This window comes from Microbacterium sp. Cr-K32 (assembly GCF_000708345.1).
Taxonomy (GTDB): Bacteria; Actinomycetota; Actinomycetes; order Actinomycetales; family Microbacteriaceae; genus Microbacterium; species Microbacterium maritypicum_A.
Genome location: NZ_JARD01000029.1, coordinates 1 through 57,671, shown reverse-complemented (window position 1 = coordinate 57,671; position 57,671 = coordinate 1). Strand labels below are relative to the sequence as shown.

Below are 57,671 nucleotides of genomic sequence, written 5' to 3'. Positions count from 1 at the left end.
GAGCGCGGCGGACGCATCCACATCCACCTCGGTGAGGCCGCGTTCGAGAGCGAGTTCGCTCACGAGCATCCGCAGGCGTGGCACACGGCCGGGCTCGCCAGCTTCCAAGAACTGCGCCAGGCCGGATTCGGCACCAGCGCCACCGAGTTCGTCGATCAGCTCGGCGTGCTCGGGCCCGACTGCCACATCGCGCACGGCGTCTACATGAGCGCCAGGGACCGCGCGATCCTGCGGGAACGCCGCACGACGGTGGCCCTGTGCCCGCGGTCGAACGCCGTCATCGGACTCGAGGAGCCGCCGATCGCCGCGTACCTGCGCGAGGGCAGCCCGATCGCCGTCGGCACCGACTCGCTGTCGTCGAGCCCGTCGCTCGACGTGCTGGCCGACGTGGCGGAGCTCGCGCGCATCGCCCGCGCGCAGGGGTACACCGACCGCGACCTGCACGCGCGCCTGCTCGGTGCCGCGACCCTCGGCGGTGCGCACGCCATGGGGATCGACGTGGGCCCGGACCGCACCGGCTACCTCGCCGTGGGGGCCCTCGCCGACCTCACCTTCTTCGACGTCCCGGCGGGCCCCGATGCGGTGGTCGAACTCGTCGAGCACGGTGCCGGCCGTACAGCTGCCACGATCGTCTCCGGCGAGGTGCGCTACGCGATCGACTCCTTCGACCGTGCAGCGGTCACCCCGTGACCGTTTCGGTCGCCACCCCTGGACCTGGAGGCATCTCATGACGCAGCGCCCCGCGACCGCCGAGCGGCTCGACCTCGCCCCGCATCCGGAAGGCGGCTGGTTCCGCCGCACCTGGACGAGCCCGCTTCCCGTCGAGACGCCGAACGGTCAGCGGCCGGCGGCCACCTGCATCCACTACCTCCTCCTGCCATCGGAGAAGAGCGAATGGCACGTCGTGACCAGCGACGAGTTGTGGCTGTGGCACGGGCCCGGCCGACTCGAACTCCGCCTCGGCGGAGACGGTGCGGAACCGGGCGAGGCGACGGCGATCGTGCTCGGCCCCGGAGAGGCGGCGCAGGTGCGTGTGCCGGCCGGCGTCTGGCAGGCCGCGAGGCCGCTCGACGCCGACGAGGTGCTGGTGTCGTGCTTCGTGTCCCCAGGTTTCGACTTCGCCGATTGGCGACTCGCCGCATCGCCTACTCTGTAGAGGCAGACCGTGTCTGCAGAAGCAGACCCGTCCTGCCTCGCCGTCTTCTCCATACCCTTCCTCGCCCTGGAGTCATCGTGCCCTTCGCTCCCGCCCTCCGCCGCGCTGCAGCCGTCGCCGCTGCTGCCGCCGCCATCGCCCTCACCCTCTCCGCCTGCAGCTCGCCGTCCACGGGCTCCGGCAGCGGAGACGGCTCGGGCCTTCCGACCGTGACCGAGGGCAAGCTCACGATCGCGACCGGCGAGCCCAACTACGAGCCGTGGTTCGTCGACGACGACCCCTCCAACGGTGAGGGCTTCGAGGGCGCGGTCGCCAACGCCGTCGCCGAGCAGCTCGGCTACACGGCCGACGACATCGTCTGGGTGCGCACCACCTTCGACGGCGCCATCGCACCGGGCCCCAAGGACTGGGACATCAACCTGCAGCAGTTCTCCATCACGGATGACCGCAAGAAGGCCGTCGACTTCTCGTCGCCGTACTACACGACCACGCAGGCCGTCGTCGCGGTCGGCGGCTCGCCCGCGGCATCGGCGACCACGATCGACGAGCTCAAGGCCACCAAGGTCGGCGTGGCCAGCGGGACCACCAGCTACACGGTCGCCAAGGCCCAGCTCGGCGAAGCGAACCTCAACGTCTTCAACTCGGTCGACGACGTGGTGCTCGCGCTCAAGGGCGGGCAGATCGACGCCATGATCACCGACCTCCCCGGCGCCTTCTACGTCGTCGGTGCCCAGCTCGACGACGGCGTGGTGACCGGTCAGTTCGCCGACGCGAACGGCGGCGACGACTTCGGCATCGTCCTTCCCAAGGGCTCCGCGCTCACGGCCGACGTCACCAAGGCCGTCGACGCCCTGCGTGACGATGGCACGCTCGACGAGCTGCAGCAGAAGTGGCTCAGCGACGCGGTCGACGTCCCCGTCCTGAAATGACCTCGACCTCCGTCGACGCGGAGTGGCAGCCGAGCGAACTCGAGCTGTCACGCCGCGCTCTGCGGCGTCGGGTGACCACCCGATCCATCCTGATCGCGTTCGGCAGCAGCATCACCCTGTTGGCGGTGCTCGTCGTCGTCGTCGTCAACACCCCCGGCTGGGCGATCGTCAGCCAGACGTTCTTCGATCCGCAGGTCGCGCTGGAGAGCATCGGTCCGATCTTCCAGGGACTGCTCGTCAACCTCCTGGTGCTCGTCATCGCCGTGGTGTGCGTCGCGATCCTCGGCACGCTCCTGGCTACCATGCGCTCGCTGCGCGGCCCGGTGTTCTTCCCTCTGCGCGCGATCGCCGCGGCCTACACCGACTTCTTCCGTGGCATCCCGCTGCTGATCGTGCTGTACCTCGTGGGGTTCGGCATCCCCGCACTGATGATCTTCCCGCGCATGCCCCCGATGTTCTGGGGCACGATCGCGCTGGTCCTCACCTACTCCGCCTATGTCGCCGAGGTGCTCCGTGCAGGCATGGAGGCCGTGCATCCCTCGCAGCGCATCGCCGCGCGGTCGCTCGGGCTGACCCACGGGCAGACGCTCCGGATCGTCGTGATCCCGCAGGGCGTGCGCAAGGTCGTCCCCGCCCTCATGAACGACTTCGTCTCGATGCAGAAGGACGTGGGGCTGATCTCGGTGCTCGGCGCCGTCGATGCGGTCCGTGCGGCACAGCTGATGGTCGCCGAGACCTACAACTTCACACCGTACGTCGTCGCCGGCCTCATGTTCATCGTGCTCAGCTGGCCGATGATCCGCCTGACCGATGTCGTCACCGCGCGTCTGAACAAGCGCGAGCAAGCCGGAGGAGTCGTATGAGCGTGCCCGTGATCGAGGCCAGGGGTGTGCGCAAGCGCTTCGGCGATCATGACGTGCTGCGCGGCATCGACCTCGCGGTCGGCACGCACGAGGTGGTCGTGCTGATCGGCGCGTCCGGCTCGGGCAAGTCGACCCTCCTCAAGACCATGAACCTCATCGAGGGCATCGACGACGGGCAGATCTTCCTCTCCGGCGAGGACATCACCGACCCGCGGGTGGACGCCGACGCGGTGCGGGCCCGGATCGGGGTCGTGTTCCAGCACTTCAACCTGTTCCCGCACCTGACCGTGCTCGACAACGTCACGCTCGCCGCCGTGCGCGTGCACGGCATGCGCAAGACGGAGGCGCGCGCCCAGGCACGCGCGTTGCTCGACACGCTCGGCCTCGGCGCCAAGGCCGACGAGTACCCCGACCGGCTCTCCGGCGGACAGCAGCAGCGCGTGGCGATCGTGCGCGCGGTGCTCACGCAGCCCGAGGTGCTGCTGCTCGACGAGATCACCAGCGCCCTCGACCCGCAACTGGTGGGCGAGGTGCTCGATCTGGTGCGACAGCTGAAGCAGCAGGGCGCCACGATCGTGATGGCGACCCACGAGATGTCGTTCGCGCGTGAGGTCGCCGACCGCATCGTGTTCCTCGAGCACGGTGTCGTCGTCGAGCAGGGACCGCCCTCCCAGGTGTTCGATGCCCCGCAGCAGGCGGCCACCGCGGAGTTCCTGGCGCGCGTGCAGCACTGACGCCCGGCGGGAAGCGCGCGGCGTCGACGCTCATCCGCTCGACGGATCGAAGCGGTACTGAGGGTGGATGCGCGCCCTCGGAGGCGCGTGCTGAGCTTGAGGTCTCCGCCGATTCCTCGAGAGGTCCCACGTGAGCACGCCCCACATCATCCCGTCTTCCGCCGCGCCGACGGCCGACGCCTCCGCGGCCGACTCCGGCGACGGCCCACGCCGCGGCGGAGGCGCCTCCACACGTCGGCGCCGCATCGTCGGCGTCGACGTCGCGCGCGGACTCGCCCTGGTGGGGATGTTCGGCGCACATCTGATGGTCGCGAGCGGTCCCGACCTGACCCTGACCGACCCGTCGACATGGCTGGACATCGTCAACGGTCGCTCCTCGATCCTGTTCGCCCTGCTGGCCGGGGTCTCGCTCGCGCTGATGACGGGCGGTGCCCGTACCGCGTCACCGGACGAGCTCCGGAAGATCCGGTTGCGCCTGGTCGGTCGCGGGGCGGCGATCTTCGTGATCGGGCTCGTGGTCGAGCTGCTGGGCTCGGGAATCGCCGTGATCCTCACGCTCTACGGCGTGCTGTACATCCTGGCGGCGTTCACGGTGCACCTGCGCACCAGAGTGCTGGTGATCGCGGGGGCGGCACTCGGCATCCTCGGTCCGCCGCTGCTCGCCCTGATCGGCACGCTCTCGCCGGATCTGGGCGGCCCGGGGCTGTCGCTGGTGCTGTTCGGCACCTACCCGATCACGGTCTGGGCTGCGCTGCTCTGCGCTGGTCTCGTGATCGGACGCCTCGACCTGACCCGGGTGAAGACGGCAGTCGTCATGCTCGTCTGCGGAGGACTGATCGCGATCGGCGGTTACGCGCTGGGTGCGCTCCTCACGTCGCCGCCGCAGGAAGTCGCGTCGTCGAGCTCCACGTCCGGTTCGGGTTCGGGTTCGGGTTCGATGAGCATGATCCCCGGGGACGAGGTCGACGTCTCCGGACTGACATGCCAGACCAGCGACGGCGTCGTCGTCTGCTTCTCGCCCGAGAAGGCCTCGCTGTTCACGGACGACGGCGGCGGCATCGAAGAGGGGCAGTCGTACATCGATCGCGTGGCTTCGGAGGACCCGCCCGCGAAGATGCTCGAAGCGGTCATCAGCGTCTCGGCGCACTCCGGCGGCGTGCTGGAGGTGCTGGCATCCGGCGGCTTCGCGGTGGCCGTCCTCGGCCTGTGCCTGCTGGTGACCCGGTATGCGCGGTGGGCCGTTCTCCCGCTGGCGGCCTATGGCGCGGTTCCGCTCACCGGCTACGTCGTCCAGGCGATCCTCATCCTGGCGGGGGCGGCGACCTGGCTGCCCAACCCGGTGCTGCCGTGGATCGCGCTCTCACTGCTCATGATGGCCGGCGCGCTCATCTGGACGCGCACGGTCGGCAAGGGCCCGCTCGAACGACTCACAGCGTGGGCAGCCGACGCCATGGCGCTGACAGCGAAGACGACGCGCACGGCGAAGCGCCGGGACTGAAGACGGCCTCGTGTCGAGGAGGGGCGACATCGAGGCGGAGGGGGATGCCCGGGGGGAGGGGAGCTCAGGCGAGCTCTTCCTCCTCCGGCCGTCGCGGGCTCGGGTCGGGCGGCAGGATCTCGATCGGATGCGCGGCGGTGCGCTGTGCCCGCCACCAGATCACGAAGCCGATCGCGGTGAAGACGCCGTAGAAGACGTACATGAAGCCGGTGGCGTAGTAGCCGGAGCTGAACAGCAGCGGCACCCCGACGACGTCGACAGCGATCCAGACCAGCCAGAACTCGGTCCAGCCCTTCGCCATGCCGTAGGTGGCCAGCAGCGAGCCGACGAACGTCCAGGCGTCGGCCCACACCGGCTCCCACGATCCCAGCAGGCGGAACAGCGGGGTCAGGGCGACCGTGCCGACGACCATCACCAGCACCATGCCGATGCGGGCGCTCGTCGGCGCCCAGCGCGGGACCACGCGTCCGCCGTCGAGGTTCCGCCAGCGCACCCATCCGTAGATGGCGACCGCGATGAACATGATCTGCCGCCCGGCCTGGCCGAGCAGGTGCGGCAGTGACGGATCGGGGCTGAGAGCGGAGCCGAGGAAGACGGTGAGCAGCAGCAGGTTGCCGATGATGCCGACCGGCCATGCCCACACCTTGCGTCGCATGCCGCCGAGCGCGCTGGCGAGACCGAACGCGTTGCCCACGACCTCCCGCACCAGGAGTGTCTGCCCGCCGGGCAGCATCCACTGCGAGTTGAAGGCGTCGACGAACCACTGCAGCAGGTTCATGGTCGGGATCCGGCGTCGGGTTCGGGGCGGTCGTCGAGCACCCGCTGCAGCATGCTCAGGTCGAGCCAGCGTCCGAACTTGGCACCGACCTGCGGCATGCGTCCGACCTCGACGAAGCCCAGGCGCTCGTGCAGGGCGATGGAGGCGGCGTTCCCGCTTTCGATCCCGGCGATCATCACGTGCATCCCCGCGTCCCGCGCACGATCGACGAGCGCCGACATGAGGGCGGTGCCGATGCCGCGACCGTGCTGGCCGTCGAGGACGTAGACCGAGTGCTCGACCGTGTGGCGATAGCCGCTGTGCGGACGCCATTGCGCGTACGACGCGTAGCCCAGCACCCCCGTGTCGTCGACGGCGACGATGACCGGGTAGCCGCGGGCGGTGCGATCGGCGAGCCAGGCGACGCGGTCGGCGAGGTCGACCGCCTCTTCGTTCCAGATCGCGGTGGTGTGCAGCACGGCATGGTTGTGGATCGCGGTGATGGTCTCGAGATCGGCGGTCTCGGCGTCCCTGATTCGCACGGCTGTCATCGGCGGGCGTTCTCTCTTCTTCTGCGCTTCGGGTGCGCATCCTTCTTCGGCGCTTCGGGTGCGCATCGCCGACGCTAGCAGGAGGAACGGGCGCTGGGCGTGCTGCGGCCGAACAGTTACGGGGGCGACGTGCGGGCACCGCGCTTGTCCCCCGAACGGCCTACAGACGCGCACACGAACCATGTCTACTGTGTAGAACGTATTGTTTTAGTAGGCGGGTGCATCGGAGGATCTCATGTCTTTGGAACTCGCGCGTCGCCCAACCCGGCGCAGAAGAGCAGCCAGCGCGCTGATCGCACTCGTCCTGTCCGGGGTGGGAGTTCTCGCCTTGGCGGGCCCTGCCGCAGCCGCGCCGAGTGATTGCCCATCCGGGTACACGTGCAGTTACTCGGGTTACAACTACACCAACGACGCATGGCAGCAGCCATCCACGCACAAGTTCGCGAACTGCGTGGATGTCATGGCCATCGGCTGGAGGTCCTACGGCGACGTCATCTCCTCCACCTTCAACAACGGGCGCTCCCAGAACTCCTACCTCTACAAAGGACAGAACCAGACAGGAGGGAAGGGCCTCCTTATCCTCCGGGGGCAGGGCTTCGGCAATGTGGGTAGCTACAACGACGAGATCGAGTCGGGATACTTCAGCGGCACCCTCAGTAGCGTTGGTTCGGCTCTATGCCGGTGACTTCTCCGCGCGTAGGTGGCCGCCTGGTCATGGCGACCGTCCTTGCGGTCACGGTTGCCGGGGGTCTGGTGGGGTGTACCGCGTCCGACAGTGAGACGGATGCGGGGGTGAGGAATCAAGCGGCTTGGAAGATGCCTCTTGATGAGTTCGTCGTGTATTCCCCGGACCTGGACAACTATGCGGAGCAGTTGTTGATCTCGGATTGTCTGGGTGCGCAGGGGTATGAGTGGCCGGTGCCGTGGCAGGATACCGACTTCCCCCGTGCGGAAGACTTCAACCGGGTAGGTCTGCGGCTGTTCAATCTGGAACTGGCAAAGAAGTGGGGTTACCATTTCGCGCGGCTGGATGATCCGGAGAGCGCTGAGCTGTGGTTGACATACACAGAGACAGTGGATTCGTACTTTCCGAATCAGGAACTGGATGACGCGCTCGTGGCCTGCACTGACAAGATCCGCGCGAAAGACAAGGACTTCGCATCCACCGCCGACGGGCTGAACTACAACGCTGAGCTATCCGCCCAGGCTTGGGACATCGTGGAGCAGGATCCGGATGTGGTCAAGGCGGTGAAAGCCTGGCGGGAGTGTCTGACCCCACGGGTGGACTACGCGGTGACTCAAGAGCAACCTTGGGAAGGAGCTCCTTATGAGGTGGCAGAGGTGTGGGGTGCGGTGACCGGGTCGTCGTCCGCGCCTTCGGCGGAGGAGCTTGCTGCGGCTGTTGCTGATGCGGAGTGCCAGGAGTCGAGTGGGTGGGCCTCGCTCTGGTATGAGCGGAATTGGGAGGAGCAGGAGAAGCTCGTCGCGGAGAACAGGGACAAGCTCGATCGGATCCGTGCGGACGCGATCGAACGGAAGAAGAAGCTGTTGACGATCGTGGCGGAGAACGCGCCAGCCGCGCCCTAGAGAGGCGGCGCGAGAGTTGGCTCGGTAACGAGCCTTGGCCGATCAGTGAGTGATGAGAGTCCGATGGATGAAGTAGGTGTGCCGGAGACGGCGAGACGGTCACGCTGGATCGTCGTGATCGCTGTGGTGCTGATTGTGGCGCTGATCGGTGCCGGGTTTTGGTTTGCGGCGCAGTTCCAGTCGTCGGCGCAGCAGGAGGCCAACGCCAAGGCGCCCGCCCCCGGGCCGGTCTTCGCAGAGGTCACGCAGGGGGCGCTGGCTGGCGAGGTCGGCTTCACCGGGCAGGCGGGGCCGTCGACGCAGACTCCGGTGACGGTGCTCCCTGTCGCGGAAGCGTCGCTCACCGTCGTCACCGGACGCCCACTGGCGACGGGTGCGACCGCTTCTTCGGGGCAGGTTCTCACCGAGGTCAACGGGCGCCCTCTCTTCGGTGTGCAGTCGGCCTTCTCCTTCTACCGCGACATGGGCGTCGGGGATCGTGGCCCGGATGTCGAGGCATTGCAGGCTGCACTCGTGGTGCGGTCGTACCAGCTCAACGCCGATGGGCGGTTCGGAGGCGAGACGGCTGCGGCGGTGAAGCGCTGGTATCAGGACAATGGCTATGAGGCCCCCACTCGCAGTGCCGCGGCGGAGAAGACGAGCTCGGAGGGGGGCGAGAAGGCGGCGGATCCGAGCGAGAAGGCGCCGGCTGCCGAGGGGTATGTTCCTGTCGCCGAAATTCTGGCGATGCCTTCTGCGTCCGCGCAGGTCGTGAAAGGTGTTCAGGTCGGGCAGCGTTTGGCGGCGGAGGGTGTACCGGACCTCATCCTCGGGTCGGCGGATCTGGTGGTCACGATCACGGTTCCCGTCACCGATCTCGGGGATGTGGTCGCAGGAGACGCGGCGGTGATCTCGATCGGTGGCACTGAGGTCGAGGGCATCGTGGGAGACATCCGCCCCTCTGACTCGGCCGAAGACTCAGAGGGATCGGGCTCGAACGGTGATGCGGAACAGGCCGCACCCGAGGTCACTTTCGCCGTGGTTCCGAAAACAGCGCTGCCGGGGTCGTCGGGGCGGGCGCGGGTGGCGGTGATCAAGCAGATCGTGGCCGAGGACGCGCTGATCGTCCCGGTTCTCGCCGTGTCGGACCGAGGGCCTGACAAGAACGTTCTGACGAAGCAGCAGGCCGACGGAACGCTCCTCGAGGTGCCGGTCACAGTCCTGGGCACACTGCAGGGCGAGGTAGCCGTCGAGCCGCGCGACGAAGGTGCCCTGAAGGCCGGCGAACTGGTTCGAGTCGGTTGACGTGTCGCTGATTCAGTTGCGGGGAGTGCGTCGGGCGTACTCCCCGGCGGGTCGGCCCGAGGTCGATGCGCTTCGCGGCATCGACCTGGAAATCGACCAGGGGGAGTTCGTTGCGATCGTCGGGCCATCGGGCGGTGGCAAGACGACGCTGATGAACATCCTGGGGCTTCTCGACGACCCGACGGCGGGTAGTTATGTTCTCGACGGCGAGGAAGCTCGTGCCGGCGACGGTCGCCGCGCGGCGAGCGTGCGCGCACGGAAGATCGGATTCGTGTTCCAGGCCTTCCACCTTCTCGAGGCCAGGCCGGCCGTCGACAGTGTCGAGTTGAACCTGCTCTACCGGGGCGTGCCCCGTGTGCAGCGGCGTGAGAGCGTTCTCGGCGCCATCGACTCTGTCGGCCTCGCAGACCGCGCCTTCCAAAGCACCTCGACACTGTCGGGCGGGCAGCGTCAACGCATCGCCATCGCCCGTGCGATCGCCGGGGATGCGAAGCTGATTCTCGCCGACGAGCCGACCGGCAACCTCGACTCGGTCAACGCCGCTCGGGTTCTCGATGAGCTCGAACGTATCAATCGCGATGGGGCGACGGTCGTCGTCGTCACTCATTCGGCCGAGGTCGCGGCACGGGCGCGTCGTGTGGTCCACATCGCCGACGGTGCGATCGTGTCCGACGAGCGACAGTCCGGCAGCGGGGCGAGTACGGCATCGAAAGCCCCTGCGGACGGGCCGCCGGCTTCTCCTTCGAATGATGCCCGCACGTCCCGCACGAGAGAAGATGAGCGGGTGCGGCTCACCGGGCGCATCCGGTTCGCCGACATGCTTCGCGACGCCTGGGCATCCGTGACGTCGAGAAGGTATCAATCGATCGGACAGGGGCTCGCCGTCGCCATCGCCGTGGCGTTGACGATCACCACTCTCGGGCTTGCGGCATCGGCGCGAGCGCAGGTATCCGCCACATTCGATGCCCACCTGAATCGTGAGGTCTCGGCGACGTGGTCGACGGGGGCCAAGAACTCGCTTCCGCCCGAGGAGGTTCCGCAGGCGATCGAGCGACTCAGCGGAGTGGATGCGGCTGCGGTCGTCATCGATCTCAACGTCAGCACGGTCTCGACGTTCGCGGAGGCACGCCAGATCCGGCCGCACGTCGCCATCGGAGATATCGTCGGTGCTGCGCGTCTCACGGTCGACGAGGCACCGTGGCATGCGGGACCCCTAGCGGGCGGCGAGGCCTACATCGGAGATCTTCTCGCGAAGGACATGCGGCTCAGCAGCATTGATGGCGCTCCCACGATCTCGGTTGATGGCGTCACATATGTCGTCGCTGGCATCATCACCACGTCCGCGCGCCTCCCCCTGCTCCGCGGCGAGGTGGTCGTGGGACCCCGCGACGGCCTCACAGCAAAGGGGGCCGTAGACGTGACGATGCTGGCCGTGACGTCCTCCGGCGCAGCGCAGCAGGTCGCCAAGCAATTGCCTTCGGCGTTGAACCCGTTCGAGCCGGAGCGGATCGTCGTCGTTGCGCCGACCGATTCCGCACAGCTGAGGGGGCAGGTCGAACAGGGCGTGCAAGCCACCCTCACCGCGTTCACGCTGCTGGCGCTGATCGTCGCGATCGCCGCACTCATGAACGCCACGCTCCTCGCTGTCAATGCGCGCCGCGTCGAGATCGGCATGCGCAAAGCGCTCGGAGCACGAGACCGGCAGATCGGAGAACTCATCACTCTGGAATCCGCAATCGTCGGTGTCGTCGGAGGGGCCGCGGGCCTGGTGCTCGGTATGGCGGCAATCCTCGTCGTCACCGTGAGCCAACGATGGGCCCCCGTGTTCGACATCGTGCTGCTTCCGATCGCCATCGCTGTCGGCCTGATCGTCGGTGCCGGGGGAGGCGGACTGGCCTCGATCCGCGCCGCGCGTCTGCGCCCCGCGGAGAACCTCCGCAGCTGACATCCTCGCTGGACGCCGTCCGGGCGTGCTGCGACCGAACAGTCACAGAGCTCAGCCTGCCGTCGTCGTGCTCACGGCTTCGCGCACGAGGATCGCACGCCGCATGTCGGCCATGATCGGGTCGAAGAAGCGCTCCCGGTAGCGGGCCTCGCTCACGGCGGAGAACACGAAGGGGAGGGCGGCGATCACCGAGAGCAGGGTGGCCGCCTTGAGCAGGTTGACCGTGAGCGGCAGCTTCGCCCCGAAGAACTCCAGCGGCTGCACCGCGAGGGGCTGTGCGGTGCTGCCGGGACCGAGCCAGATGCCGACGACGCCCGTGGGGACGGCGATGCCTCCGATCACGATCAGCAGCGCCGCGAGGAGCCCGGCGAAGAACAGGGCCTGCACCAGCTGCGCCACGGTCATCGCGAGCAAGATGTTGATGCGCTGCGGTGCGCGCAGCCGTCCCGGAGTGCCGGGGGTGGCGGGGCGGCCTTCGGCGGGCGTGCCGATGAGCAGGGCGGCTCGCTGTTCGGCGCTCGGTGCCTGCGCGTCATCGTCGATCTCGGAGGCGCTGACCCGCAGCACGACGATCCCCGCGAGCACCGCGACGACCAGGCCGAGCAGGGCGATGGACCCCCAGGACAGGGCGGATGCCATCTGCCAGACCTCGGCCGAGAAGAACGAGAACACGACGAGCATGAGGATGACCGGGAGGGCGATCGACGCCATGTGGCCGATCGCCGAGGCGTTGCGCACCGCGAGGCGCGAGGCCCAGGAGATCATGGCCCCTCCGCCCATGCCGGTCACCAGGATGCAGAGGGCGAGCACCAGGATCGTGCGGAGGACCGGGCCGACGGTCGCATCGGGCTGGGCGATGTAGCCGTAGACGATCGTGAAGGCGAGGCACGCGGCGATCAGGACGAGCGCGACCGCGGTGCCGATGCCCACCGGGAGGCGACGCAGCAGGGTGCGCACGAGGTAGTAGGCGGCCCACGCGAGCCCGATCGCGAGCAGGAAGATCACGACGGCGAAGAGGACGAGCAGGATCTCCCACTCCGTGGAGTCGTCGTCGAGGGCGAAATCGAAGACGACCTCGAGCCCGTCCTGGAAGAGGTACGCGGCCACCGCGACCCACGCGATCAGTGGCGCGACACGGCGGGGGAGGTCGGTGAACCAGCGGCGCAGCGGAACGAACGTCGGAAGGCCCTGTTCACGGAACCAGCGGTCGGCATCGCGCTTCGTGCTGCGCAGCTTCGGGGACGCGGACATGGCGATGAGACTACGGCAATGACGAGGCGCGGAGTTATCCACAGGCCTTCCTGAGATTCGAACATATCTTCTAAGATGGAGGTATGGCGAACCCGCATCTGAACCCGCTCCTCGAGGCGATGACGTACCTCGAAGACGCGTGGGGCGATGCGACGAACGCGGCCGATCTGAGCCGCGCGCAGCTGCTCGATGCGCACCGGGCGATGGGACTGGTACAGCGTCGGCTCGACGGCATCCATGCCGAGATCGCGGCGGGCATCGCGCGGGAATCGCGTCCGGAACTGGGGTCTGCGGGTCTCGCGAAGCAGCAGGGATTCCGCGACCCGGCGACCATGATCGCCGCCACGACCGGCGGATCGACGGGCGATGCGGTGCGGCTCGTGAAGGTGGGGGAGGCGACCGCGCCGCGGTCGAACCTCATCGGCGAGAAGCTGCCCCCGCGGTACCCCGAGGTGCAGCGGGCGATCGGCGCCGGCGAGCTCAGTGCGGCGGCCGCGGCGCTGATCGTGGCCCTGCTCGACCGGGCGCGCGTGAAGGTCGGGATCGAGCGGATCGTCGATGCCGAGCGACTGCTCGTCGAACGTGCGGCAGGGCTGTCGCTCGATGACGTGCGCAAGCTCGTCGTGCACGCCGAGGCCTGGCTCGACCCCGACGGCGTGGCTCCGCGAGAAGGTGAGGCCCGGTCGCGGCGCTCGCTGACGATGTTCGAGCGCGACGGGTCGCTGCATCTGACGTTGCAGACCGACATCGCGTCCGGCGCTCCCGTGAAGGCAGCGATCCAGGCGTACGTGACGGCCACGTTCCACGCGCGGGCGCACGTGCTCGACCCCGAAGCGCCCGATGCCGACCGTCACACGGTCGCGATGATCCAGGCCGATGCGCTCGTCGAGATCTGCGCGCATGCGAGCGGATGCGACAACGGCGGGCTTCCGGTATCCGGTGCGACCGTCGTCGTCCGCGTGGGGCTCGACGACCTGACCGCCGGCACCGGATTCGCGACGGTCGACGGCCTCGATGGGCCGGTCAGCATCGCCTCATGTCGTCGGATGGCGGCGGGTGGGGGGATCATCCCCGTCGTGCTCGGCGGTGAGGGCGAGATCCTCGACTGGGGGCGTGAGAAGCGGCTGTTCACCCGCGCCCAGAGACTCGCGCTCGTAGAACGCGACGGCGGTTGCGTGATGTGCGGGCTGCCCCCGCAACTCACCAGGGCGCATCACCTGCGCTGGTGGCAGCGGGATGCCGGACCGACCGATCTCGACAACGGAGTGCTGCTCTGCGAGAGCTGCCATCATCGCATCCACGACAACGACTGGGAGATCAGGATCGAGGGACGGGGGTTCGCGGCGCGGGTGTGGCTCATTCCGCCGCTGCACGTCGACCCCGAGCGCAGGCCGAGGCTCGGCGGCCGAGCCCGGTACGACATCGCGGCGTGAGTGCGCCGGCGTGGATTCGTGTTCTGGCCTGTGCGGACAGTCGTGTCTCGATGTTCAGACGTGGACGTCGGTGGGGGATTCCTCGCCCTCGTGGAAGCTGGGCGTCTTGCCGAACAGCCGGGCGATGCCGAGCACGATCCCGACGACGAGCAGCCCCAGGATGAGACCGGCGATCGCGGAGATGATGGTGTCCACGATCCAGACCACGACTGGACCGAGGCCATGGAGCGCCTGCTCCACCGCGTGCAGCACATCGACCGGGAAGTGCCACCCCACCTCGCCGAGGTTCACCAGCACGAGATGGCCGCCGACCCAGAGCATGGCGACCGTGCCGAGGATGCTGATGAAGCGGAACACCCCGGGCATCGAGCGCACGATCCTGGTGCCGGTGTGCCGCACACGCTGCACCGGGTTCTTCGCCATCTTCAGACCGATGTCGTCGATCTTCACCAGCAGTGCGACAGCGCCGTAGACGACACCCGTCATGAGGAGGGCGATCACGGCGAGGATCGCCAGCGTCGCCCAGATGTCGAGCCCCTTCTCGAGGCTCGCGAGCGAGATGAGCATGATCTCGGTCGAGAGGATCAGGTCGGTGCGCACCGCACCGAGCACGAGCTTCCTCTCATCGCGCGCTCCCTCGTCGGCGTGACCGTGCTGCACGCCGAACCACTCGAGCACCTTCTCGGCGCCCTCGAAGCACAGGTACGCCCCGCCCAGGATCAGCAGATACGGCAGCACCCACGGCGCGAACGCGGTCAGCAGCAGCGCCGCCGGGATGATGATCACGAACTTGTTCGCCAGCGACCCGAGGGCGATCTTGCCGACGACGGGCAGCTCCCTCGCGGGCGTGAGGCCCTGCACGTACTGCGGAGTCACCGCGGCGTCGTCGATCACGACGCCGGCCGCCTTGGCCGACGCCTTCATCGCTGCGCTCAGGATGTCGTCGACGACGGCCAGAAGTCCAACGGACATGGGCGGATCCCCCTCGTGGTGTGCAGTGCGGAGGCAACTCTATCGAGTCGGAGGGGCACGGCTGTCGAGTCGGAGGAGGGATCCGGCCGGCGACCTCAGCCCTGGGATTCCTCCGCCGCGCTCGCGAGCACACGCTGCAGCGGCTGATAGTGCTCGATGACGGCCTGCCGATAGCGTTCGACATCACCCGAACGTGCGGCGTCGAGCATGTCGCCGTGCGCCTTCGCCGTCTTGTGGATGTCGTCGGGCTGAGGGATGCCCAGCTGGGGGAGCACGGCCGTGTGCACATCCCAGAAGGCGCCGACCAGCTGACCGACCAGGCGGTTGCCGATCGCGCCGAAGAGGCGGGTGTGGAACGCGCGGTCCTCGTCGAGGAAGTGCTCCCCGCGCTCAGCCTTGGCGACCATGTCGGCCACCAGGGCGTCGAGCTCGGGGTCGGGGTCGTCCTGAGCGGCGGCCACCACGCGTTCGGCCATCGACAGATCCAGCGCCAGGCGCACTTCGACGACCTCCCGCAGCGCCTGCAGGGATCCCTCCGGCGACAGCACCCCGCGGAACACGAGGGCTTCCACCATCGGGTCCAGCGACATCGGTCCGACATACGTGCCGTGGCCGTGACGCACATCGACGATGTCGAGGGTCGAGAGCGTGCGGATCGCCTCGCGCACGGAGGATCGCGAGACGTCGAGCTCCTCGCAGAGCTCCGCCTCGGTCGGCAGCGGGTCGCCCGGCGTGAGCCCCCGGGTCAGGATGAGCTGCTTGATCTGATCCGCCGTGGTCGAGCGCCGCATGCGTGACGCCCTACTCGTGGTGGACTTCATGGGGCTCCCTCTCGTGCCTGGCAGAAACGCTCCGATCATCTCACTCTTGTGATCTGATCGAACCTGTGTCTAGAGTACATCAGACATCAGATGTCCTCAAGATGTTCCCCCCACCACCCTGGAGCACACATGAACCGACACATCACCCGCCGCCGCGCGGGTCGATTCGCGATGGCGGTCGCCGGCACAGTCGCCGCGTCCGTCGCCCTCGCCGGCTGCGGCGCGGGCACCACCAGCACTCCCGACGAGAGCGCAGCCGCGAGCGAGATCGACCCCGACGGCATCATCGAAGCGGGCATCTCGTACACGCTGAACGGCAGCTTCGACCCGATGGTCGCGTCGGGCGCCGTCACGGTCTCGGCGAACTGGCACATCTTCGAGGGGCTGGTCGACCTCGACCCCGTCACCCAGAAGTCTGCCCCCGCCCTCGCCGCCGACCTCCCGACGAAGATCGACGACACGACCTACGAGATCGACCTCCGCGAAGGCGCCACCTTCCAGAACGGCGATCCGGTCACCGCCGACGACGTGGTCTTCAGCTACGACCGCGTGCTCGACCCGAACAACAACTCGCTCTTCCTGTCGTTCGTCGACTTCATCGACACCGTCACCGCGGTCGACGACGACACCGTGCGGATCACCACCGACTACCCGTTCTCGCTGATCAACGACCGCCTCGGTGTCGTCAAGATCGTCCCGAAGTCGGTCGTCGAAGCCGACCCCGAGGGCTTCGCCACCAACCCCGTCGGTTCCGGCCCGTACTCGCTGGTGTCGGCCGTTCCCGAGGACAAGCTCGTCTTCGAGCGCTACGACGACTACAACGGGCCGCGCCCCGCGCTCGCCGCCGGCATGAACTGGAACCTGCTCTCCGACGCCTCCGCTCGCGTCACCGCGATGTCCACGGGCACCGTGCAGGCGATCGAGGACGTGCCGTACATCGACGTCGACGCGCTCGCCTCCTCGGCCGACGTCGACAGCGTGCAGTCGTTCGGCCTGCTGTTCATGATGTTCAACACCAAGGCGGCGCCGTTCGACGACGTCCGCGTGCGCCAGGCCCTGCACTACGCCCTCGACATGGACAAGATCATCGGCACCGGCATGCTCGGCAACGCCACGCCCGCGACCTCGTTCCTGCCCGAGACCTACCCGAACTACCACGAGGCCTCCACGGTCTACACCTACGACCCCGAGAAGGCGAAGGAACTGCTCGCCGACGCGGGCGTCTCCGACCTGTCCATCACCCTGCTCACCACCGACACCGGATGGGTCAAGGAGGTCGCCCCGCTGATCAAGGAGTCCCTCGACGCGATCGGCATCGACACGACGCTCGACATCGGGCAGTCCGCGTCGATGTACGAGAAGGTCGACTCCGGCGACTACACGGTGGCCGTGGCCCCCGGTGACCCCTCGGTCTTCGGCGTCGACCCCGACCTGCTCATGAACTGGTGGTACGGCGAGAACGTCTGGACTCAGACCCGCACCAACTGGGCCGACTCTCCCGAGTACGCCCAGCTGCGCACGCTCCTCGACACCGCCGTCCAGCAGGAGGGCGAGGAGCAGCAGAAGACCTGGGACGAGGCCTACGACCTGCTCTCCGACCAGGCCGTGCTCTACCCGCTGTTCCACCGCAAGCTGCCGACCGCATGGAGCAGCCAGGAGCTGGTCGGATTCCAGCCCGTCCCCACCACCGGACTGTCGTTCCTCGACGTCGGCGTGGCGGCGAAGTAGCCCGCACCAGGGGGCGCGCTCACCCGACGAGTGCGCCCCCTGTCTCTCCCATACCCCCGGAAGGAGCGGCACGTGTCCCACACGCTCCGCCTCATCGGCCGGCGACTGCTGCAGCTGCCGCTGATGATCCTCGGCATCACGTTCCTCGTGTTCTTCGTGATGTCGTTCTCCCCCGTAGACCCGGCGCGCACCGCGCTCGGCGAGACGGCGTCGCCCGAAGCCCTCGAGGCGTACCGCGAGGACCACGGCCTCGACCTCCCGCTGTTCGTCCGCTACGTGAACTTCCTGCTCGGACTCGTGCAGGGCGACCTCGGCACCTACTCCGCACGCAGTCTCCCGGTGATCGACGAGGTCGCCCGCGCCTTCCCGGTGACCCTAGCCCTCACCTTCCTCGGGCTCCTCATCGCGGTGATCGTCGCCTTCGTGATCGGCGTCCTCGCCGCCGTCTACCGCGACCGCTGGCCCGATCAGGTGATCCGCGTGTTCGGCGTCGCGGCGCTCTCCACGCCGTCGTTCTGGCTCGCCATCCTGCTCATCCAGGTCTTCACCCTCGGCCTGAACCTGCTGCCCGCCTCCGGACCGCTCCCGGATTTCTGGAGCGACCCCTCCGGATGGCTCGCCCGCATGGCCCTCCCCGCCATCGCGCTCGCCGTGCCGGTGATCGGTCAGCTCTCCCGCGTCGTGCGCACCTCGATGGTCGAGGAGCTCGACCGCGACTACGTGCGCACCGCCCTGGGCGCCGGCATCCCGCGAGTGATCGTCGTCGGTCGCAATGTGCTGCGCAACGCCCTGATCACCCCCGTCACCGTGCTCGGACTCCGCATCGGCTACCTGCTCGGCGGTGCGGTCGTGATCGAGATCATCTTCGCCATCCCGGGAATGGGAACGCTCATCCTCAACGGCGTCACCAACAACGAACCCAACCTCGTGCAGGGTGTGACGCTCGCCGTGGCGCTCGCCTTCGTCGTGATCAACATCATCGTCGACCTCCTGTACGTGCTCATCAATCCTCGAATCCGGGCGGTGTGACATGCGACGCAAACTCACGGAACGTCTCTCCGTTCCCGGTCTCCGCTGGGGCCGGCTGTCCCTTGGATCGATCATCTGCATCGCCGTGCTGGCGATCATCGGGCTGGCGGCGATCTTCGCACCGCTCATCGCGCCCTTCGACCCGCTGGCGTCCGGGACTCCGGTGCAGCCGCCGAGCGCGGAGCACTGGTTCGGCACCGACCGTCAGGGCCGCGACATCTTCTCCCGTCTCGTCTTCGGTGCCCGCTACTCGCTCGTGATCGGCATCGGCGCGACACTCGTCGCGCTGCTGGCTGCCTGCGTGCTCGGGACGATCGCCGCCACGGCCCCGAGGTGGATCTCCGAGACGCTCATGCGCGTCATGGACGTCGTGATGTCGTTCCCCGGCATCGCGCTCGCCGCCGTCTTCGTGGCGGTGTTCGGCAAGTCGCTCCCCGTGCTCGTGCTCACGATCGCGTTCCTCTATGTGCCGCAGCTCACCCGCATCGTCCGTGCCAACATCCTCGACCAGTACGGCGAGGACTACGTCTCGGCCGTGCGCGTGATGGGCGCGGGCACCCCGCGCATCATCGTCCGCCACGTGGCGCGCAACGCCATGGCCCCCGTGCTGGTGTTCGCGACCGTGCTCGTCGCCGACGCGATCGTGTTCGAGGCTTCGCTGTCGTTCCTGCAGGCCGGGGTTCCCGACCCCGAGCCGTCGTGGGGCAACGTGATCGCCGCCGGCCGCAATCTGCTGATGAGCGGCGCGTGGTGGGCGACCTTCTTCCCCGGCATCCTCATCATGCTCACGGTGCTGTGCCTCAACATCCTCTCGGAGGGGATGACCGATGCGATGGTGTCGCCGCGGGCACGCAAGATCACCGCGGATGCCGCGGGCACCGAGGAGTCCACGCACGAGCTCGAGGTCGCAGCGATCCCCGACGACACCCACGTGATCCCCACCGTCGACACAGCGGTGAACCTCTCCGTTCCGAGCGGGGTGCCCGACACCCTGGTGCCGCGCGCCGAGGCCGTTCCTCTCGCCGAGCGACTGGCCGAGCTCCGTCAGCGTGAGCTCTCGCGCACCGACCGCCTGGTGTACTCGGCGGAGGAGAAGCCTCTGCTCGACGTGCAGGATCTGTGCATCTCGTTTCCCCGTCATGGCGACGTGGACGTGGTCGACCACGTCAGCTTCACGGTGCGCCCCGGCGAGACGATGTCGCTGGTGGGGGAGTCGGGCTGCGGCAAGTCGATCACCTCGCTCGCGATCATGGGCCTGCTCGATCCGAAAGCCGACATCCGCGGGCGCATCCTGTTCGACGGCGAGGACCTGCTGCAGATGGCACCCAAGGAGCGCAACGCGCTGCGCGGCCACGACATCGCGATGGTCTACCAGGACGCGCTGAGCTCCCTCAACCCGGCGATGCTCATCCGCTCCCAGATGAAGCAGCTCACGTCGCGCGGCGGCACCCGCACCGCCAGGGAGCTGCTGGAGCTCGTGGGTCTCGACCCCGACCGCACCCTCGCCTCGTACCCGCACGAGCTCTCGGGAGGCCAACGGCAGCGCGTGCTCATCGCCATGGCGCTCACCCGGAACCCGCGACTGGTGATCGCCGATGAGCCGACCACGGCCCTCGACGTCACGGTGCAGGCGCAGGTCGTCGACCTGCTCATGCGGTTGCAGAAGGAGCTCGGATTCGCGCTCCTGTTCGTCTCGCACGACCTCGCGCTCGTCGCCGAGCTCACGCACCGGATCACGGTGATGTACGCGGGCCAGGTCGTCGAGCAGGGCACGACCAGAGAGGTGCTGACCCAGCCGGTGCACGAGTACACGCAGGGGCTCCTCGGCGCGGTGCTCTCGATCGAGGCCGGTTCCGATCGTCTTCATCAGGTCTCGGGCGTCGTGCCGTCGCCGCGAGACTTCCCGACGGGCGACCGCTTCGCGCCGCGCTCCAGCGACCCCGCCCGGTACGCGGGCGTCGCCCCGGTGCGGCGGCACATCGCAGGAACCGAGCACTACTACTCCGCGCATCCCGACGATGCGCCCGTCGAGCCGATCGGAGCAGGACGATGAGCGAACCCGTCATCGAGCTCAAGGACGTGCACGTCCGCTACAAGACCCGTGCCTCCTCGCTCTTCCGGCCGCAGTACGTGGACGCGCTTGCGGGGGTCTCGCTCACCGTGAAGCGCGGGCAGACGCTCGGCATCGTCGGCGAGTCGGGGTCGGGCAAGTCGACCTCGGCCAAGGTGCTCATCGGCCTCGAGAAGCCCACGAGCGGGCAGGTCGTGTTCGGGGGAGAGCCGGTGCGATCCTTCACGCCCGCCGTGCGCAGACGACTCGGCCGCATCCTCTCCGTGGTGTTCCAGGATCCGGCGACCGCCCTGAACGCGCGGATGACGGTGCGCGATGCGCTGCTCGACCCGATGCAGGTGCACCGCCTCGGCAGCCCGTCGACCCGGAGCCGAAAGGTGCGCGACCTGATCGGTCTCGTCGGACTGCCGGCATCGGCCCTGGACGCCCTGCCCAGCCAGCTCTCGGGGGGCCAGCGCCAGCGTGTGGCGATCGCCAGGGCGCTCGTGCTCGACCCGCAGGTGATCGTCGCCGACGAGCCCACCTCGGCGCTCGACGTCTCGGTGCGCGCCCAGATCCTCAATCTGCTGACCGATCTTAAGGATCAACTCGGCCTCGGGATGGTGTTCATCTCCCACGACATCCAGACCGTCCGCTATCTCTCCGACGAGATCGCCGTGATGAACAAGGGGCGCGTCGTCGAGTTCGGCGATGCGGCCCGCGTGTTCGACGCGCCCTCCGACGAGTACACCAGAACGCTGCTGGGCGCTGCGCCCTCGCTGCTCGAACCCCACCACTGAAACGACCGGAACACACATGTCTGCTGCCTCTCCCGCCCCCGTCTTCGCGGGCGTCGTCCCGCCCGTCGCCACCCCGCTGCTCGAGGACGGATCGATCGACCACGTCTCCCTCTCCCGCCTCGTCGACCGTCTGGTCGCCGAGGGGGTGTCAGGACTGTTCGCGCTCGGCTCCACCGGCGAGACCGCGTACTTCACCGACGACCAGCGCGTCGAGCTGCTCCGCACGATCGTCGCCGCGAACGCCGGTCGGGTGCCGGTCATCGCCGGCGCGATCGAGCTCACGGCGCCGCGCATCATCGAGACCGCCCGCCGTCTGATCGATGCCGGCGCCCAGGCGATCGTCACGACGGCTCCGCTGTACACACTGAACTCGGCAGCCGAGGTCGCCGACCACTTCCGCACCATCGCGGCGGCCATCGACGCCCCGCTGTGGGCCTACGACGTGCCGGTGCGCGTGCACTCCAAGCTCGGCATCGACCTGCTCGTGCAGCTGGGCACCGAAGGGGTCATCCACGGCGTGAAGGATTCCTCGGGTGACGACGTCTCGTTCCGGCGCCTGATCGCGGCGAACGATGCCGCAGGGGGTCCGCTGCAGCTGCTCACCGGACATGAGGTCGTCGTCGACGCCATGGCCCTCGCCGGTGCCGACGGCGTGGTTCCCGGGCTCGCGAACGTGGAGGCCGCGGGGTACGTGCGACTGTGGGAGGCCGCGAAGAGCGGCGACTGGGAGACGGCTCGGGCCGAGCAGGAGCGCATCAACCGCCTGTTCGACATCGTGTTCCAGCCGAAGGGCCTCTCGGGCGATGCGACCGGTGTCGGCGCGTTCAAGGCGGCCATGCACGCCCGTGGCATCATCGATCACGCCACGATGGCGAACACCGTGCAGGCGCTCGACGTCGACGCGGTCGCCCGCATCCGCGACATCCTCGACGAGCTGCATCTGCTCCCGGTCGCCGTCGGCTGATGGGCGAGGTCGTCCTCGCCGTCGACATCGGCGGCACCAAGACGGCCGCGGCCCTCGCCGACCGCGACGATGCACTGCTGCGGACCGAGGTGGCCGCGACGCCGGCGGCCCAGGGGCCGGTGGCGGTCGTCGCCACCGTCGTCGCGCTCGCCGGACGTCTCCTCGCCGGCAGCGGGCTGCGCCTTTCGGGCGTCGGCATCGGCACGGCCGGGGTCGTGGATGCCGGAACCGGGACGATCGTTTCCGCCACGGATACGTTCGCGGACTGGCCGGGTACACCGCTGGCCGCACTCGTGCGCTCGGGACTCGGCGCGCATCTGCTCCCCGACGCTCCCGTCGCCGTGCAGAACGACGTCGACGCGCACGCGGCAGGAGAGCATCGACACGGTGCCGCGGCCGGGGCGGCGAGTGCGCTCGTCGTCGCGGTCGGCACCGGTGTCGGTGCAGGAGTCGTGCTCGACGACAGGGCCGTGCGGGGTGCGCATCACGTCGCGGGGGAGATCGCGCACCTGCCCGTGCCGGGAGCCGCACACCTGCGCTGCCCCTGCGGGCGCTTCGGGCACCTCGAGGCCATCGGCTCCGGCATCGGGATGCATCGGCACTTCCGGTCTCTCGGAGGCGATCCCGGCATCACCGATGCGCGGGGGGTCGCGATGGCGGCTGCGGCCGCGGACCCCATCGCCCGCCGGGCCCTCGACGAGTCGGCCGCGGCGGTGGGGCGGGCCCTCGCGGGGGCGGCGACGCTTCTCGACCCTGAGCGCATCGTGGTCACCGGGGGCGTGCCGAACATCGGTGAGTCCTGGTGGCTTCCGATGCGCGCCGCCTTCCACGCCGAGGCGATCGATGCGCTGCAGAACACCCCCATCCTGCCGGGCGCGCTCGGCGACGACGCACCGCTGCGCGGAGCCGCGGCATACGCCTGGAGGCGACCATGAGATTCACCGACACCCTCGAACGACTGCGGGGAGGACTGATCGTCTCGTGCCAGGCCTACCCGGGTGAGGCCATGCGCGACCCCCGCACGATGGCGCAGGTCGCGGCGTCCGCCCTGGCCGGAGGAGCAGCCGGAATCCGCGTGCAGGGGCTCGATGACATCCGCGCGACGGCACACCTCCCTGTTCCGATCGTGGGGCTGTGGAAGGACGGCGACGCCGAGGTCTTCATCACTCCGACGCTCCGGCACGCTCGGGCCGTGGCCGACGCGGGCGCCGACATCGTCGCGATCGACGGGACGCGGCGCCCGCGCCTGGACGGGCTGACGCTCGCGGAGACGATCGCGGGCCTTCGCGCGCACACCGACGCGCTGATCATGGCCGACTGCGGCTCCCTCGACGACGCGATCGCCGCCGAGGCCGCCGGCGCCGATATCCTCGGCACCACCCTGTCGGGATACACCGGCGAGCGCCCGAAGACCACCGGGCCCGACCTGGAGCTCATCGCGCTGATCGCCGCCCGTTGCCGCCGCCCGATCGTCGCCGAGGGGCGCGTCCACACACCCGAGCACGCCGCGGCCGCGATCGCCGCCGGGGCGTTCTCGGTGTGCGTCGGCACCGCCATCACGCATCCGTCCACGATCACCACCTGGTTCGCCGATGCCGTCGCGGGCGCACGCGCATGACCGCGCCCATCCTCGTCAGCGCCTACCCGGCCTCTCCCGCCCACGCGCACTGGGATCCGGTGCTCGAAGGCGCGCTGCTGCCCGCATTGTGCGCGCTTCCCGGGATCGCCGGGCTCGAGGTGCCGTGGATGGGGCGCCTGCATCCGCACGATGACGCCTGGTTCCTCGCGAACGTGCCGGCCGTGCCGCTCGCCGTCACTCCGATCCCGTTTGTCATGGGACGCGTCGGGGCACACCCCGGGTATGGCCTCGCCTCGGCCGATGAGGAGGGGCGCGCGGCGGCGGTCGCCGATCTTCGGAGGGTCGCCGCCGACGTCGCGCGCATCGACGGCGAGAGCGCCGCATCCGTCGCGGTGGTGACGGTGCACTCCGCGCCGCGAGCGACGGCCGCCATGGAGCCGCTCGTGCGCTCGCTGGGGGAGGTCGCCGCGCTCGACTGGTCCGGCGCGCGCCTGGTCATCGAACACTGCGATGCGTTCGTGCCCGGCCGGGTCCCTGAGAAGGGTTTCCTGCCCTTGGACGCCGAGATCGCCGCGATCCGCTCGTCGGGACTGCCGATCGGAGTGTGGCTCAATTGGGGGCGTTCCGCGATCGAGCTGCGCGATGCGGATGCCGTCACCGCGCAGATCGCGGCGGCGGCGGCGTCCGGCCTCCTCGTCGGCCTGGCGTTCTCAGGGGCCGCTCCGGTGCAGAGTCCGTATGGCCACCCGTGGAGCGATGCGCACCTGCCGATCGCCTCGACCCACCCGGAATCCGCTTCGCTCCTCGACGACGCGCACGTCGCCGCAGCGCTCGCCGCTGCGGGCGACGTCGAGTGGCTGGGGTTGAAGACGGCCTGCCGCCCCGACGACACCACCGCGGCGGATGCCCTGCGCACGGTCGCGCGGAACCTCGAGGTGGTGCGCGCCGCAGGCTGACCGGAGGGAACGGCGGCAGCCGTCGGCGCGGTGTCGTCGACGGCTCGCCGAGTGAGCCCGGGGAGTCGAACGCCGCTCGCGGGACGACGAGATCCGGCCTTGTCCGTGGGGAGACCCCTCGCTAGAGTGACTTGAAATCTGACATCAGACGTCATATTTCCGCACGAACAGAAAGGTCTGTCCATGCACGTTCCTCCCTCGCCCCCTTCCCGGAGCCGCCGCCTGCTGCGATGCGGCACGATCGGAGCGCTGGTCCTCGCGCTCAGCCTCCCCGCCGCCGCTGCCTCGGCGGCCCCGGCGCCCGGGTATCTGACCGATCCGAACGCCGACCCCGGCGACTACCTCGAACTGAACATCGGCGCCGACCGCACGGCCTCGAACTACTTCTACCGGATCCCCGCGCTCACCCACCTCGGCGACGGCGTGGTCCTCTCGGCGTGGGATGCCCGGCCGGGAAGCGCCGCTGACGCCCCCAACCCCAACTCGATCATCCAGCGCCGCTCGACGGACAACGGTCGTACCTGGGGTCCGCTGCAGATCATCGCCGCGGGGAAGACCGGGAGCGGCCAGTACGGCTACTCCGACCCGAGCTACGTCGTCGATCGGCAGAGCGGTCGGGTCTTCGCGTTCTTCGTGCGCTCCCAGGACCAGGGGTTCCAGGGGAGTGCCTACGGCGACGACGACGCGAACCGGCAGGTTCTGGGAGCGGCCGTGATCCATTCCGACGATGGCGGCGCGACCTGGAGTGCGCCGCGGCTCATCACCGACGTCGCCAAGACCTCCAACGGCACGACCAGCGGGGGCGTGTACACGCCCGTCGCGGGCGATGTGAAGGGCACGTTCGCCACTTCGGGCGAGGGGATCCAGCTGCGCTACGGCGCGCATGCCGGGCGGCTCATCCAGCAGTACGCTGGCACCGTGCGTCAGGCCGACGGATCCACCGCGATCCAGGCGTACTCGGTGTATTCCGACGACGGCGGCGACACCTGGCAGCGTGGCGAGTACGTCGGCACCGGCATGGACGAGAACAAGGTCGTCGAGCTCTCCGACGGACGCGTCATGCTCAACTCGCGAGACAGCTCCGACGGGCGTCTTCGCAAGGTCGCGATCTCGACCGACGGCGGTCACAGCTATGGTCCGGTCACCCGCGACGCCGAGCTGCCCGACCCCACGAACAACGCCTCGATCACCCGCCTGCATCCGGATGCCGCCGCGGGCAGCGCCGACGCGAAGAAGCTGATCTTCACGAATGCCGCCAACGGGGCGAACAGCAACCGTGTGAACGGAGCGGTGCGCCTCTCCTGCGACGACGGCGAGACCTGGCCCGGTCTGCGCACGCTCGAGACGGGGACCTTCGCCTACTCCAGCGCGACGGCGATCGATGACGGCAGGGTGGGGGTGCTGTGGGAGGCGGGCTACACGAACACGATGCAGTTCTCCTCGTTCGACGACGCGTGGCTGAACGCGGCGTGTGCGCCACTGTCGGTGCCGAAGACCGCTCTGACCGCCGGCGTCGCCACCACGGTCCCGGTCACGATCACGAATCAGGAGGCGGCCGCGCTCAGCGGCGCCGTGACCTTCCACACCGCCACCGGATGGACCGCGACCACCGCGCAGATCACCGGTCTCGCACCGGGAGCGAGCGCCACCGTGAATGTGCAGGTCACCGCCCCGCAGGGCGTCTCTGGTGAGCAGCGTCTCCAGGCCGCCTTCACCGCCGCCGACGGACGCCTCAGTCAGACCACCGCGACGCTCACCCTTCGGCAGTCCTCCGCGCTCGGAGCGACCCTCACGGCGACGAACACCTCGGCCCCGCGCGACGTCGCGACGAATCCGTACACGGTGGGGGAGCAGCTGAGCTTCCGAGTGCGGGTCGTGAGCACGGCGGGCGTCACGACGGTCGTCACTCCGGCGACGAACACCTTCACCGCCGGCTTCGCTCCCACCGCGTGCCGATGGCTGAATCTCCCGGCCTACGACGCCTACAACTGCAGCACTCCTCGACGCACGCTCACGCAGGCCGACATCGACCGCGGATGGTACACGCCGGAGTTCGCGTTCACCGTGGCACCGGCCGACGGCTCGGCGCCGGCGGTCACCGTGACCCACGCGGGCGCGCCGGTGGCTCTGCGCGGCTGACGAGCATCCGTCATCCCCCGACGAGCGGTCCGTGGAACCCCCATCCCGCAGAAACTCCCCGCCCGCAGAAACTCACAGCCCGTTCTCAGGGCCGCGGGACCAAAACGGGCCGCTCGTCGGTTCTCCTCTATGACGGCGCAGCCAGCGACGTCGGACAAGGAGTCAGATCATGTCGAACGACTACGGCACGACCCCCGAGGCCGTCAGCGGCCTCACCCCTCTGCAGTATCAGGTGACCCAGCAGGACGCGACCGAGCCGCCCTTCCGCAACGCGTACTGGGACAACCACGACGACGGCATCTACGTCGACGTCGTCTCGGGCGAGCCTCTGTTCTCGTCGACCGACAAGTTCGACAGCGGCACCGGATGGCCGAGCTTCACGAAGCCCATCGACGCGGATGCCGTGACCACGCGCACCGACCGCTCGCTGTGGATGAAGCGCACCGAGGCGCGCTCGGCCGTCGCCGACAGCCATCTCGGTCACGTATTCGACGACGGCCCGCGCGCCGAGGGCGGCCTGCGCTACTGCATGAACTCGGCGGCTCTCCGCTTCATCCCGGCCGAAAGCCTGGAGGAAGAGGGGTACGGTCGCTACAGCGCCCTCTTCGCACGCCCCACCACCGACACCCCCGCACCTTCCGACACCACCGAGGAGCAGTCATGACCGACACCGGAACCATCACCCGCACGCCCGGGACCGAGACGGCCGTTCTCGCCGGCGGCTGTTTCTGGGGGATGGAAGACCTGATCCGCCGCCAGCCCGGTGTGCTCGACACCCGGGTCGGCTACACCGGCGGCTCGAACGAGCACGCGACCTACCGCAACCACCCCGGCCATGCCGAGGCCGTGGAGATCGTGTTCGACCCGACGAAGACGACCTACCGCGACATCCTGGCGTTCTTCTTCCAGATCCACGACCCGTCGACGCTGAACCGTCAGGGCAACGACATCGGTTCGAGCTACCGCTCGGCGATCTTCCCGCTCACCCCCGAGCAGGAGGCGATCGCGCGCGACACCATCGCCGATGTCGACGCTTCGGGCCTGTGGCCGGCGAAGGCCGTCACCACGATCGAGCCGGCAGGGCCGTTCTGGCAGGCCGAGGAAGAGCACCAGGACTACCTGATCAAGTACCCGAACGGCTACACGTGCCACTTCCCGCGTGCGGGTTGGGTGCTGCCGAAGCGCGACGAGGCCGCCGCCACCGTCTGACGCGGAACCCGAGAATGGCCCGGTCGTATCCGACCGGGCCATTCCTCGTGAGCGGGCTACGCCTCGCCGAGGAACGCCACGGCCGCGTCCTTGAAGTCGCGCGAGCCCGGGGCGTTGAAGTGGTTCCGGTTCGGGATCTCGAAGAACCGTCCGTCGGGGGCGGCTGCGGCCAGCGCCCGCGAACCCTCGATGATCGCGTCCTTCGAGCCGGTGGCGAAGAGGATCGGCCGCGTCGGCGCATCCGAGGGATCGGGGTCGATCATGCCCGACGCCCGCATGCCCTCCGCGAGCGCGACGAGTGCCTGCAGGTCGTTTCCCGGCACCCGTTCGGTCAGCGCGATGTAGTTCTGCGTGGTCCGATCGGCCACCGGGGTGCCGTCGGCGATGTACTTCCGGACCTGTTCGAGATCGAGTCGCGCCAGGGGGATGCCGTCCGGCACCCCTCCCAGCACTGCACGCCCGATGCGGTGTGGAAGCTCGCGAACGACCTCCCAGCCCACGCGTGCGCCGAGCGAGTAGCCGACGTAGAGGGCGTCGTCGACGAGGTACGTGTCCATCACGGTCTCGACATCGGTCACGAGTGTGCGGATCCGGTAACCGTCGGGGTCATGTGGCTTCTCGCTGAGGCCGTGGCCGCGCTGATCCAGTGCCAGCACGCGATAACCCGCGCGCGTCAGCTCGCGTACCCATCCGGTGAGCACCCAGTTGTCGCGCGCGCTCGACGCGAAGCCGTGCACGATCACCACGACGGGTGCGTCGAACTCGCCCCAGGTGTAGGTCGCCAGTCGTGTGCCGTCGGCGGCGTACACCTGCTGGGGTTCGGGCATGCTGGTCAGGTCGGAGAGAGGGACGGCCACCTCTCCATCTTGGCCCTGTTCCTGGACGGCGGCGTCGGGTGCGGGATCAGCGCGTCGACCTGATCGGCCACACCGCGAACGCGCCGAGCACCGACAGGACTATGCCCACGGGGAAGAGCCCGGCGAAGCCGAATGCGATCACGATCAGACCCGAGACTCCGGGGGCCAGCGTCTGGGGCAGGGTGGCCGCGATGTTCACGACCCCGAGGTCTTTCGCGAACGACTGCGCCGAGGGGAGCACCTCGCTCATCAGTGCGGTGTCGACGGCCTGGAACATGCCGAACCCGAGCCCGGCGATGAACGACATGATCATCCACGCCTCGATCGTCGGTGAGATCCACGGCAGCAGCAGTGCAAGACCGGTGACCACCGACGAGGCGAACACGAACGGCTTGCGTCGCCCGACCCTGTCGGAGAGCGGACCGGAGATGATCGTGGAGATCAGGATGCCGGCGAGGCTGAGGAGCCCGACCAGCGGGATGACCGTCTCGGGCTTCTCGATGTGCAGATAGTCGGTCATGATGTAGAGCTGATATCCGGTCACGGAGAAGTAGCCCGTGAACAGCAGCAGGCGGCCGAGGAACGCCCAGAAGAAGTCGGGGTGCTTGATCGGGCTGACCCAGAAGGTGCGCAGGAACGCGCTGAGGTCGAACGGCTCGGGCGTGATCCGTTCGCTCGAGTAGTCCGGGTTGAACACGACGAACAGTGTGATGACGACGAGGGCGAAGACCGCGAAGACCACGTAGCCCGCGGCGATGCTGTTGAAGAACAGGGAGCCGACGATCTGACCGCCGAGCGAGCCGACCATGAGGCCGATGCCGGAGAGGGCGGCGAAGGTTCCCCGGCGCTTGAGGGGCACGCGGTCGGGCATCACGGCGGAGAGCGGGCCCTGGGCGAAGTTGTACGCGATCTGCACCAGAGTCCACGCGATGGCGATGCCGACCAGGGAGTCCGCGAAGGCGAGGCCGACCAGGGCCAGCCCTCCGGCGAGGACGCCGACGATCATCCACGGTGCACGCCGACCGAAGCGGGAACGCGTCCGGTCGGAGATCTGCCCGGCGATCGGCTGCGCGATCATCGCCGCGAACGCACCGATCGTCGCGATGATCGCGAGGTTGGCGACCTTGTTCTCCTCGCCGAGCGCGACCGTGACCTGCTGGGGGAGGAGGATGCCGGGGACCGCGCCCCAGATCAGGAAGATGCCGAGGTTGGCGGGGATGATCCAGCCGAGCAGGCGCCGGATCCCCTTGAGGGGCGGGGGCGGGTCGTCGTTGCCGGCGGCGGTGCGGATGAACGTCGTCTCCGTGATCGGGACGGTGCTCTCGGGGACGGTGCTCTCGGGGGTTGCGGGCGTTCCAGACATCGTCGTCGTGGTCCTCTCGGGTCGGGCAGAACGGGGGTCAGGCGGGGAGCGCCACCAGGCGGGAGCGCAGCGTGTCGATCGTCTCGGCCGGCAGGGTGGCGCCGGCGAAGCCGAGGACGGTGTCGAGCGGCATGTTCTGCGCCGCGGCGAGCATGGGGTTGCCCGGCAGTTCCGGGACGAGCTCGGTGATGATCGCGAGCGCCTCGGCGTCGGCGAGCACCTGGGCGACGGTCGCGCTGGTGAGGTCGAAGCGTCCGCCGGGTGCGGCGACATCCGCCATCTCGATCGTCGTGGACGCGGGGTCGGGCCGTGCGGCAGGCGACCAGTCGAGGTACCGGAGGCCGTGGCCGAACGCGAACGACGGGTCGACCGTGTCCGACGGCACGTCGGGGCGGCTCACCGCCACGGCTTCCATCGACGACGGCACCTCGAAGGGCAGCGACCCCTGGGGCTCCACCGCGCCGAACAGCACATTCACGAGCGCGGTGTCGGAGGCGCCGTAGTTCGCGATGATCGTCGAGGCGACGTCGAGAAGCGGGGCGAGGATCGCCGGACGATCGAGGTAGACGTCGAGCACGAGCGGCACGCGGGCGGCCAGATCGCGCAGGTGCGCGAGTTCGTCGTCGTGGAACTCGAGGGATCCGGCGCGGAAGAACGATTCGATGTCGGCCCCGTTGCCGCGCGGCTCCCACGGGGCGTCGGTGCGCACGATCGCGACGTCGGCGCGGTCGGGGTCGGTGACCACATCGGCCCAGCCGGCGAGCTCGACGGGGTCGAGGCCTTCGACGTAGACGGTCGGGCGCCCCTGCAGCGGCAGATGCGCCGCCCCGCCGCCGTTCGTGAGCAACGTGAGTGAACGTGCCTGGGCCTCGAGTCCGGCGGCGCGGGCGTCTTCCCGACCGACGATCGCATCCGCAGCTTCGACATCGACGAACCGTGCGTCGTCGAACAGCCCGAGACGGAACTTCTCACGCAGCAGCCGGCGCACCGAGGTGTCGAGCCGGGACTCGGGCACCGAGCCCGCCCGCACGAGCCCGATCAGAGCCTTCGGGTTGAACTCACCGCCGAATTGGTCCACACCGGCATCGAGCGACTTCATCATCCGCTCGTCGTAGGTGAGCGACTCCACACCCCAGAAGGTGCGGGACAGGATGCCCCAGTCGGTGCACACGATCCCGTCGAAGCCCAGCTCGTCACGCAGCAGGCCTTGGATGATCTGCTTGTTGAAGCCGAAGCCGACCTCTTCGTACTCGGTGCCGATCGGCATGCCGTAGTAGGGCATGATCTGCGAGACGCCGGCGGCCAGCAGGTCGCGGAACGGTTGCAGGTGCAGGTCGAATCGTCCGCCCGGGTACACCTGCTCGCGGCCGTATGAGAAGTGCGGATCCTCGCCGTCGAGCTGGGGGCCGCCCCCGGGGAAGTGCTTGGCCATGGCCGAGACCGATTCGGCTCCGAGCTCGTCGCCCTGCAACCCGAGCGTGTAGGCGACGCCGAGACGCCCGGTCACCTCCGCGCTCTGGCCGAACGTGCCGGAAGCCCGCGCCCAGCGCGGCTCGGTGGCGAGGTCGATCTGCGGGTGCAGGGCGGTGCGGATGCCGACGGCCAGGTACTCGCGACGCACGACCTCGGCGAAGCGGCGGGTGAGCTCGGGGTCGTCGATGGCGCCGAAACCGAGGAACTCCGGCCACTGCGAGAAGGGGCCGGCGATGAGCGCGGCGGCCGGGTTGTTCGAGAACGAATGACGCGGATCGCTCGACAGAGAGAACGGGATGCCGAGGCCGCGTCGCCGGGCCTCCTCCTGCAGGGCGTTGTGCCATGCGGCGATCTCCCGCGCCGACGGGGCCTGCAGGATGTTCACGTGCGTGATGCCACGGTCGATGATGGTGCGCATCGAAGGGGAGCCGAACAGGCCGGGGGCGTCGAGGTCGTCGCCGAGGGTCGCCATCGGCTGGAACATCTGCCCCGCCTTGTCCTCGAGCGTCATTCGGGTGAGCAGGTCCTCGACACGCTGATCCACGGTCAGGGTGCGGTCCTGGTACGGGTGCGCGATCGCGCTCACGGGAACTCCTTCGTTCGGGTACGGCGGGTCTTTCGGGTACGGCGGGCGGTGCGGGTGCGGCGGGTGGTTCGGTTAAATATCTACACTTGTGTCGGTTTTGTCAAGAGCGGTGCTACGGTTTCCCCCATGGCTGATGCGACGACGCTGCGAGGGCGCGGATACGCGAACGGCCGAGCGCGCCGCGAGGAGATCATCCGCGTGGCCTCGGACCACTTCGCCGAACGCGGCTTCCTCTCGGCGACGATCCTCGAGATCGCCGCGGTGTGCGGCATCTCGCGCGCGGGACTGCTGCACCACTTCGCCGACAAGGAAGCCCTGCTCGAAGCCGTGCTCGAAGCCCGCGACATCGAGGATCGCGACCGCTTCCGTCCCTACGCCCGCGGCTACGGCGGTATGGGCGTGCTGCGCGGAATGGTCGACCTCGCCGACCACAACCGTCTCGTGCCGGGTCTGATCGAGCTCTTCGTGCGGTTGTCGTCCGAGGCGTCGGCTGCCGATCACCCGGCGCACGAGTACTTCCGGCGCCGCTACGAGAGGATCCGTTCGAGCACCGGACAGGCGATCGCGCTCGCCATCGCGTCCGGTCAGCTGCGACCCGACATCGATCCGCACGACGCGGCTTTGCGCCTGACCGCGACCATGGACGGTCTGCAGACCCAGTGGCTGTTCGACCGGTCGATCGACATGGCCGGCGCCATCCGCGCGATGCTGCGGGCGTGGATGACCCCGGCGGGCGAGGTGGCGTTCGAGGCGATCGTCCCCGAACCGGAGCCGGTCGGCGCCTGACGCGCCCGGCAGTGCCGGGGACGACGAAACGGCCTCCCGGAGACCGAAGTCTCCGGGAGGCCGTTTCCGTTCCGGTGATCGCGAGGATCAGACGCGGTCGCGCAGCGCGGCGCCGAGTGCGGCGTCGACGTTCGTCCAGTACTGGAAGAAGCGCTCGCGGATGGCGTCGACGGTGATCGAACGCCCCTGGCCGGTGAGCGTCTCCAGGAAACGTGCCCGCTGCTCGGCGTCGAACACCTCGCGGTAGAGCGTGCCGGGCTGCCCGAAGTCGTCGTCCTCGGGGTGCAGGGTCGCGGCGGAGCGCTGGATCTCGCCGTCGGCCTCCCAGTTCACCTCGATGCCCTTCGACGGGTCGGCCTCCGGGCCTCCTGCCGCTCCATAGGAGTTCGGCTGGTAGGTGCGGTGCGCGGCGTCGTTGAACTGGTAGCGCATCGAGCCCTCGTGCTGGTAGTTGCGCGCCTCGCTCGCGTGCGGCTGGTTCACCGGCAGCTGGTTGTAGTTCGGGCCGATGCGGTGGCGCTGCGCGTCCGGGTAGGCGAAGATGCGCCCCATCAGCATCTTGTCCGGGGAGATGCCGGTGCCCGGCACCTGGTTCCCCGGCGAGAAGGCGGCCTGCTCGATCTGTGCGAAGAAGTTCTCCGGGTTGCGGTTCAGCGTCAGCGTGCCGACCTTGATGCGCGGGTAGTCCTTCTTCGAGATGGTCTTGGTGAGGTCGAACGGGTTGAACCGGTAAGCCTTGGCCTCGTCGTAGGGCATGATCTGCACGTACAGGTCCCACTTCGGGAACTCGCCGTCGGCGATCGACCGGAAGAGGTCGCGCCGGTAGTGGTCGGCGTCCGACCCGGCGAGCTGCTCGGCCTCTTCGTTGCTCATCGCCTCGACGCCCTGCTGCGAGATGAAGTGGTACTTCACCCAGAACACCTCGCCTGCGGCGTTGACCCACGAGTAGGTGTGCGAGCCGTAGCCGTTCATGTGCCGCCAGCTGAGGGGCAGGCCGCGGTCTCCCATCAGATACGTGACCTGGTGGGCGCTCTCCGGCGACAGCGTCCAGAAGTCCCACTGCATGTCGGGGTCGCGCAGACCCGAGTCGCCGAGGCGCTTCTGCGAGTGGATGAAGTCCGGGAACTTGATCGCGTCGCGAAGGAAGAACGTCGGGGTGTTGTTGCCGACGATGTCGAGGTTGCCCTCGTCGGAGTACATGCGGAGCGAGAACCCGCGCACGTCACGCCAGGTGTCGGGCGAGCCCTGCTCCCCGGCGACGGAGGAGAAGCGGATGAGGGTCTCGCTGGCCGCACCCGGCTGGAAGACGGCCGCGCGCGTGTAGGCCGACACGTCTTCGGTGACGACGAACTCGCCGAACGCGCCGCCGCCCTTCGCGTGCGGGTTGCGCTCCGGCACCCGCTCGCGGTTGAAGGCCGCGATCTTCTCGACCAGGTAGTGATCGTGCAGGACGGTGGGGCCGTCGGCGCCGACCGTGAGCGAATGCGTGTCGCTCGCGATCGGGGCTCCGGCCTGCGTGGTGGTGGCAGGTTTCGTCATGGTGTTCTCCTTCTCCGCGCAGGCGCAACGATTACCCCCATCCGGGGACGGGCGATCGGCGGACTGCTATTGCGCGGCGTTCTGGCAACTGGGGCAGAGGCCCCAGAAGGTGACTTCGGCTGTCTGGACGGTGAATCCCCCCGTCGAGGACGGGGTGAGACACGGCGCTTCGCCGACGACGCAGTCCACATCGCCGATGGCACCGCAGGAGGTGCAGACGACGTGGTGGTGGTTGTCGTTGATGCGCCGCTCGTAGAGCGCCGCGGAGCCTGCCGGTTCGATCCGGCGGATGAGGCCCGCCGTCGTCAGGTCCGCGAGGATGTTGTGCACCGACTGGATCGACGTGGTCGGCAGCACCTCAGACACGGCACGGTAGAGCCGCTCCGCGTCTGAATGGGCCATGGAGTCGAGAGCCTCGAGAACGGCGACGCGGCCCGCGGTCGCGCGCAACCCGGCAACGCGAAGCGCCGAGTCGAGTTCTGTCTCCATCCATCGAGCATACCTCTTCATTTGAATAACTCAAAAGAAAGTATTCCGGCATGCCGCGGAGGGATCGAGGTGGGTCGAGGTGATTTCACCGAGGTCGCAGCATAAAAAAAGGGGTTGGACCCAGGGGATTCGTCGGCTACTGTGAGCAAAGTCTCAGCTTCCGGTGACGCTGAGAAAACGGAGGGCGACCCCATGCGGAATCCAGCCACTCATCATGGTCGTACGAGCCGTGACCGTCGCAAGCCCTGGGCCGTCGCCGCACTGCTGACGCTCGTGCTCACCGCGCTGATCGTGCCCGCGTCGCCCGCCACGGCGGCTCCGGGCGATGCCGCCCAGCTGTATCTCGGACCCTCCACGGAAGCGGCCACGGTCGGATCCGACAAAGACCTCGTCGCGCCGACGGAGTGTCCGTCGAACTCGGTGCTCACCGGCGTGCAGACGGAGAACCGCACGGCCGACTCTCCGTCCAACGCCAACTCGATCCTCGTGCGTTTCAGCATCCAGTGCTCCACGATCACCGTGAGCAACGCCGGGACCGTCACGGGAACCGTGAACCCCGCGTGGATCGCCGGTCCCGTCTACAACGAGAGCCGTGGCAACGTGCAGACCGGCGTGTGCCCCGCCAACACCTTCGTGCACCGCATCACCGGGACCACCTTCGTCGGCGACGGCACGAACCGCTGGCCCTCATCGGTGCAGATCACCTGCCGGCCGATGACCTTCAGCGCGGCGGGCGAGCTGCGGATCGATCTCGCCGCCACGCCCACCGTCCTCACCATCGGTGAGAACTTCAACACGACCGGCGGCTTGGATACCCCGACGCCACGTTGCGGGCCTGCGGCCACCACCGGGACCAGCGACATCCTCGTGCGCGGCTACCGTGCGCAGGGAGGCGGCGAGGGCATCGACGGCTTCGCGCCCTCCTGCGCCACCATCCCCGACGACTACGGCGATGCCCCGGCCGGCTACGGGGCCGTGTCCCACGAGCTGAATGCCGCCACCTACCTCGGGTGGTCAGCCGACACCGAGGCGGCGATGCAGTACAGCGCGAACGCGACCGGAGACGATCAGGTCGGCGGCACCGCGCCGAACCAGTTCATCGACGACGAGAACGGCGTCGCGACGTTCGGGCCGATCACCGCAGGGATCACCAGCAGCTACTCGGTGTCGGTGCTGGCGTCGAACAAGGTGCCGGGTCAGCCGGCGACACTGGTCGGCTGGGTCGACTTCAACCGCAACGGCGTCTTCGACGCGAACGAGGGGGCATCCGCGGTGGTCCCGGCGGGAACGCCCGACGGATCCTCGGTCACGCTCACCTGGCCGGGAATCATCGCACAGACCGTCGCGGGACCGACCTTCGCGCGGTTCCGGATCTCCAGCGGCACCGCCCTGACCACCTCCATGCCCACGGGCGCGGGAGGGGTGGGCGAGGTGGAGGACTATGCCCTCACCATCGCCGCGGCGAACCCGGGGATCTCGCTGTTCAAGTCCGCATCGCCGTCGGGGCCCGATGACTTCACGGTCGGACAGGTCATCGACTACTCCTTCGTGGTCACCAACACCGGTGACGTGCCCCTCGCCGACATCAGCGTCGACGAGACCGCCTTCACCGGCTCGGGGAGCATGACCACCCCGGTGTGTCCGACGACACCGCTGGCTCCCGGGGCGCAGGCGACCTGCACCGCGAGCTACACCCTCACCCAGGCCGACATCGACAGCGGGACCCTCACCAACACGGCCACCGCGACGGGTGTCCCGCCGGGCATCCTCGTGCCTCCCGTCTCCCCGCCCTCCACCGTCAACGTGCCGTCGACGGCGACATCCGCGATCACCCTCGTGAAGAGCGCCGACACCTCCGAGATCACGGCAGCGGGTCAGGCGGTCGGCTACTCCTTCGTGGTCACCAACACCGGCAACGTGACCCTCACGAACGTCACGGTCGATGAGACGGCGTTCTCCGGAACCGGTGCCTCTCCGGCGATCACGTGCCCCGCGGGTGCCGGGTCGATGATCCCGGGTGCACAGATCACGTGCACCGCGTCGTACACGACGACCGCTGCGGACTACACCGCCGATTCCCTCGACAACACCGCCACCGCGACGGGAACCCCGCCCTCGGGCACTCCGCCCGTGTCGGCGCCGTCCACGGTCGAGATCCCCGTCGTCTCGGCGCCGGCGCTGACCGTGTCCAAGACCGCCGACCGCACGCGGATCACGGCAGCGGGCGAGACGATCAACTACTCGTTCCTGGTGACGAACACCGGAAACGTCACACTCACGGGTGTGACGGTGACGGAGACGGCATTCACCGGAACGGGGACACCCCCCGTGGTCACGTGCCCCGCGGGCGCGGCATCGCTCGCCGCGGGCGCGACCGTCACCTGCACGGCTTCGTATGTCGTGACCCAGGCCGACATCGATGCCGGGGGTGTCACGAACACCGCGACCGGTACGGGCACGCCGCCGACCGGAGAGCCTCCGGTGTCGCCCCCGTCGACCGTCGTCGTCCCGCCGGACCCGGTGCCCGGGATCACGGTCGTGAAATCGGCGAGCCCGAACACGCCGGACGCCTACCAGGTGGGCCAGGAGATCACCTATTCCTTCGTGGTCACGAACACCGGCAACGTCACCCTCGCGAACGTGACGGTGAATGAGGAGAGCTTCTCCGGGACCGGCACACTGTCGCCCGTCGTGTGCCCGGCCGGCGCGGCGTCGCTCGCCCCGAGCGTGCAGATCGTCTGCACCGCCACGTATGTGCTGACCCAAGCCGATGTGAACGCGGGCCGGGTGACGAACAGCGCCACCGCGACCGGAACGCCCCCGGGGACGCTCGTCCCGCCGGTCTCGCCGCCCTCGGAGACCGAGGTTCCCATCGATCCCGCCCCGGGCATCAGCATCGTGAAGTCGGCCACGCCGGCGACCATGACGGCGGTGGGGCAGACCATCGCATACTCCTTCGTGGTCACGAACACCGGAAACGTCACGCTCGAAGACGTGACGGTCGATGAGACCGCCTTCTCCGGGTCGGGATCGCTGTCCGCCATCGAATGCCCTGTGGGTGCCGCGAGCATGTTGCCGGGCCAGATCATCACCTGCACCGCGCAGTACCAGACGACGCAGGCCGACGTGGACTCGGGCCTGCTCGCGAACACGGCCGTCGCGACCGGAACTCCGCCCTCGGGGCAGCCTCCGGTCTCGCCGCCGTCGACGGTCGAGGTCCCCTTCGACGGGCCCAACGCGCTGACCCTCGAGAAGCGCGCGAATCCGGTCGATGTGAACGGCAACGGCGTCATCGATCCCGGTGACCGCATCGAGTGGACGATCCTCGTGACCAATACCGGTGCACAGACCATCGACGACATCGTCGTGACCGACCCCACCGCGGGGCCGGTCACGTGTCCGTCGACGAGTCTGGGCTCCGGGGTGCAGATGACCTGCACGGTGCCGCCGCACACCGTCACCGCCGCCGACGTCGAGAGGGGTCAGGTGCGGAACGTGGCCACCGCCACAGGCGTCCCGCCCGGGGGAGGGACGATCGTTCCGCCTCCGTCTGAGACGACCACGCGAGTGTTCCCGCCGCCGCCGCCCACACTGGCGGTGACCGGTGGAGTGCTTTCGGCCGGTCTGCTGCTGGGGGGACTGATGCTCTTCGCTGGAGGGATGCTCCTCCCCGCCATCCGCCGTCGTCGACAGCCGCAGGAGTAGCGCAACCGACAGTGCCCCGACGAGCTCTTATGCTCGTCGGGGCACTGTCATGGTCGGCGTAGATCGGCCGAGCGTGCGCGTCAGCTGCGCGTCACGGTGAAGCCGGTACCCCGCACCCGCACCTTCCCGCTCTGCGCCGCGTCGCCGCGCGGCGAGCCGTCTGCGTCGTAGGCGCGCCCGGTGCCCGGCGCGAGCGGTGGGACCCGCTGATCCTGGCGCGTGCCGTTGGCGTAGAGCACGGCAGAGCCCGAGCGCGTCGAATACACCGCGCTCGCGATCCGCGGCTGGATCAGCAGGGCATCGAGGCGCACATCGCCGCGACTCGTGCAGCGCACCGTCACCGCCGCCTCCGGCAGATCGCCACCGAGGAGCTCAGGCACGAGCATCCCGTCGGCCTCGGTGAGGCCGCGGTCTCCGGTCGAACCGGCCGCGGTGCGGGTCTTCCACAGTCGGCGGCGTCCGCGGAGGACCTCCCACTCGGCCTCGCCCGCATCTGCCGCCTGTCGCCACACGACACCGTGCAGGATGCCGCCGGACTCGGTGACGTCGAACTCGACCCACTCACCGCGGGGGATGCGCACGTATGCGCCGCCGGACAGATTTCCCTCGCCCGTCCATGCCCCGCCGTCCGGTCGCTCGACCACACATCCGGGGGAGAGTCGCGCGGTCTCGGCCTCGATGACGCGCAGACCGGTGTTCGCCGTGAGGCCGGTGATCGAGGTTGCCAGGTCGGCCACGTCGCGGTTCGCGTCGAGCAGCTGCATCGTCAACAGGCCATGGATCGTCGACTCTGCGCCCGAGTTGCGGTTCACCCGTCCGTCGGTCTCGACCCCATCGAACGTGACCCCGGTCGTTGCGTCGTACACCGGGATGCCGGCCGTGTTCGCGCCGAAGAACCATCCTGCGGCGAGTCCGGCGAGTACGCCGAGGCCTTCCCCTCCGACCGTGGATGCCTGGAGTGCGCCGGCCACGCGGCCGTGCGCGCCGTACGCGATCTGCGCCTCGGCGGGAAGCGGCGCCCACGCGTTGTGGGGCCCGCCCGAAGCCAGCACCTGCGGCGTGAAGCGTCCGGCGTCCGAGAGCGCCGCGGCCGACCAGTCCCGACGCCGTAGCAGCGCTCCGGCTCTGGCCAGTGCCTCCGGCGCCGCCGCACCCCATGCGTGCCAGAACCCGAGCGAACCCGTCCACGGCAGCACGGCGCCGAACGGCCAGCCCCGCGCGGGGTCGGTCGACATCGCGGCCACGCCCTCGCCGTACGACTGCAGAGCTGTCCTGCTGCGGGAGTCCCCGGCCTCGGTGGCGGCAGCGAGACCGAGCATGGCCTCGGCCGTCGCATCCGCTCCTCCGGCGATCAGCCAGGCGGGGAGCCTCTGCCCATCGCTTCTCACCCACTGGCCGGCGCGGGAGAGCGACTCGAGACCCAGCGCATCGAGGCACAGGTGCAGCCTTGCGAGGAGGAACGCCGCGAACTCCGGGTCATCGCGACGGAAGGCCGCATAGCCCTCGCCGAAGGCCCAGACCGAGCGGGCGAGCCAGTACGACTCCGCCGAGTCCGAGGGGTCGGGCAGCTCGACAGGGACGGCGCTGGGGGTCAGGGTGCCGTCCTCCTGCTGCCACAGCACCACGCGTCCGGCATTCGGCCCGGAAGTCGTCTGCAGGAAGGCGAGCGAACGAAGCACGTCTCTGGCCTCGTCGCGGCTCTGCGCGTCGCCCGTGGCCTTCCACTCGCGGACGAACACGACGGCGGCGCGGGCGATGTCGTCGGCGTTGTACGCGCCCTGCGACCAGTATCCGGTCAGCGCATCGCGGGTGCCGCCGCCCACGGGTCGATAGCCGCCGGAACCGTCGGTGTCGGCGTAGGTCCAGGGCGCACGGACCGCTGGTTTCGTCTCGATCCCGAACGTCGTGTGGGTCGCGCTCGCGACGACGGGAACATCGGCGAGGAGGAATCGCAGGTGGGCGAGGTTCGTCAGCCGTGGCCGGCGCGCGGTCTCGAGCGGCGGCGGCGTCGCCGTGCCGGTCGCAGTGTTCGTCGTGCCCATGGCGGCGTCGACGGGGAGGAGGGCGAGCGCGGAGGCTGCTGCCGTGAACGTCAGGAACGTGCGTCGGGAGGCGTCCACGTCATCACGCCTCTCCGCCGTCGCGCAGTGCGCGACCCCACGGCTCGGCCGGATCGTGGATCGCGACCGCCAGCGTCGTGTCGGACTGCCCGTAGTACGCGAACCACTTCCCGTGGAACTTCACGAGCCCCTCCACGAAGGTCACGTTAGAGACGAGTCCGTGCATGTCCTCGAAGGTCTGCGGGCGCAGCCACGGCTCCTGCAGGCGGGCGATGACCTTCGTCGGCTCGTCCGGGTCGATCGCGATCTGCCCGCAGCGGTAGTCGACGTCGACGGTGCCGTCGTCGTGCACGGTGCGGGTGGCGCCGTTCGTGAGGAACAGGAGCAATCCGTTGTCGGTGACCACAGGGGAGGCGCCGATCTCGACGAGCGCCTCGTCCCAGGTGCCGGGGGTCGGAGAGTACATCGGCTCGGTGTCGGGCGTGCCCGGCCTCCAGTGGATGAGGTCGTCGCTGGTCGCCCAGTAGATCGCGCCCTCGCCGAAGTACATCCACCATTTCCCGTGCATCCGCTGCGGAACGATGACCCCGGCCTTCGACCAGTTGAACCCGCGCGGGTCCATGGTCTTGAACGTGTCGAAGTCGTCGAACAGCGGACCGTGCTTGGTCCAGGTGCGCAGGTCGGTCGAGGTCGCCAGGCACAGCTGCGCGCTGCGGCGGTCCCAGCCCGTATAGGTGAGGTAGTAGGTGCCGTCGATCAGCGCGATGCGCGGGTCTTCGCATCCGTAGGTCTCGTAGTCCTCGGAGGGGGAGAGGATCGGCGCGTCCTCGCGGGTGAAGGTCACCCCGTCCCGGGAGCGGGCGATGCCGATGTGGGAGATGATGTCGTCGGCGTGCGCCCGGTAGAGCAGCACGACCTCATCGCCGTCGACGATGGCCGCCGGGTTGTAGAGGTTGGCCGACTCCCAGCTGTCGCCGCGCGGACGCAGGATGGGGTTGCCTTCAAAGGGCGTGAACGGACCGAGGGGGAAGGAGGCTCCGGAGAACATGGGGGCCCTTTCTGACTGGGGGATGGGGGCTAGCCTTTGACGGCCGCGCCGAGGTCGGTGGCCTTGAAGAAGCGCTGGAAGACGACGAACAGGATGACGACGGGGAACGCGAGCGCCGTGGCGCCGGCGAGGATCGCGCCGTTCGGGTTGGCCGTGGACTGCGCCACGTTGGAGATGTAGTTCGCGAGTGAGACGGCCAGAGGCTGCAGACTCGCATCCTTCGTGATGAGGAAGGGCCAGAGGAATTCGTTCCAGGGGCCGATGAAGGTGACCAGCACGACCGTCACCAGCACGGGGCGGATGAGCGGGATCGCGACGGATGTCAGCAGGCGGATCTCGCCCGCACCGTCGATCCGCGCCGCTTCGAAGATCTCCACCGGCAGCGCCTTGAAGAACTGTACGAAGATGAACACTGCCGTGGTGTTGATCAGGAACGGCAGGATCATGCCCATGTACGAGTCGCCGAGGCCGTAGTTGCGGGTGATCTGCACGTAGAGGGGGATCATCAGCAGCTGGAACGGCACCATCTGCACGAGCAGCATCAGCACCCAGATCACGCCTCGGCCGCGGAAGTCGAGGCGGGCGATCGCGTAGCCGGCGAGCAGCCCGAACACGACGGTTCCCAGCAGCACGCCCGCCGTGAAGATCAGCGAGTTCAGCAGCGAGCCGACCAGGTCGATGCGCGAGTCGATCGCGACGAAGTTGTCGACAGTCCACCCGCTCGTCGGGAACAGTTCGCTCGGGGAGTTCGTCGGACTCTCCTGGAACGCCCCCACGATCATGAAGTAGAAGGGGAAGGCGAATCCGATGGCCGCGATCGTGAGCAGGATGATGCTCAGGATGCGGGGCAGTGAACGCTTCTTTCGCATCATCGCTCCCTGGTCGCGCGGTTGGCCGCCAGCGAGAGCATGCCGACGAGGATCACGAGGATCATGCCGATGGCCGCTGCGGTGTCGGGGTTCTGCTGCTGGATGCCCAGTTGGTAGATCAGCAGGACCGGGGTGGTCGAGGCGCCGTCAGGGCCGCCGCCGTTGGTGAGCAGGTACGGCTCGGTGAAGAGGTTCGCGCCGGTGATGATCGACAGGATCAGCACGAGGGTCGTGGCGCTTCGCACGCCGGGGATCGTGACGTGTCGGAAGCGCGAGAGCACTCCGGCACCGTCGGTCTCGGCCGACTCGTACAGCTCCTTCGGCACGTTCTGCAGCGCGGCCAGATACAGCAGGATGTAGAACCCGAGCTGCTTCCAGGTCACGTAGAACGCGATCATCGGCATCGCGAGTCCGCTGTTCACGAGCCACGACGGATCGGGGGCGAGCGGGCCGAGGATCGTGTTGATCAGCCCGTTGCCCGAGAACAGCAGCATCCACACGCCCACGAGCGAGACGCTCGCGGTCAGATACGGCACATAGAACGCGACCCGGTACGCCGCGACCCACCGGATGCCGGTGTTCAGGGCCGCCGCGAGCACGAGGGAGAGCACGGCCGTGAGGGGCACGTTGATGACCAGGAAGATCAGGGTGTTGCGGAAGGACCCGAGCACCCGCGGGTCGGTGAGCACCGTGACGAAGTTGTCGAAGCCCACGAACGGGCGATCGACCTCGGTGCCCGGAGCCGTGAAGAAGTAGTCGTGGAAGGCGATGTAGACCGCGAACGCAAGGGGATACGCGAAGATCGCGATCACGAACACGAAGTACGGGAGCGCGAACAGCCCGCCGATCGGTTGCGCACCCAGCCAGCGGGTGCGGGGCCGCATCTCATCGGTCACGGTGTCACTCGGCGACGAGCGCGTCGATCTTCTTCGCCGCGTTCCCGAGGAAGTCGTCGATCGACTCCTTGTCGAAGATCACGGCGGAGGAGTACTCGTCGCGGAACGCCTGCCACGCCTCGACGGAGTTGGGGATGCTGGGCACGTCGGCGGTCTTCTCAGCCTGCTCGGCGAAGGCCACGTAGTTCGGGTTCGCAGCGAAGTAGTCGCCGTAGGTGTCGGTGAGTCCGGTGCGCATCGGCATCTGCCCCGTGGCCTCGAGCAGCTGGCCGTCGCTGTCCTCGCTGGTGGAGAACTTCAGGAACTCCCACGCGGTGCCCTGGTTCTTGCAGGCCGTGAACATCGACACGCTCTTCGAGTCGGCGAAGGTCGTCGGAGTCTCTCGGCCGTCGCTGGTGGGCACCGGCATGAAGCCTACGTCGACGGTGTCGGCGTAGGAGGGGATCGCCCAGGGGCCGGCGAGCTGCATGGCAGTGGTACCTGCCGACATCGCGTCGTCGGTCGACGCCTCGTTCGGCGACAGCTTCTCGTCGTAGAAGGTCTTCCAGAACTCCGAGACGGTGCGCCCGGCATCCGAGTCGAACGTGGACTTGCCGTCTTCGACGAGCATCGTGCCGTCGGTCTCGGCCAGGTACAGCGGATAGAAGTCGAACCACGGCTGGTAGAACTCGCTCGTCGGCGCCGGCCAGATCGCACTCTGCACGCCGGAGGCGACGATCGCGCGCGACCCCTCGAGGAACGCGTCGTACGTGTTCATCTGCGGGTCTTCTGGGGCGATCCCTGCGGCCTGGAAGAGCGCCTTGTTGTACATGACCATCACGGGGTTCGACTTCCACGGGAGCTGGTAGAAGCTGCCGTCGCTCGCGTAGGCGTCGACCTCTCCACCGCGCTCGGTGATGTAGTCGCTGCCGCCGTCGATCTTGCTGAGGTCGACGAGTCCGCCCTGCTTGACCCAGCCCGAGACCGCGGCCGGGGCCACGTTGTAGACGAGGCAGGGAGCCGTGCCGGCGGTGATCGCGGCGGTGATCGCCTCTTCCGAAGAGGAGCCGGCGGGGATCTCCTGCGCCTTGACCTTCTCGTCGGGGTGCTCGTCGTTCCAGGCCTTGGCCACGGCGGTGCCCCAGGCGAGTTCCTGTTCGTTGTTGGAGAGCCAGATGCTGATGGGGCCGGTGCCGTCGGCTGAGCTTTCGCCGCCGCCTCCGGCCGAGCATCCGGTGGCGATGAGAGCGGTGGCGCCGATCAAGGCGATTGCGCGGAGCTTCTTCATGGTGTCCTCCTTGACACTGCGGGTGGTGACGCTGCGGGTGGTGACGCTGCGGTGGTGATGCTGCGGTGGTGATGCTGCGGTGATACGGATGTCTACTAGCTGGTGCTCTCCCGGAAGTGCACGACGTTGCAGTCGACGATCTCGGTGCGCGGCCGCGCCCCGAGGATGTCTGCCCGCAGGAGGCGGGCGGCGGCGCGGCCTCGGGCCGCGGGGTCGGATGAGACGCTGGTCAGCGCCGGAGACAGGTGGGCGGAGAGGTGGTCGTCGTCGAAGCCCGAGATCGCGAGGTCCTGCGGGATCGAGAGGCCCTGGGAACGGGCGTAGGAGAGCCCGGCGATGGCCATGGTGTCGTTCGAGTAGAGGATCGCAGTCGGGCGGTCGGGCAGGGCGAGGAGCTCGGCGGTGCGGGTGCGCCCGCTCGCGGCGGTGAAGTCGCCCTCGCGGAGCAGCTCGTCGTCGCCGATCGCCGCGACATAGGCGTCTGCACGCGCTTTCGAGTGCACGTATTCGAGCGGCCCGGAGATGTGGGCGATGCGCTCGTGCCCGGCGGCCCGGAGGTGCGCGATGATCTCGCGGACCGGGGCGGTGTCGTCGGTTCGCACACACGAGAACCCGGTCGGCTGGTCATAGGCGCCCACCAGCACGGTGGGCAGTCCGAGGTCGTCTAGGAAGGGCACACGCCAGTCGTCGGTGCGCAGGTCGAGCAGGAGGGCGCCGTCGGCGCGGCCGTGGGTGAGCGTGCGGTAGGCCCGTTCCTCGGCGTCGCGGTCGGGGACGACCTGGAGCAGGAGTGCCGTCTCGGTCTCGGCGAGCACCGACTCGACGCCGGCGATGAAGGCCGGGAAGAAGGAATCGTTCGCGATGACCTGGGGGTCGCGGGCCAGCACCACGGCGACCGCGTTGGCTCGACGGGTGGCGAGTGCCCGTGCGCTCTGGCTCGGCGCCCAGTTCAGCTTCTCGGCCGCTGCGAGGACCTTCGCCTTCGTCTCGTCGGAGATCGGGCGGTTGCCGCTCAGGGCGTGCGAGACCGTGGCCTTCGTGACGCCTGCTTCGCGAGCGACATCGGCGATGGTCGTGCGGCTCATGCCACCTCCTCGTGGATTCCGGACGCTCCGATGCGCTCATCGGTGAACCGGTTTGATGAGTGTAAACCGGTTTGATTTCGGAAGTCAACGGTACGACCGCGGTGCGACGACGCTCGGCGAGCGCGGGCTCAGACGAAGCGGACGGTCTGCTGCAGGCGGGTGCGCACGTCGAAGAGCTCGTTGCCCCCGATCGCCCGCGCCTGCGGCACACCCTGACGCAGCACCATCGCGAGAGCGCTGCGTCGCACCACGACGACCGGAATTCCGCGGCTCGTGCCGAGCGGCGTGACGGCTTGGGCGAGGTCGTCGTCGGGCAGCACGATGATCGCCCCGCCGAAGCGCACGCGCGCGGCCTTCGCGACGGTGCGCATCCGACGCAGAGCAGCGGTGACCGGCGCGCGGGTGCCCAGACTCGGGCCGGTGATCTCGCCGCGGCGGAAGCCCACGACACCCCCGAAGTCTTCCGACATCACGCCGTACAGTCCGGACGGGCCGAGCACCACATGGTCGAGTTTGTCGTCGGCATCCGCTCCCACCGCGACGTCGTGCCACACCGTGAAGCCCATGCCGAGGTCGGAGACCGTGCGGGCCGTGGCCTCCTCCGCCAGCGCGTCGGCGAGCATCCGCCGCAGGTCACGCGGAGCCGAGCGCACGAGCGCGGGGTCATACGGATCGGGGACCTCGACGCCGCGGCCGGCCCATTCGCGAATGAGCACGAGGTAGCGTTCACGGCGCCAGCCGCCGGGGTGCCCGTAGGACCGGGCGCGGGGACGGGTGTCGGTGCGGGCGGCGGGCGGGCGCCATCCGCTCCACTCGGTCCCGGGCTCGGCGGCCGTCGCTCCTGCCACACCGGAGCGGCGGTCGTAGGCGGCGCGGCTCTCGACGGTGCCGACCAGCTCCCACGCGCGCTGCACCTGGATGAACATCGCCGCATCTCCACCGGTATCGGGGTGCGTCTGCCGGAGGCGGAGGCGATAGGCGCGGCGCAACTCGACGTCGTCGACCGTGGGGTCGACGTCGAGGATCTCGTAGGCCGAAGCCGAGAGCGGACTGTCGAACATCGCTCTCCCTCCGCGACCGCGGCATCCAGGATATCCGGCGGCCGTTGTGGTTCTCCCGATGCCGGGGGGGTCAGGCGGGCACGTCGACGATGCGCTCCACGCCGAGAACGGGTGCGATCCCGCCGCCCGATGCGGCGGCGAGGTCGTCCGCGAGGTGCGCGAGCTCCGGCTCCGGTGCCCACAGCTCGAGCGTGGCTGTCGCCGCGTAGGTCGGCTCGCCGAGCGTCGCGCCGTGATGCGCCGCCCATTCGCGCAGCAGGTTGTCGTAGCGGCCGGCGTCGGCGTGCGGAACCTCGAACGTCACCTGGCGCAATGCCGCCCGCCGCACGAGCGCGGCCAGGTCGAGTGCCTCCGACACCGCTGACGAGTAGGCACGCACCAGGCCACCCGCTCCGAGCTTCACCCCGCCGAAGTACCGTGTCACGACCGCGACCACGTCGGTCAGTCCGCGCCGACGCAGCACCTCGAGCATCGGGATGCCCGCGGTGCCGGACGGTTCGCCGTCATCCGACGACCGCGCCTGCTCGCCGAGCAGACCCGTCACCATCGCCGTGCAGTTGTGGTTGGCATCCCACGCCTTCTTGCGGATGCCGGCGATCACGGCCTCGGCCTGCTCGACCGAGGTGACGGGCTCGATCCGCGTGAGGAAGCGTGACTTGCGGATGACGGTCTCATGCTCGACGGCAGACGCGATGGTCGCGGGGTAGCTGCGGGCGGCGGTCACCCGCCTCACGATACCGATGCCGCGGGAGGCTCAACCATCGACGAACGCCATCTGCTGCGGGTTGTAGCGGTCACCGCTCACGCCGATGCGTGTCGCGAGGGCAGTGAGGTCGGCGACCTCGTCGGCCGAGAGTGCGACGGCCGTGCTCGCGGCGTTCTCCGCGATGCGGGTGGTGCGCCGGGTGCCGGGGATCGGCACGATCCACGGCTGCTGGGCGAGCAGCCAGGCCAGCGCGATCTGGCCGGCCGTGGCGTCCTTGGCGGCGGCCAACTGCGCGACATGCGCCACGAGCGCCTGGTTCGCGGCCCGGTTCTCTGCCGTGAAGCGCGGAATCGTGGCGCGGATGTCGCCGGCCGCGAAGTCGGACGCGGTGTCGACGGTGCCGGTCAGGAAACCTTTGCCGAGCGGGCTGAACGGCACGAATCCGATGCCGAGTTCGGCGAGCACCGGCAGGATCTCCGCCTCGGGGTCGCGGGTCCACAGGGAGTATTCGCTCTGCAGCGCGGTGACGGGATGTACGGCGTGCGCGCGGCGGATCGTCTCGGCCGACGCCTCGGAGAGCCCGAAGTGGCGCACCTTCCCCTCGGCGATCAGCTCGCCGACCGTGCCGGCGACGTCCTCGATCGGCACATCGGGATCGACACGGTGCTGGTAGAAGAGGTCGATCACATCGGAGCGCAGACTCCGCAGCGATGCCTCGGCCACCCGGCGGATCTGCTCGGGTCGACTGTTCAGGCCGACGCTCTTGCCGTCCTGGATATCCCACCCGAACTTCGTCGCGAGCACGACCCGGTCGCGGATGGGCTCGAGTGCCTCGCCCACGAGCTCCTCGTTCACATACGGTCCGTACACCTCGGCGGTGTCGAAGAAGTCGACGCCGTGATCGACCGCCGAGCGCAGCACCGCGATCATGTCGTCGCGGGTACCCGGATTGGGGCCGTAGCTCTGTGACATGCCCATGCAGCCGAGTCCGACCGCCGAGACCTGAAGGCCCTGTCCGAGAGTGCGCGTGTGCATGAGTGGTCCTTTCGTCGCGGCCGCGGACGGATCGGCGGCCTGGACCCGACGCTACGCGCACGTGCGGCGACGGGGGAGGGTCTGGTGGAACCCCGTTGACGGGAGCCCCTCTCTCGGCAGGAGGCCGCTGCCGGACCCTCCTGCGCGCCGCGCGGATCCATCGAAGGGTGGAGACCCGTCTCCGCCCCCTGCGCGATCCGGTCGAGGATGAGGGCGGCTGGACTGGAGTCATGCTCCGCACCCTCCGCTCCCTTCCGCTGTGGCTCACCTCTCGTCGCGGGGGATGGATCTCCCTGCTGATCGCGGCGGTCGCGTTCACCGCCCTCCTCGGCGCGCTCGGACGGGCATCGGTCCCGGCAGGCAACGACGTGGCTCCGCCGGATTCCGAATCCGCGCAGGCCGCGCTCCTCGCCGAGCAGTTCCCCGACGCGGACGAGCACACGGTACTGCTGGTCGCCTCCCGTGACGACGACGCGCAGCTCAGCGATGCCGACCTCGCCGCCCTCGGTGCGCTCTCGGGCGAAGTCGAAGCGGAGACCGGGCACGCACCCCACGGTCCGATCGTCAGCGACGACGGCGAGGCCGCGGTGATCCAGGCGACGCTGACGGTGGACGACGACGCCGCCGCTGAGGCCGTGCACGGTCTGCGCGACACCGTGGCCGAGCACCCCCTCGACGGGATGCACGTGCAGGTCACGGGCGGGCCCGCGTTCGGTGTGGACGTCGCCTCCGCGTTCGACGGCGCAGACTTCACGCTGTTGATGGTGACCCTCGGGATCGTGGCCCTGCTGCTCATCGTCACGTACCGCTCGCCCGTGCTGTGGATGATCCCCCTCATCGTGGTCGCCCTCGCCGATCAGCTGGCCAACAAGGCGACCGCGGCGATCGGCGCCGGGCTCGGGCTGCAGTTCGACTCCGGGATCGTGAGCGTGCTCGTCTTCGGTGCCGGAACGAACTACGCCCTCCTGCTCATCTCGCGCTACCGCGAAGAACTCGCCCGCGAGACCGATCATCGCCGCGCCCTGGTCGCCGCCTGGCGTGCCACCGCCCCCGCGATCGTCGCCTCGAACGTCACCGTGGTCCTGGCGCTGTCGACTCTCGCCCTCGCGGTGATCCCGGGAACGCGCGGGCTCGGCATCGCCTCTGCCGTGGGCCTGCTGATCGCGCTCGCCGCCGTGCTCCTGGTGCTGCCACCGGCGCTCGCCGTGTGCGGCCGTCGACTGTTCTGGCCGTTCGCGCCGCGCGTGGGCGATGTCGCGGCCACGGGCCGCGTGTGGGGTGCGGTGGCTCACCGCGTCTCCCGGCGCCCGTGGGTGCCGCTGGTCGGCGGACTCGCGCTGCTCGGCGTTCTCGCCGGTGGGCTCGCCGGAGCGTCCGTCGGGCTCACCCAGGTCGAGAAGTTCCGTGTCGTGTCCGAGTCGGCCGCAGGTCTCACGGTGCTCGGCGATCACTTCCCGGCCGGGGAGGCGCAGCCGATGATCGTGATCGGCGATACGGCGGAGGCCGATGCGCTGGTCGCCGCGATCGACGACGTGCCGGGTGTGCTCCGGGTATCGGCGACCGGGGAGAGCAGCGACGGAGCGCTCACCCGTCTGCTCGTCGTCGGTGAGCCGGCGCCCGGAACGCCCGCGAGCCTCGACCTGGTGAGCGCGGTACGAGAGGCCGTGCAGACGGTGCCGGATGCCGACGCCGTGGTGGGCGGCCCGGTGGCGGCGGATCTCGATGCGCGCGAAGGCAATCGGCGCGACCTGCTGCTGGTCGTCCCGCTCGTCCTCGCCGTCAGTCTGCTCGTGCTGATCGTGCTGCTGCGCTCCCTGGTGGCGCCGGTGCTGCTGCTCGCGGTGAACATCCTCAGCGCGGTCGCGGCCATCGGTGCCGGCACGTGGCTGAGCAGGGTCGTGTTCGGGTGGGACGCGCTCGACCTCCAGGTGCCCCTGTTGTCGTTCCTGTTCCTGGTCGCGCTCGGGATCGACTACACGATCTTCCTCGTCCATCGCGCGCGCACTGAGGCACGGACGGTCGGCACGCGGCAGGGGATGGTGCGCGCCCTCACCGCGACGGGCGGCGTGATCACGAGCGCCGGTGTCGTGCTCGCGGCCGTGTTCGCCGCGCTGGGCTTGCTGCCCCTCGTCACGCTCGGGCAGATCGGCCTCATCGTCGGGATCGGCGTGCTCGTCGACACCTTCGTCGTGCGCACCCTGGTGGTCCCGGCGATCTTCGCGATCGTCGGCGAGCGGATGTGGTGGCCGCGGAAGGCCGGGGGTGCGGGATCCCGCGGGGATCGACACGCGGATCGACACGGAGACCGGCCGCACGGGGGAGAATACGAAGATGCCGCAGTCGCCATCTCCGCAGACGCGGACTGAGCGTTCCGGCCGCGTCGATTCCGCGGCCGGGATCCGCGCGCCGCGCACGTGGGCGAGCCTGGTCGGTTCCATCCGGATCGGTCAGGCCGTCATCACGGTCGTGCTGCTCGTGGTCGGTGCGTGGCGCGCCGCGGCGGACGGTGTGCCGCTGCCGTGGGTCCTCGCCCTCTCGCTCGTCTTCCTCGGCTGGTACGGCGGCGGTCTGCTGCTCGGCGAACGCACCGCCGACCGTCGCCTCGCGACCTGGTGGCTGCTCGGGCTGACCCTCATCTGGCTCGGCGCGGTCGTGGTCTCGCCGGAGTTCGTGTGGCTCGCCTTCCCGCTGTGGCTGCTCGCCGGATTCGTGATGCGCCTGCGGTGGGCGCTGCTGCTCAGCGTCGTGGTCCTCGCCGTGGTGGTGACCGCTCCGCTGCTGCACACCGGCACCACGACCTATGCGAACGTGATCGGTCCCCTCGTGGGCGGCGTCTTCGCGCTGGGGATCTCGCGCGGGTACCTCGAGCTCGTCCGCGACGGGCGCGAGCGCCGTCGGCTGATCGCCTCGCTGGTTGCGACCCAGGAGGAGATGGCAGCCCTGCAGGACGAGCTCGCCCGCACCCAGCGCGAGTCGGGGGCGACGGCCGAGCGCACCCGGGTGTCGCGCGACATCCACGACACCGTCGCGCAGAGCGTGTCGTCGATCGGGATGCTCGCGCGTTCGGCCCTGGAGGTCGACGATCCGTCGCAGCGCACGCGCGCTCTCGAGCAGATCGGCGCCCTGGCTGCGGAGGGGATGGCGGATGCTCGGCGCATCGTGAACGCCCTGGCGCCGGCGGAGCTGGAGTCGACGGCGCTCGGCGACGCCCTCGCCCGGATGCTGGAGCGCCTCACCGAGGAGACCGGGATCGAGGCCGCTCTGCACGCCGACGACGACCTGCCGTCGCTCGGCATCGATGCCGAGGTGGCCCTGCTGCGGACGGCGCAGTCGGCCCTCGCGAACGTCCGCTCCCACGCATCGGCCTCCCGTGTCGTGGTCACCCTGGCCGATGCCGGCGATGCGGTGCGCCTCGACATCGTCGACGACGGGATCGGGTTCGACGCCCGGCACTGGGACGCCCAGGGCGGCGTCGGCAGCCGCGGCGGCGGCTACGGACTGCGTTCGATGCGCGCGCGCCTGCGGGAGCTCGGCGGAGGGCTCGATGTGGAGAGCGCCCCGGGCGACGGCACCGCGCTCTCGGCGCACATCCCTCTGGGCCGCGCCGCTCAGGGGCGACGGAACGGAGAACAGGGATGACCCCGGTGCGCGTGCTGCTCGTCGATGACCATCCCATCGTCCGCGCCGGTGTGCGCTCGCTGTTCGACCATCGTGACGACGTCGAGGTGGTCGGTGAGGCGGCGTCCGGAGAAGAGGCGCTCGCTCTCGCTCGGCACCTGCATCCCGATGTCGTGCTGTGCGACCTGCGGCTCGGTGAGGGCATGGACGGCGTGCAGACGACCGCCGCCCTGCGCACGCAGGATCCGGCCCCGGCCGTCCTGATCCTCACGACATTCGATCGCGACGCCGAGATCCTCGGTGCGATCGAGGCGGGAGCGGCGGGGTACCTGCTCAAGGATGTCGCCCCCGACGAGATCGTGCGTGCGATCCGGCAGGCCGCATCCGGCGGACTCGTGCTCAGCCCGGAGCTCAGTGAGCGGGTGGTGCAGGTCATGCGCGCGCCGCGGGTGCGGCTGACGGGCCGTGAGCTGGAGGTGCTCCGGCTGCTCGACACCGGGGCGTCGAACCGCGAGATCGCCAAGACGCTGTTCGTGACGGAGGCCACCGTCAAGACCCACCTCGTGCACGTGTTCGAGAAGCTCGGCGCCGACAACCGGGCGCGTGCCATCGCCATCGCACGCGAGTCCGGTCTGCTCTGAGTCCGGTCTGCTCCGAGTCCGGTCTGCTCCGAGTCGCCCGCTGGCGCGGGCCGCGTGTGCGGGGCCGGACCCTGTCAACCGTTCGATGGATCCCCGGAACGGCCGCGACGCCGAGGCTGGAATCAGACCGAAAGGATTCCCGATGCGCAGACTCTTCACCGCCGCGTTCGCCTCCATGATCGCGGGCGTCGCCTCCGGACTCTTCTACCGAGAGTTCACCAAGATCAACGGCTTCCCGGAGGGGGAGGCGACGCAGCTCGGGCTCGTGCACACGCACCTGCTCGTGCTGGGCTTCATCGTGCTGTTGATCGTCCTGCTCCTCGAGAAGGCGTTCGCGCTCTCCGAGAGCCGCCTGTTCGGCTGGTTCTTCTGGCTGTACAACGCGGGCCTGGTGCTCACGTCGGCCATGATGATCTGGCACGGCTGCCTCACGGTGCTCGGGCAGGAGTCGTCGAGCATGATCGCGGGCATCGCGGGGCTGGGCCACATCCTGCTCAGCGCCGGTATGGTGCTGCTGTTCCTCGCCTTGCGGAAGCGTCTGTTCGCGACGAAGCCCGCCGCCCCGGCCGCCGCCGCCCCGGCCGCCGCCGCCCCGGCCGTCTCGGCCTGACGGCGTTCACCACTCAGGAACGTCAGGGCCGGACAGCCGTGTCCCCGTGATCCGGTCCGGTGCCCGACGAAGTTCCTGAGTGGTGAACAGGAAGACCGCCCGAGGCCGGAGTCAGTCCGCCTCGACCGAGTCGTCGCGGAGGTGCGCGATGTGCGCCGCGTGCCGGGCCAGGTGGTTCGGGGAGCGGCGCACGAACAGCCAGGCCACGAGCAGCACGACGAACCAGATCGGCGTCACGAGCAGCGCGGTCAGCGTGTCGGGCTGGGTCGTGAGCGCCCACAGGATGAACACGAAGAACGCCAGCACCACGTAGACCATGAACACACCGCCGGGCAGCCGGAAGGTCGACGCGGCGACCTTGTCCTTGCGGGTGCGGCGGTACACGAGGTAGCTGCACAGGAAGATCGTCCAGACGAACATGAAGCACAGGGCCGAGACCGTGGTCACCATGTCGAACGCGGTGCCGATGTCCTTGCCCGCGTAGAGCAGCACGACGCCGGAGAGCAGCAGGATGCACGACAGGAACAGTGCGTTCTGCGGCACCCGGCGGCGCGAGAGGCGGGCGAACATGCGCGGGGCGTCGCCGTCCTGTGCGAGACCGAACACCATGCGCGAGGTCGAGTAGATGCCGGAGTTCGCGCTCGACATGGCGGAGGTCAGCACCACGAGGTTCACCACCGTCGCGGCGATGCCGAGTCCGGCGAGGGCGAACATCGCGATGAAGGGGCTCTCGCCGGCGACGTACTCGGTCCACGGGGTGACCGCCATCAGCACGATGAGCGCGCCCACGTAGAACAGCAGCACACGGATCGGGATCGCATTGATGGCCTTGGGCAGGTTGCGCTTCGGGTCCTTGGTCTCCGCCGCTGCGGTGCCCACGAGCTCGATGCCGACGAACGCGAACACCGCGATCTGGAAGCCCGCGACGAAACCCATGAATCCGTGCGGGAACATGCCGCCCTTGTCCCACAGGTTCGAGAAGCTCGCGGTGCCGGCGTCGTGTTGGAATCCGGTGAAGATCATCACGAGTCCGGTGATGATGAGCGCCACGATCGCGACGATCTTGATCAGCGCGAACCAGAACTCCATCTCGCCGAACGCGGCGACGGTCGGGAGATTCAGGGCGAGCAGGATGACGATCACCAGCACGCCGGGGATCCACAGGGGGATTCCGGGGATGAGCGCATCCGTGTATCCCGCGATCGCGATCACGTCGGCGACGCCGGTGACCACCCAGCAGAACCAGTAGGTCCACCCCGTGAAGAAGCCCGCCCACGGGCCGAGCAGGTCGCTCGCGAAGTCGCTGAACGACTTGTACTTCAGGTTCGACAGCAGCAGCTCGCCCATCGCCCTCATGACGAAGAACAGCATGAAGCCGATGATCATGTAGACGAAGATCACCGAGGGGCCCGCGACCGAGATGGTCTTGCCGCTGCCCATGAACAGCCCGGTGCCGATGGCCCCGCCGATCGCGAGCAGTTGGATGTGGCGGTTGCTCAGCGCTCGCCGCAGATGCTGTTCCTCTCCGTCCGCGGCGGTGTCGCGCTCGCGTCCGGTTCCCCCCGTGTGCTGCTTCGTCACTTTCTTCCTCCGGTCCTCGTCGACGGTTGCCGTCCGACGGTACCTGGAGGAGGGGCCCAGTCCAGAATCGAGTTCCGGTCTTCCGGCCCGCCGAATCGATTCGATAAGCTGGTGGCACCCCCGATCATCCCCTCAGTTCTGCGAGCCGCTCCTTCATGGCCACCTCCCTCACCACGGGCCGTCCGTGGCGCGTCATCCTTGCCTTCTCCATCCCGCTCCTGCTCGGCAACGTGGTGCAGCAGCTGTACCAGTTCGCCGACGCCATCGTCGTCGGCCGGCATCTCGGCGTCACCTCGCTCGCCGCCGTCGGAGCGACCGGCAGCCTGCTGTTCCTGCTGCTCGGGTTCGCCTGGGGGCTGACGAGCGGTTTCGCGATCCCGATCGCCCAGGCATTCGGCGCGAGGAACGACGCGGCCGTGCGCCGATCGGTCGCGACCGGCGTACTGCTCAGCGCCATCACGAGCGTCATCCTGACCGTGGGCGCGCCCCTCCTCGCCGGCCCGATCCTGTCGCTGCTGCAGACGCCGCCCGAGCTGATGGCCGAGGCGACGATCTTCACGCAGATCAGCTTCCTCGGCGCGAGCGCGACGATGTTCTTCAACTACCTGTCCGCGATCATCCGTGCGATCGGCGACTCGAAGACGCCGCTGGTGTTCCTGACCGTGTCGTGTGCGCTCAACGTCGGCCTCGTCGTGCTGATGGTCGGGCCCCTCGAATGGGGAGTGGGGGGAGCTGCGCTCGCCACGGTCGTCGCTCAGGCCGTCTCGGTGGCGCTGTGCCTGGAGTTCGTGCGTCGGCGCCTGCCGATGCTGCACCTGCGCCGAGCCGACTGGCGCATCACCCGTGACGACATCGCCGAGCACCTGCGACTCGGCCTGCCGATGGGGTTCCAGGCGTCGATCATCGCGATCGGCACGCTCACGGTGCAGGTCGCGTTGAACACCCTCGGCGCCGACGCGGTCGCGGCCTACACCACGGGCTCGCGCGTCGACAGCCTCGCGGTCGCGCTGCTGTCTTCTCTCGGCCTCGCCGTCTCGATGTACGCGGCGCAGAACCACGGCGGTCGTCGGCCCGACCGCATCCGTCGCGGTGTGGTCGAGGCGACCTGGATGGCGGTCGCCGCCGGTGTGGTCCTCGGTGCCCTGCTGGTCGCATTCGGCGCCCCGATGGTGCGCCTGTTCATCGGCGAAGGATCCGACGTCGTCGTCGACGACGCGCATCGGATGCTCATCATCAACGGCTGCGGGTACTGGGCGCTCGGCATGCTGTTCGTGCTGCGCGGCGCTCTTCAGGGACTCGGTCACACGCTCGTGCCCACCGTGACCGGCGTGATCGAGCTCGTGATGCGCGTGGGCGCGGCGATCGTGCTGGGGGCATGGATCGGATTCGACGGTGTCGCGTTGAGCAACCCGCTCGCCTGGCTCGGAGCGATCGTGCTGCTCGTCCCCGCGTACATCCGCGCCCACCGCGCTCTCGGACGGCTGCCCATCGACCCCGCGGAGGCGACGGAGACCTCGGCCATCGCGATCGTCGGACCGACCGACGGGTCGATGGTCGTGGACGCGGTCGTCACCCAGCCGGTGCGGGTCGTGCGGGCGCGCCGCCTGCGGTGGCCACGTCGTCGCTGACAGCCGCGCCGCTGTCTTTCCGACTGTGCCGGTCCGTACAGATATCCGCCTTCAGGATGATGCGAGTCGCACTTGAGGCGGATGCCCATTCCGGGGGACACTTCTAATGTCGAATGAGTGGAGTAACCACTGACGGGGGGTCGTCATGACGACATTGAGAATGGCCAGTGATCTGGCTGCGGTGATGGTGCCGATCGGTTACGTGGGTGCGGCGCTCGCCGTCATCTTCGCGATCGTCGCGGCGGTCGCGATCGTCCGGGGTTCCGGTGGGCTCGCCGGGGGCGCGGTGGGTCTGTGGATCGTGGGCGCGCTGATGAGCTTCGCGGCGTCCTTCGCGCGCGAGTGGACGCCGCTGATCGTGGCATGCGCGGCGCTGGCGGCGATGCTGATCGTCGGGAGCGTCGTGCGCGCGATCGTGAATGCGGCCGGGGTGGAACGTGCCGACCGCGCGGTCGAGGAGCTGCCGAAGGCGGTTCCCGCGTCGAAGACGCCCGTCACGGCGACGTCGAAGACGCCCGTCGCAGCGACGTCGA

The 57,671-nt window shown here is 69.1% G+C and carries 50 protein-coding genes (1 of these 50 running past the window's edge); 30 read left to right on the top strand and 20 right to left on the bottom strand.

Features of this window, described 5'->3' with window-relative positions; all coding sequences use genetic code 11:
• From GZ64_RS0117475 to GZ64_RS0117450, 6 genes are all read left to right on the top strand, one after another.
• On the top strand, positions 1-690 hold the 3' portion of the coding sequence (locus tag GZ64_RS0117475) for an amidohydrolase family protein (protein WP_029267958.1). The gene continues 606 nt to the left of window position 1, outside the view; only the last 690 of its 1,296 coding nucleotides appear in the window; its start codon lies beyond the left edge, outside the window; it ends in the stop codon at positions 688-690.
• A 37-nt stretch (positions 691-727) separates the two neighbouring features.
• A complete protein-coding gene (locus GZ64_RS0117470) occupies positions 728-1,156 on the top strand; it encodes a cupin domain-containing protein (protein ID WP_029267957.1) in 429 nt (142 codons plus the stop codon).
• Between the two features lie 77 nt (positions 1,157-1,233).
• The gene (locus GZ64_RS0117465; RefSeq protein WP_029260708.1) at positions 1,234-2,085 is read left to right on the top strand and encodes an ABC transporter substrate-binding protein; all 852 of its coding nucleotides are present in this window, start codon (positions 1,234-1,236) and stop codon (positions 2,083-2,085) included.
• Complete coding sequence (locus GZ64_RS0117460) at positions 2,082-2,948, top strand: amino acid ABC transporter permease (protein WP_029267955.1); 867 nt, start codon at positions 2,082-2,084, stop codon at positions 2,946-2,948. Before GZ64_RS0117465 ends, GZ64_RS0117460 begins: the two co-directional genes overlap by 4 nt.
• Positions 2,945-3,682: an amino acid ABC transporter ATP-binding protein gene (locus tag GZ64_RS0117455; protein ID WP_021199478.1), complete on the top strand. Its 738-nt coding sequence runs from the start codon at positions 2,945-2,947 to the stop codon at positions 3,680-3,682. The genes GZ64_RS0117460 and GZ64_RS0117455 overlap by 4 nt, the downstream gene beginning before the upstream one ends.
• Before the next feature lie 130 nt (positions 3,683-3,812).
• Positions 3,813-5,180: a heparan-alpha-glucosaminide N-acetyltransferase domain-containing protein gene (locus GZ64_RS0117450; RefSeq protein ID WP_051668207.1), complete on the top strand. Its 1,368-nt coding sequence runs from the start codon at positions 3,813-3,815 to the stop codon at positions 5,178-5,180.
• Between the two features lie 64 nt (positions 5,181-5,244).
• On the opposite strand, the gene pnuC is transcribed toward GZ64_RS0117450, so the two are convergent.
• Both pnuC and GZ64_RS0117440 read right to left on the bottom strand, forming a co-directional pair.
• Positions 5,245-5,958 (bottom strand): nicotinamide riboside transporter PnuC, encoded by a 714-nt coding sequence (gene pnuC, locus GZ64_RS0117445; protein WP_029260705.1) that lies wholly within the window; start codon positions 5,956-5,958, stop codon positions 5,245-5,247.
• Complete coding sequence (locus GZ64_RS0117440) at positions 5,955-6,488, bottom strand: GNAT family N-acetyltransferase (RefSeq protein WP_029267951.1); 534 nt, start codon at positions 6,486-6,488, stop codon at positions 5,955-5,957. The genes pnuC and GZ64_RS0117440 overlap by 4 nt, the downstream gene beginning before the upstream one ends.
• A gap of 235 nt (positions 6,489-6,723) precedes the next feature.
• Here GZ64_RS0117440 and GZ64_RS19775 point away from each other — a divergent pair, with 235 nt between their 5' ends.
• The 4 genes from GZ64_RS19775 (at position 6,724) to GZ64_RS0117415 (ending at position 11,304) form a co-directional block, all read left to right on the top strand.
• The gene (locus tag GZ64_RS19775; RefSeq protein ID WP_081859798.1) at positions 6,724-7,173 is read left to right on the top strand and encodes a peptidase inhibitor family I36 protein; all 450 of its coding nucleotides are present in this window, start codon (positions 6,724-6,726) and stop codon (positions 7,171-7,173) included.
• A gap of 29 nt (positions 7,174-7,202) precedes the next feature.
• On the top strand, positions 7,203-8,075 hold the full coding sequence (locus GZ64_RS0117430) for a hypothetical protein (protein ID WP_036331805.1): 873 nt from the start codon (positions 7,203-7,205) through the stop codon (positions 8,073-8,075).
• Between the two features lie 63 nt (positions 8,076-8,138).
• Entirely contained in the window at positions 8,139-9,359 is a 1,221-nt protein-coding gene (locus tag GZ64_RS19270; protein ID WP_081859797.1) for a peptidoglycan-binding domain-containing protein, read from the top strand.
• Between the two features lies 1 nt (position 9,360).
• Entirely contained in the window at positions 9,361-11,304 is a 1,944-nt protein-coding gene (locus tag GZ64_RS0117415; RefSeq protein ID WP_036331800.1) for an ABC transporter ATP-binding protein/permease, read from the top strand.
• A gap of 51 nt (positions 11,305-11,355) precedes the next feature.
• Here GZ64_RS0117415 and GZ64_RS0117410 read toward each other — a convergent pair whose 3' ends face one another.
• Positions 11,356-12,555, bottom strand: a complete 1,200-nt coding sequence (locus tag GZ64_RS0117410; protein WP_029267943.1) for a hypothetical protein — start codon at positions 12,553-12,555, stop codon at positions 11,356-11,358.
• An 83-nt stretch (positions 12,556-12,638) separates the two neighbouring features.
• On the opposite strand from GZ64_RS0117410, the gene GZ64_RS0117405 reads away from it, so the two are divergent.
• On the top strand, positions 12,639-13,988 hold the full coding sequence (locus tag GZ64_RS0117405; protein ID WP_231479924.1) for an HNH endonuclease: 1,350 nt from the start codon (positions 12,639-12,641) through the stop codon (positions 13,986-13,988).
• A 54-nt stretch (positions 13,989-14,042) separates the two neighbouring features.
• Here the strand turns inward: GZ64_RS0117405 and GZ64_RS0117400 are convergent, their stop codons facing one another.
• Both GZ64_RS0117400 and GZ64_RS0117395 read right to left on the bottom strand, forming a co-directional pair.
• On the bottom strand, positions 14,043-14,960 hold the full coding sequence (locus tag GZ64_RS0117400; RefSeq protein WP_029267939.1) for a DUF808 domain-containing protein: 918 nt from the start codon (positions 14,958-14,960) through the stop codon (positions 14,043-14,045).
• Positions 14,961-15,055: 95 nt separating this feature from the next.
• Entirely contained in the window at positions 15,056-15,751 is a 696-nt protein-coding gene (locus GZ64_RS0117395) for a FadR/GntR family transcriptional regulator (protein ID WP_021199489.1), read from the bottom strand.
• A gap of 159 nt (positions 15,752-15,910) precedes the next feature.
• Here GZ64_RS0117395 and GZ64_RS0117390 point away from each other — a divergent pair, with 159 nt between their 5' ends.
• The 11 genes from GZ64_RS0117390 to msrA all read left to right on the top strand — a co-directional run bounded on the left by GZ64_RS0117390 (position 15,911) and on the right by msrA (position 28,235).
• Positions 15,911-17,509, top strand: a complete 1,599-nt coding sequence (locus GZ64_RS0117390) for an ABC transporter substrate-binding protein (RefSeq protein WP_021199490.1) — start codon at positions 15,911-15,913, stop codon at positions 17,507-17,509.
• A 72-nt stretch (positions 17,510-17,581) separates the two neighbouring features.
• Positions 17,582-18,538, top strand: coding sequence for an ABC transporter permease (locus tag GZ64_RS0117385; RefSeq protein ID WP_029267937.1), 957 nt, complete (start codon positions 17,582-17,584; stop codon positions 18,536-18,538).
• A gap of 1 nt (position 18,539) precedes the next feature.
• Positions 18,540-20,591, top strand: coding sequence for a dipeptide/oligopeptide/nickel ABC transporter permease/ATP-binding protein (locus tag GZ64_RS0117380; RefSeq protein WP_051668205.1), 2,052 nt, complete (start codon positions 18,540-18,542; stop codon positions 20,589-20,591).
• Positions 20,588-21,388 (top strand): ABC transporter ATP-binding protein, encoded by an 801-nt coding sequence (locus tag GZ64_RS0117375; RefSeq protein WP_021199493.1) that lies wholly within the window; start codon positions 20,588-20,590, stop codon positions 21,386-21,388. The genes GZ64_RS0117380 and GZ64_RS0117375 overlap by 4 nt, the downstream gene beginning before the upstream one ends.
• Before the next feature lie 16 nt (positions 21,389-21,404).
• Positions 21,405-22,352, top strand: coding sequence for a dihydrodipicolinate synthase family protein (locus GZ64_RS0117370; protein WP_021199494.1), 948 nt, complete (start codon positions 21,405-21,407; stop codon positions 22,350-22,352).
• Positions 22,352-23,287, top strand: coding sequence for an ROK family protein (locus tag GZ64_RS0117365; protein ID WP_029267933.1), 936 nt, complete (start codon positions 22,352-22,354; stop codon positions 23,285-23,287). Before GZ64_RS0117370 ends, GZ64_RS0117365 begins: the two co-directional genes overlap by 1 nt.
• Positions 23,284-23,970, top strand: a complete 687-nt coding sequence (locus GZ64_RS0117360; RefSeq protein WP_029267932.1) for an N-acetylmannosamine-6-phosphate 2-epimerase — start codon at positions 23,284-23,286, stop codon at positions 23,968-23,970. Before GZ64_RS0117365 ends, GZ64_RS0117360 begins: the two co-directional genes overlap by 4 nt.
• Positions 23,967-24,887, top strand: a complete 921-nt coding sequence (locus GZ64_RS19265) for a DUF4862 family protein (protein WP_051668203.1) — start codon at positions 23,967-23,969, stop codon at positions 24,885-24,887. Before GZ64_RS0117360 ends, GZ64_RS19265 begins: the two co-directional genes overlap by 4 nt.
• 183 nt (positions 24,888-25,070) lie before the next feature.
• Positions 25,071-27,026, top strand: a complete 1,956-nt coding sequence (locus tag GZ64_RS0117350) for a sialidase family protein (protein WP_051668201.1) — start codon at positions 25,071-25,073, stop codon at positions 27,024-27,026.
• Positions 27,027-27,195: 169 nt separating this feature from the next.
• Positions 27,196-27,690: a peptide-methionine (R)-S-oxide reductase MsrB gene (gene msrB / locus GZ64_RS0117345; RefSeq protein WP_029260688.1), complete on the top strand. Its 495-nt coding sequence runs from the start codon at positions 27,196-27,198 to the stop codon at positions 27,688-27,690.
• Positions 27,687-28,235, top strand: coding sequence for a peptide-methionine (S)-S-oxide reductase MsrA (gene msrA / locus GZ64_RS0117340; protein WP_029260687.1), 549 nt, complete (start codon positions 27,687-27,689; stop codon positions 28,233-28,235). The genes msrB and msrA overlap by 4 nt, the downstream gene beginning before the upstream one ends.
• Before the next feature lie 56 nt (positions 28,236-28,291).
• On the opposite strand, the gene GZ64_RS0117335 is transcribed toward msrA, so the two are convergent.
• The 3 genes from GZ64_RS0117335 to GZ64_RS0117325 are packed head-to-tail and all read right to left on the bottom strand — an operon-like array spanning position 28,292 to position 32,514.
• Positions 28,292-29,092: an alpha/beta fold hydrolase gene (locus GZ64_RS0117335; protein WP_136024711.1), complete on the bottom strand. Its 801-nt coding sequence runs from the start codon at positions 29,090-29,092 to the stop codon at positions 28,292-28,294.
• A gap of 46 nt (positions 29,093-29,138) precedes the next feature.
• The gene (locus tag GZ64_RS0117330; RefSeq protein ID WP_029267926.1) at positions 29,139-30,455 is read right to left on the bottom strand and encodes an MFS transporter; all 1,317 of its coding nucleotides are present in this window, start codon (positions 30,453-30,455) and stop codon (positions 29,139-29,141) included.
• A 37-nt stretch (positions 30,456-30,492) separates the two neighbouring features.
• Complete coding sequence (locus GZ64_RS0117325; protein ID WP_231479923.1) at positions 30,493-32,514, bottom strand: glycoside hydrolase family 3 N-terminal domain-containing protein; 2,022 nt, start codon at positions 32,512-32,514, stop codon at positions 30,493-30,495.
• A 126-nt stretch (positions 32,515-32,640) separates the two neighbouring features.
• Here GZ64_RS0117325 and GZ64_RS0117320 point away from each other — a divergent pair, with 126 nt between their 5' ends.
• A complete protein-coding gene (locus GZ64_RS0117320; protein WP_051668199.1) occupies positions 32,641-33,300 on the top strand; it encodes a TetR/AcrR family transcriptional regulator in 660 nt (219 codons plus the stop codon).
• An 87-nt stretch (positions 33,301-33,387) separates the two neighbouring features.
• On the opposite strand, the gene GZ64_RS0117315 is transcribed toward GZ64_RS0117320, so the two are convergent.
• Both GZ64_RS0117315 and GZ64_RS0117310 read right to left on the bottom strand, forming a co-directional pair.
• Positions 33,388-34,839 carry a catalase gene (locus tag GZ64_RS0117315; RefSeq protein WP_029260682.1) on the bottom strand — a complete coding sequence of 484 codons (1,452 nt, stop codon included), beginning with the start codon at positions 34,837-34,839 and terminating at the stop codon, positions 33,388-33,390.
• Positions 34,840-34,905: 66 nt separating this feature from the next.
• Complete coding sequence (locus GZ64_RS0117310) at positions 34,906-35,328, bottom strand: Fur family transcriptional regulator (protein WP_029260681.1); 423 nt, start codon at positions 35,326-35,328, stop codon at positions 34,906-34,908.
• Between the two features lie 192 nt (positions 35,329-35,520).
• Here GZ64_RS0117310 and GZ64_RS19545 point away from each other — a divergent pair, with 192 nt between their 5' ends.
• Positions 35,521-39,033, top strand: coding sequence for a DUF7507 domain-containing protein (locus GZ64_RS19545; RefSeq protein WP_051668198.1), 3,513 nt, complete (start codon positions 35,521-35,523; stop codon positions 39,031-39,033).
• 80 nt (positions 39,034-39,113) lie between these two features.
• Here the strand turns inward: GZ64_RS19545 and GZ64_RS0117300 are convergent, their stop codons facing one another.
• The 9 genes from GZ64_RS0117300 to GZ64_RS0117260 form a co-directional block, all read right to left on the bottom strand.
• Complete coding sequence (locus GZ64_RS0117300) at positions 39,114-41,153, bottom strand: hypothetical protein (RefSeq protein ID WP_051668196.1); 2,040 nt, start codon at positions 41,151-41,153, stop codon at positions 39,114-39,116.
• Positions 41,154-41,157: 4 nt separating this feature from the next.
• The gene (locus GZ64_RS0117295; RefSeq protein WP_029260678.1) at positions 41,158-42,141 is read right to left on the bottom strand and encodes a glycoside hydrolase family 130 protein; all 984 of its coding nucleotides are present in this window, start codon (positions 42,139-42,141) and stop codon (positions 41,158-41,160) included.
• A gap of 29 nt (positions 42,142-42,170) precedes the next feature.
• Positions 42,171-43,013, bottom strand: coding sequence for a carbohydrate ABC transporter permease (locus tag GZ64_RS0117290; RefSeq protein ID WP_081859796.1), 843 nt, complete (start codon positions 43,011-43,013; stop codon positions 42,171-42,173).
• A complete protein-coding gene (locus tag GZ64_RS0117285; protein ID WP_029260676.1) occupies positions 43,010-43,894 on the bottom strand; it encodes a carbohydrate ABC transporter permease in 885 nt (294 codons plus the stop codon). Before GZ64_RS0117285 ends, GZ64_RS0117290 begins: the two co-directional genes overlap by 4 nt.
• A 16-nt stretch (positions 43,895-43,910) precedes the next feature.
• Entirely contained in the window at positions 43,911-45,173 is a 1,263-nt protein-coding gene (locus GZ64_RS0117280; RefSeq protein ID WP_029267918.1) for an ABC transporter substrate-binding protein, read from the bottom strand.
• A gap of 95 nt (positions 45,174-45,268) precedes the next feature.
• Positions 45,269-46,258, bottom strand: a complete 990-nt coding sequence (locus tag GZ64_RS0117275; RefSeq protein WP_029267915.1) for a LacI family DNA-binding transcriptional regulator — start codon at positions 46,256-46,258, stop codon at positions 45,269-45,271.
• Between the two features lie 128 nt (positions 46,259-46,386).
• A complete protein-coding gene (locus GZ64_RS0117270; protein ID WP_029260673.1) occupies positions 46,387-47,319 on the bottom strand; it encodes a DnaJ domain-containing protein in 933 nt (310 codons plus the stop codon).
• Positions 47,320-47,389: 70 nt separating this feature from the next.
• Complete coding sequence (locus GZ64_RS0117265) at positions 47,390-48,043, bottom strand: IMPACT family protein (RefSeq protein ID WP_029260672.1); 654 nt, start codon at positions 48,041-48,043, stop codon at positions 47,390-47,392.
• A 30-nt stretch (positions 48,044-48,073) separates the two neighbouring features.
• Positions 48,074-49,060, bottom strand: a complete 987-nt coding sequence (locus tag GZ64_RS0117260; protein ID WP_029260671.1) for an aldo/keto reductase — start codon at positions 49,058-49,060, stop codon at positions 48,074-48,076.
• Between the two features lie 230 nt (positions 49,061-49,290).
• Here GZ64_RS0117260 and GZ64_RS0117255 point away from each other — a divergent pair, with 230 nt between their 5' ends.
• From GZ64_RS0117255 to GZ64_RS0117240, 4 genes are all read left to right on the top strand, one after another.
• Positions 49,291-51,426, top strand: coding sequence for an MMPL family transporter (locus GZ64_RS0117255; protein WP_029267913.1), 2,136 nt, complete (start codon positions 49,291-49,293; stop codon positions 51,424-51,426).
• Positions 51,392-52,699, top strand: a complete 1,308-nt coding sequence (locus GZ64_RS0117250; RefSeq protein ID WP_029260669.1) for a sensor histidine kinase — start codon at positions 51,392-51,394, stop codon at positions 52,697-52,699. The genes GZ64_RS0117255 and GZ64_RS0117250 overlap by 35 nt, the downstream gene beginning before the upstream one ends.
• Positions 52,696-53,319, top strand: a complete 624-nt coding sequence (locus GZ64_RS0117245) for a response regulator (protein ID WP_029260668.1) — start codon at positions 52,696-52,698, stop codon at positions 53,317-53,319. Before GZ64_RS0117250 ends, GZ64_RS0117245 begins: the two co-directional genes overlap by 4 nt.
• A gap of 142 nt (positions 53,320-53,461) precedes the next feature.
• Complete coding sequence (locus tag GZ64_RS0117240; protein WP_029267911.1) at positions 53,462-53,929, top strand: DUF2871 domain-containing protein; 468 nt, start codon at positions 53,462-53,464, stop codon at positions 53,927-53,929.
• Between the two features lie 111 nt (positions 53,930-54,040).
• Here GZ64_RS0117240 and cycA read toward each other — a convergent pair whose 3' ends face one another.
• Entirely contained in the window at positions 54,041-55,510 is a 1,470-nt protein-coding gene (gene cycA, locus GZ64_RS0117235; protein WP_029260666.1) for a D-serine/D-alanine/glycine transporter, read from the bottom strand.
• A gap of 155 nt (positions 55,511-55,665) precedes the next feature.
• Here cycA and GZ64_RS0117230 point away from each other — a divergent pair, with 155 nt between their 5' ends.
• Both GZ64_RS0117230 and GZ64_RS19245 read left to right on the top strand, forming a co-directional pair.
• Positions 55,666-57,138 carry an MATE family efflux transporter gene (locus GZ64_RS0117230; RefSeq protein ID WP_029260665.1) on the top strand — a complete coding sequence of 491 codons (1,473 nt, stop codon included), beginning with the start codon at positions 55,666-55,668 and terminating at the stop codon, positions 57,136-57,138.
• Between the two features lie 145 nt (positions 57,139-57,283).
• On the top strand, positions 57,284-57,671 hold a 388-nt coding region (locus GZ64_RS19245; protein WP_197020543.1), incomplete at its 3' end, for a hypothetical protein.

Coding starts and splice junctions, on each gene's coding strand:
- msrA (WP_029260687.1), top strand. CDS start 27,687: ATGACCGACACCGGAACCATCACCCGCACGCCCGGGACCGAGACGGCC.
- GZ64_RS0117375 (WP_021199493.1), top strand. CDS start 20,588: ATGAGCGAACCCGTCATCGAGCTCAAGGACGTGCACGTCCGCTACAAG.
- GZ64_RS0117295 (WP_029260678.1), bottom strand. CDS start 42,141: ATGTTCTCCGGAGCCTCCTTCCCCCTCGGTCCGTTCACGCCCTTTGAA.
- GZ64_RS0117320 (WP_051668199.1), top strand. CDS start 32,641: ATGGCTGATGCGACGACGCTGCGAGGGCGCGGATACGCGAACGGCCGA.
- GZ64_RS0117405 (WP_231479924.1), top strand. CDS start 12,639: ATGGCGAACCCGCATCTGAACCCGCTCCTCGAGGCGATGACGTACCTC.
- GZ64_RS0117470 (WP_029267957.1), top strand. CDS start 728: ATGACGCAGCGCCCCGCGACCGCCGAGCGGCTCGACCTCGCCCCGCAT.
- GZ64_RS0117255 (WP_029267913.1), top strand. CDS start 49,291: ATGCTCCGCACCCTCCGCTCCCTTCCGCTGTGGCTCACCTCTCGTCGC.
- GZ64_RS0117400 (WP_029267939.1), bottom strand. CDS start 14,960: ATGTCCGTTGGACTTCTGGCCGTCGTCGACGACATCCTGAGCGCAGCG.
- GZ64_RS0117285 (WP_029260676.1), bottom strand. CDS start 43,894: ATGCGGCCCCGCACCCGCTGGCTGGGTGCGCAACCGATCGGCGGGCTG.
- GZ64_RS0117455 (WP_021199478.1), top strand. CDS start 2,945: ATGAGCGTGCCCGTGATCGAGGCCAGGGGTGTGCGCAAGCGCTTCGGC.
- GZ64_RS0117395 (WP_021199489.1), bottom strand. CDS start 15,751: ATGCGGCGCTCGACCACGGCGGATCAGATCAAGCAGCTCATCCTGACC.
- GZ64_RS0117290 (WP_081859796.1), bottom strand. CDS start 43,013: ATGATGCGAAAGAAGCGTTCACTGCCCCGCATCCTGAGCATCATCCTG.
- GZ64_RS0117260 (WP_029260671.1), bottom strand. CDS start 49,060: ATGCACACGCGCACTCTCGGACAGGGCCTTCAGGTCTCGGCGGTCGGA.
- GZ64_RS0117430 (WP_036331805.1), top strand. CDS start 7,203: ATGGCGACCGTCCTTGCGGTCACGGTTGCCGGGGGTCTGGTGGGGTGT.
- GZ64_RS19265 (WP_051668203.1), top strand. CDS start 23,967: ATGACCGCGCCCATCCTCGTCAGCGCCTACCCGGCCTCTCCCGCCCAC.
- GZ64_RS0117365 (WP_029267933.1), top strand. CDS start 22,352: ATGGGCGAGGTCGTCCTCGCCGTCGACATCGGCGGCACCAAGACGGCC.
- GZ64_RS0117240 (WP_029267911.1), top strand. CDS start 53,462: ATGCGCAGACTCTTCACCGCCGCGTTCGCCTCCATGATCGCGGGCGTC.
- GZ64_RS0117370 (WP_021199494.1), top strand. CDS start 21,405: ATGTCTGCTGCCTCTCCCGCCCCCGTCTTCGCGGGCGTCGTCCCGCCC.
- GZ64_RS0117360 (WP_029267932.1), top strand. CDS start 23,284: ATGAGATTCACCGACACCCTCGAACGACTGCGGGGAGGACTGATCGTC.
- GZ64_RS0117310 (WP_029260681.1), bottom strand. CDS start 35,328: ATGGAGACAGAACTCGACTCGGCGCTTCGCGTTGCCGGGTTGCGCGCG.
- GZ64_RS19270 (WP_081859797.1), top strand. CDS start 8,139: ATGGATGAAGTAGGTGTGCCGGAGACGGCGAGACGGTCACGCTGGATC.
- GZ64_RS0117390 (WP_021199490.1), top strand. CDS start 15,911: ATGAACCGACACATCACCCGCCGCCGCGCGGGTCGATTCGCGATGGCG.
- GZ64_RS0117280 (WP_029267918.1), bottom strand. CDS start 45,173: ATGAAGAAGCTCCGCGCAATCGCCTTGATCGGCGCCACCGCTCTCATC.
- GZ64_RS0117275 (WP_029267915.1), bottom strand. CDS start 46,258: ATGAGCCGCACGACCATCGCCGATGTCGCTCGCGAAGCAGGCGTCACG.
- GZ64_RS0117330 (WP_029267926.1), bottom strand. CDS start 30,455: ATGTCTGGAACGCCCGCAACCCCCGAGAGCACCGTCCCCGAGAGCACC.
- GZ64_RS0117440 (WP_029267951.1), bottom strand. CDS start 6,488: ATGACAGCCGTGCGAATCAGGGACGCCGAGACCGCCGATCTCGAGACC.
- GZ64_RS0117250 (WP_029260669.1), top strand. CDS start 51,392: ATGCCGCAGTCGCCATCTCCGCAGACGCGGACTGAGCGTTCCGGCCGC.
- GZ64_RS0117350 (WP_051668201.1), top strand. CDS start 25,071: ATGCACGTTCCTCCCTCGCCCCCTTCCCGGAGCCGCCGCCTGCTGCGA.
- GZ64_RS0117230 (WP_029260665.1), top strand. CDS start 55,666: ATGGCCACCTCCCTCACCACGGGCCGTCCGTGGCGCGTCATCCTTGCC.
- msrB (WP_029260688.1), top strand. CDS start 27,196: ATGTCGAACGACTACGGCACGACCCCCGAGGCCGTCAGCGGCCTCACC.
- GZ64_RS0117315 (WP_029260682.1), bottom strand. CDS start 34,839: ATGACGAAACCTGCCACCACCACGCAGGCCGGAGCCCCGATCGCGAGC.
- pnuC (WP_029260705.1), bottom strand. CDS start 5,958: ATGAACCTGCTGCAGTGGTTCGTCGACGCCTTCAACTCGCAGTGGATG.
- GZ64_RS19775 (WP_081859798.1), top strand. CDS start 6,724: ATGTCTTTGGAACTCGCGCGTCGCCCAACCCGGCGCAGAAGAGCAGCC.
- GZ64_RS0117380 (WP_051668205.1), top strand. CDS start 18,540: ATGCGACGCAAACTCACGGAACGTCTCTCCGTTCCCGGTCTCCGCTGG.
- GZ64_RS0117270 (WP_029260673.1), bottom strand. CDS start 47,319: ATGTTCGACAGTCCGCTCTCGGCTTCGGCCTACGAGATCCTCGACGTC.
- GZ64_RS0117460 (WP_029267955.1), top strand. CDS start 2,082: ATGACCTCGACCTCCGTCGACGCGGAGTGGCAGCCGAGCGAACTCGAG.
- GZ64_RS0117245 (WP_029260668.1), top strand. CDS start 52,696: ATGACCCCGGTGCGCGTGCTGCTCGTCGATGACCATCCCATCGTCCGC.
- GZ64_RS0117410 (WP_029267943.1), bottom strand. CDS start 12,555: ATGTCCGCGTCCCCGAAGCTGCGCAGCACGAAGCGCGATGCCGACCGC.
- GZ64_RS19545 (WP_051668198.1), top strand. CDS start 35,521: ATGCGGAATCCAGCCACTCATCATGGTCGTACGAGCCGTGACCGTCGC.